This is a genomic window from Micromonospora sp. NPDC007208 (genome assembly GCF_042869175.1).
Taxonomy (GTDB): Bacteria; Actinomycetota; Actinomycetes; order Mycobacteriales; family Micromonosporaceae; genus Micromonospora; species Micromonospora foliorum.
The window spans coordinates 1-57,465 of the sequence record NZ_JBIAFG010000024.1 but is presented as its reverse complement, the minus strand read 5'-3'; the positions used below and the strand labels follow the sequence as shown (position 1 = coordinate 57,465).

Below are 57,465 nucleotides of genomic sequence, written 5' to 3'. Positions count from 1 at the left end.
GCCTGCCGGTCGTCTCCACGGCGACGCTGCCCAGCAAAGCGAGCCCGACCAGGGAGACGATGAAGCCGGTATCCGGATTCCGGTAGACGACCGCCATCGGCAGGATGAGCAGCGCGTACGGAGCGAGCACGACGACGGTCACCGGATAGCAGCGGAGCACCCGACCGACGAGATCCCGGTGGGCGCCCGACGCCCTGTCCCCGGTCGACGGGTCCATCCGCGCCTCGGCTGCACCGGTCACCCCGCCGGGGTCGAGGGCAGCCCCGGGCCAGGTCATCGCGCGGGCCCCCTTCGGGATGTGGTTGGTCGCTCCTGACCCAACGAACCAACCGACCGGGCGAAACGCCCTTGCGTACGCGGTCGTTGCGCGTAGGGCCCTGCCGGCCGCCCAAACTGTGATGAGCTGGGAGTATGGATCGGTTCCGGCTCGGGCTGGTGCTCCATCCCACCCGGGACGCGTCCCCGGTGGTGGGCACGATCGTGGCCTGGGCCGCCCAGCACCACGCCGCCCTGGCGGTCCGCGAACAGGACCGGCACCGGGTGCCCGAGGCGGTCCGGGGGGTGCCGGAGGACGAGTTGGCCTCCGGGTCGGACATGCTGATCGCCATCGGCGGGGACGGCACGATGCTGGGCGCGCTGCGGATGGCCGTCCGCGACCCGAAGCCGGTGCTCGGCGTACACCTGGGCAAGCTGGGGTTCCTCGTGGAGGTCGAACCGCCGGAGCTGCCGGCGGCGCTGGCCCGACTGCTCACCGGGGAGTACACCCTCGAGGCACACAGCTGCCTGGCCTGCACCGTGTGCGGCGACGACGTCGTCGCGTTCAACGACATCGCGCTGGTCCGCCATCCGGGGCAGGGCTTCGTCAGCGCCACCCTGAGCGTGGACGGGCAACAGTACGGCTACTACCGCTGTGACGCGGTGGTCGTCTGCACCCCGACCGGGTCGACCGCCTACAGCTACGCCGCCGGCGGCCCGCTGATCTCCCCCGCGACGCGGGCCGTGGTGGTGACGCCGAGCGCGCCGGCGGCCGGCATCTCCCGGTCGGTGGTGCTCGCGCCGGAGGAGACGGTACGGCTGGACCTGCGCCCCGGGTCCGGGCCGGTCTCGGTGGAGGTGGACGGGCGGGTGATCCGCAACCGGTCGACGACGGGCGCGGTGGAGGTGCACTACCGCCACGACGCCGGCCTGGTGGTCCGCCTCGACCCGCGCCGCCACCAGGAACGCAATCAGCTCAAGCTGGGGCTGCTGGACCTGCCGCTGTTGCCGGAGCAGCTTCGCGAGCTGCTCCCCGAAAGCCTGCGTCGCCAGCTCGGCCGCCGCGAGGAGCCTCGCCGGTAGGGGCGCTCTCGTCGGGTTTCCCGACACTAAATCAGACAACCGGTCATAGAAATGTGAAAACCGGATTCTGGGGCGCATATTCCGCTAAGCAGTGAGGGGACGTGCGTGGCCCCCTGACCTGCCCTGGGTCACCCCCGGCCACGGACAGGACAGGGAGTCGTAGATGCCGCCGGAGATACAACGGGTTGAGCCAACGACATCAACAGCCACCGGCCGGGCCAGGGTGAGTCGTCGTCGGACCGCCATCTTCCTCGCCGCCGACGCCCTCGGCTGGGTCGGCGGGTTCACGGTCGCGGGCTGGGCGAGGTACGAGCTAGCTCTCACCATCGACCAGGCGGTCAACGCGGTACTGCTCGGCGGCGGGGCCGCCGTGCTGCACGTCGGCGTCAGCGCGCTGCGGCGCATCCGTTCCGGTCGCCAGCCCCTCGGCACCGTCGAGGAGGTTCGGGGCCTCGCCGGCACCACCGCCACGACGGCGGCGATCGTCCTCGTCGCCCTGCTCGCGCTGGGCGAACGCCCGGTGCCGGCCAGCACCCCCGTGATCGGCGCCGCGCTGGCGCTGCTGCTGATGCTCAGCTGCCGTCTGCTGCACCGCCACCGGCGGGACCGCGCGATGCGACCCGACGCCCGCTCGGCGACGCCGGTGCTCCTCTTCGGTCTCGGCGAGGCCGGGCAGGGGCTGGTACGCGCGATGCTCAGCGACCCGAAGGGCCGCTACCTGCCCGTCGGCGCGCTCGACGACGACCCGGGCAAACACGACCTGCGCATCGCCGGCGTGCCGGTGCTGGGCGGCCGGCAGCACCTCGTCGACGTGATCCGCCGTACCGGCGCCACCACCGTGATCTTCGCGGTGGCCAACGCCGACGCCACGCTGATCCGCGAGGTGCGGGAGGCGACCCTGCGCACCGGCGCGGCGTTCAAGGTCCTGCCACCGGTCCGCGAGCTGGTGGACCACCGGATCACGGTCAGCGACGTGCGGGACGTCCAGATCAGTGATCTGCTCGGCCGACGTCAGGTGGTCGGCGACCTGACCCTGGACGACAACGGGCTCACCGGTCGCCGCGTTCTGGTCACCGGTGCCGGGGGCTCGATCGGCTCGGAGCTGTGCCGGCAGATCATGCGCGCCAACCCCGGCGAGCTGATGATGCTGGACCGCGACGAGTCGGCCCTGCACAGCCTTCAGATGTCGCTCACCGGGCGCGCCCTGTTGGACGGCCCCGAGCTCATCCTCGCCGACCTGCGGGACGACGAGGGCGTCCGACGCATCATGCGGGAACGTCGCCCCGAGGTCGTCTTCCACGCCGCCGCGCTGAAGCACCTGACCCTGCTGGAACGCCACCCGGGCGAGGCGGTCAAGACCAACGTCTGGGGGACGCTCACCGTTCTGGAGGCGTGCCGGGACGTCGCCCGGTTCGTCAACATCTCCACCGACAAGGCAGCCGACCCGATCAGCGTGCTCGGCTACTCGAAGCGCATCACCGAGATGCTGACCGCGCACGCGGCGGCGACCTACCCGGGCACCTTCCTGAGCGTCCGGTTCGGCAACGTCCTGAGCAGCCGAGGCTCGGTGGTGACCGCCTTCCAACGGCAGATCGAGGCGAGGCAGCCGCTGACCGTCACCGACCCCAACGTGACCCGGTACCTGATGACGGTGCAGGAGGCGGTGCACCTGGTCCTCCAGGCGGCCGCCATCGGCCGGGACGGGGAGGCCCTGGTGCTCGACATGGGTGAGCCGGTCCGGATCGACGACCTCGCCCGCCGCATGATCGAGCAGGCGGCCAGCCCGGTCCCGATCGTCTACACCGGGCTACGTCCCGGGGAGAAGCTGCACGAGGACCTGCTCGGTCAGGGCGAGGCCGACCACCGACCGCTGCACCCGCTGATCTCGCACGTCACCGTTCCGGCCCTGGACCCCCTTGAGGTCAGTGGCCTGGATCCGTTCGCCGAACCGGCCAAGGTCGTCGATCAGCTCGCCCGGCTCTGCGGCATCCTGCACGGCCCGCTCCCCCAACGGCGCGGGGGCATACCGCTGGCCCGCTGACCTCGCGGAAACGGGGCCGACGCCTTCCGGCGTCGGCCCCGCTGCGTGTCGAGCAGGCGCCCGACCGCTCAGCCGAGAACCTGGGTGACGAGGTCCTGCGCTTCCTGCTGGAGACGGCGGAGGTGTTCCGGGCCCTGGAACGACTCGGCGTAGATCTTGTAGACGTCCTCGGTGCCGGACGGGCGGGCGGCGAACCAGCCGGACTCGGTGGTGACCTTGAGACCGCCGATCGGTGCGCCGTTGCCGGGGGCGGTGGTGAGCGTCGCGGTGATCGGCTCACCGGCGAGCTCGGTGGCGGTGACCTGCTCCGGGGAGAGCTTGCCGAGCACGGCCTTCTGCTCCCGGGTGGCCGGGGCGTCGATCCGGGCGTACGCGGGCGCGCCGAAACGCTCGGCCAACTCCGCCCAGTGCTCGCTCGGACTGCGCCCGGTGGTGGCCTGGATCTCGGCGGCGAGCAGACAGAGCAGCAGGCCGTCCTTGTCGGTGGTCCAGGTCGAGCCGTCGCGACGCAGGAACGACGCCCCGGCGCTCTCCTCGCCGCCGAAGCCGACCGCGCCGTCGAGCAGGCCGGGGACGAACCACTTGAAGCCGACCGGCACCTCCAGCAGCGGCCGACCCAGGTCGGCGGCGACCCGGTCGATCATCGACGAGGAGACCAGGGTCTTGCCCACCGCGGCGTTCGGCCCCCACTCGGTGCGGGTGCGGAACAGGTGACGGATCGCCACCGCCAGGTAGTGGTTCGGGTTCATCAGCCCGGCGTCCGGGGTGACGATGCCGTGCCGGTCGGCGTCGGCGTCGTTGCCGGTGGAGATCTGGTAGTCGGCCCGTGCGGCGATCAGCGACGCCATCGCGTTCGGCGAGGAGCAGTCCATCCGGATCTTGCCGTCGCCGTCCAGGGTCATGAACCGCCAGGTCGGGTCGACCGTCGGGTTGACCACGGTCAGGTCCAGACGGTGGCGCTCGGCGATCTCACCCCAGTACGCCACGCTCGCCCCGCCCAGCGGGTCCGCGCCGATCCGGATCCCCGCGTCGCGGATCGCGTCGATGTCGATCGCCGCCGGCAAATCGTCGACGTAGGTGGCGAGGAAGTCGTACTCCCCGGTGGTGTCGGCGGCCCGCGCCCGCGCGTAGGTGATCCGGCGGACCTCCTTGAGCCCGGCGGCGAGGATGGTGTTGGCCCGGTCCTGGATCCACCGGGTCACGTCGGTGTCGGCCGGCCCGCCGTTGGTGGGGTTGTACTTGAAACCACCGTCGTCGGGCGGGTTGTGCGACGGGGTGATCACGATGCCGTCGGCGAGCCCGCTGGTGCGCCCCCGGTTGTGCGTGAGGATCGCGTGCGACAGCGCCGGGGTCGGGGTGTAGCCGTCGCGGCTGTCCACCAGCACGGTGACCCCGTTGGCGGCGAGCACCTCCAGGGCATCCACCGCGGCCGGCGCGGAGAGCGCGTGGGTGTCCCGGGCGAGGAAGAGCGGCCCGTCCAGCCCTTGCTCGCGTCGGTAGTCGCAGAGCGCCTGGGTGACCGCCAGGATGTGGTCGGAGTTGAACGCGTTGCGCAGGCTGGAGCCGCGGTGGCCGGAGGTGCCGAACGACACCTGCTGCGCCGGGTCCGCGGGATCCGGATGCTCGGCGTAGTAGGCGGTCACCAGGCGCGGCACGTCGACCAGGTCGGCGGGCTCGGCGGGCTGGCCGGCACGGGGGTGGGTCACTGCGGGAACCTCCTCGGGGAGTACCTGTCGGTCACGGCTCGACCTTCTGGCCCTTGCCGATCACCACGATGCCGTTGTCGGAGACGGTGTAGCGCTGCCGGTCCTTCTCCAGGTCGACGCCGATCTCGGCGCCCTCCGGGACGAACACGTTCTTGTCCAGGATGGCCCGCCGGACCACGGCGTGCCGGCCGATCTCCACACCCTCCATCAGCACCGAGCCCTCGACGTGCGCCCAGGAGTGCACCCGCACCTTCGGCGACACGATCGAGTTCTCCACCAGCGAACCGGAGATCACCACACCCGGGGAGACCATCGAGCCGACCGCCCGGCCGACCCGCTCACCCCACTGGTGGACGAACTTCGCCGGCGGCCACGGCGGCTGCTCGGTGTAGATCGGCCAGTCGAAGTTGTACATGTTGAAGACGGGGTGCACGTTGATCAGATCCATGTGCGCGTCGTAGAACGAGTCGAGCGTCCCCACGTCACGCCAGTAACCGCGGTCGCGGTCGGTGCTGCCCGGCACCTCGTTGTCGCGGAAGTCGTAGACGTTCGCCTCGCCGCGCTCGACGAGCATCGGGATGATGCTGCCGCCCATGTCGTGCTTGCTGGTCTTGTCTTCGGCGTCGCGCTCGACCGCCTCGCAGAGCGCCCGGGTGGTGAAGACGTAGTTGCCCATCGAGGCGTAGATCTCGTCCGGTGCGTCGGGCAAACCGACCGCGTCGGTGGGCTTCTCGCGGAACGCCCGGATCCGCTTGCCGTCGTCGCCGACCTCGATGACGCCGAACTGGTCGGCCATCGACAGCGGCTGGCGGATGCCGGCGACGGTCACCGCCGCGCCGGAGGCGATGTGGTCCTCCACCATCTGCCGGGGGTCCATCCGGTAGATGTGGTCGGCGCCGAAGACGATCACGTAGTCGGGCTGCTCGTCGTTGATCAGGTTGAAGCTCTGGTAGATGGCGTCGGCCGAGCCGGCGAACCACCACGGGCCGCGACGCTGTTGCGCGGGCACCGGGGTCACGTAGTTGCCGAGCAGCGTGGACATCCGCCAGGTCTTGGTGATGTGCCGGTCGAGGGAGTGGGACTTGTACTGGGTCAGCACGACGATCTTGAGATAGCCGGCGTTGGCCAGGTTGGAGAGGACGAAGTCGACCATGCGGTACATCCCGCCGAACGGGACGGCCGGCTTGGCCCGATCCGTGGTGAGTGGCATCAGGCGCTTGCCCTCCCCACCCGCCAGGACGATCGCGAGCACCTTGGCAGCCATGCCCCGACGCTATCCACCCGCGTCGCACTTCACCACTCGTACGGGGAGTCTTCTGCACTAGGGTGCGAGGTCATGACGGAACGCACCCCTCTACGCGTTGACCTTCTCACCCGCGAGTACCCACCGGAGGTCTACGGCGGCGCGGGCGTGCACGTCGAGTACCTGGCTCGGGAGTTGCGCCGCCTCGCCGACGTACGGGTGCACTGTTTCGGCCTGCCGCGCACCGAGCCGGGCGTCACCGCGTACGCCGAACCACCCGGCCTGACCGGCGCGAACGCCGCGCTGCGCACGATGGGCGTGGACCTGGAGATGGCCGCCGGCGCGGCCGGGACCGACGTGGTGCACAGCCACACCTGGTACGCGAACCTGGCCGGCCACACCGCGAAGCTGCTGCACGGGGTGCCGCACGTGGTGACCGCGCACAGCCTGGAGCCGCTGCGGCCGTGGAAGGCCGAGCAGCTCGGCGGCGGTTACGCGCTCTCCTCCTGGATCGAGCGCACCGCGATGGAGGCCGCCGACGCGGTGATCGCGGTCAGCGGCGGGATGCGCAACGACGTGCTCACCGCGTACCCGCAGATCGACCCCGACCGGGTCCGGGTGGTCTACAACGGCATCGACACCATCCAGTACGCCCCGGATCAGGGCACCGACGTGCTCGACCGGCTCGGCGTCGACCCGTCCCGCCCCAGCGTGGTCTACGTGGGCAGGATCACCCGGCAGAAGGGGCTGCCGTACCTGCTGCGGGCCGCCCGGGAACTGCCGGCCGACACCCAGCTCGTCCTGCTCGCCGGCGCGCCGGACACCGCCGAGATCGCCGCCGAGGTGGAGGAGTTGGTCGCCGAACTGCGGGCCAAACGCTCCGGTGTGGTCTGGGTGGCCGAGATGCTGCCCAAGCCCGAGGTGATCCAGGTGCTCACGCACGCCACGGTCTTCGTCTGCCCGTCGGTCTACGAACCGATGGGCATCGTCAACCTGGAGGCGATGGCCTGCGAGACGGCAGTCGTGGCGACCGCGACCGGCGGCATCCCCGAGGTCGTGGCCGACGACGAGACCGGCCTGCTGGTGCCGATCGAGCAGGCCACCGACGGCTCCGGCACCCCCCTGGACCCGGACCGCTTCGTGGCTGACCTCGCGGCTGCGATCAACACCCTGCTGGGCGACCCGGCGCGCACCGAGCGGTTCGGCCTGGCCGGCCGGCGGCGCGCGGTGCGGCACTTCTCCTGGGACGCCATCGCCCGGCAGACGCTGGAGGTCTACCGCTCCGTCGGCGCGGCCTGAGGGAGACGGACGTCAGATCGCCGTTCCCGGCGGCGACTTGAGCAACGGCGTCGCCTCGGCGCGATGACCACCGCGCCCGTTCCGTAGCGCGCTGGCGGCGATGCGGATGAGGTCGATGTTGACGCCGGCGGCACCACTCGGGTCATGCACCTTCAGCTTCACGTCGAGGCTCACCGAGGTCTCACCCCAACCCTGCGCCTCAAGGTTGAGGTGAGCCACCTTCTGCGACGCGAGATGCGGCAGATATCCGAGCGGGGCCACCTCGACGCTGCCAGCCGCCGACAGGGCGTTGAGCTTGGACTGCTTCTTGGTGTTGGGGTTCTCGACCAGGTTGCGGAAGTCCTCGGTGCCGCCCAGATTGACCTGGTAGGAGCTGACCAGGGTGAGGCCCCGCTCCTCCAGGAGCCGCAGCAGCGCGTTGTGCAGCACCGAGGTGCCGAACTGGCTGGCCAGGTCGTCGCCGAGCAGCGGCAGACCGGCCGCCTCGAAGCTCGCCAGCAGCCGCGGATCGCGGGCGACCGGGTCGGAGGTGGTGTTGATGAAGGCGACACCCGCCGTGTGGGCTGCCGCGGCGTACGCCTGGGCGGTCTCCGGCCGGCCACTCGGCGCCGAGTAGAGCAGCACCTCCGCCCCTGCCAGCGCCGCCGCCACCCGCCGCACCTCGGTCGCGTCGACGAGGCCCTTCGTGACCGGCACACCCGCTTCGGGCAGGTCGCAGTTCAGCCGGGGGAAGTTGTTGGGCGCCAGGAAGATCGCCTCGGTCAGGTCCCGACCGATCTTCTCCTCGGAGGTGGCGAAGGCCGCCACCACGTCGATGTCCCCCACCCCGAGCCCGTCGATCATCGGCCTGCGGATTCCGACCAGGCTGCCGCTCTGGCGGTAGAGGGCAAGCCCCTGCACCAACGCGGACGTGTTGTTACCGACACCGACAACCGCGACGCTCACCCGTTCGGTCATGGCGGGAGGCTACGTCACTTCCGCTGTGGTGATCCGCCTCGACCGGACCAGCCCACGGGATCGGAAAGTGTCGTACACCTGTTCTAGTCTTTGCCGGTGATCGATGCGTTGGAGCAGGCCGAGGCCGCGGTGGCGGGCTGCTTCGGCACGGCCGCCTGGGCTGCCACCGAGCGCGATCTCGTGGCAGCCTTGGAGGCGACGCATCGCCTGGAGCAGCGCCTGGCGGCGGTCAAGTTGACCCTGGTGCGGGAGTTGGATGGCCGAGGCACCGCGACGGCACAGGGGGCGTCCTCGACGGCGGTGTGGCTGCGTGACCGGTTGCGCCTCGGCGTCGGTGTCGCCCGTCGTCTGGTCGAGCTGGCCGCCACCCTCGACACCGCGCCGCCCGGAGTGCGGGACGCGTTGGCCGGCGGGGCGGTCGACGTGGAGCAGGTCCGGGTCATCGCCGCCACGGTCGAGACCGTCCACGCAACCGCCGGGGCGGAGGCCGCCGACAAGGCCGTCGGCGTCCTCGTCGACTGGGCGACACAGTTCGACGCCGCCCTGCTGCGCAGGCTCGGCACCCGGATCCTCGACCACGTCGCCCCGGACGTCGCCGACGCCGCCGCCGAGGCGGCGCTGCGGGCGCAGGAGTCGCGGGCCGCCCGCGAGCGGCACGTCACCATCAGCGAGCAGACCGACGGCCGGCTACGCCTCACCGGCATCCTCGACCCCGAAGCCGCCGCCGCGTTGCGCGCCGCCATCGACCCGCTCACCACCCCCACCGGGCCCGACGACACCCGCACCCCGGGCCAACGCCGCCACGACGCCGTCGCCGACCTGTGCCGGCTCGCCCTTCGTACCGGTGAGCTACCCGAGAACGGCGGCGACCTCGCCCAACTCGTCGTCACCACCAGCTACGACGGGCTGACCCGCCAGTTGGGCACCGGCGCTCTCGACACCGGCCTACACCTCACGCCCGAGGCCGTGCGCCGCCTGGCCTGCGACGCGGCGATCCTGCCCGCAGTGCTCGGCGGCAACGGTCAACCACTCGACGTCGGCCGGCAACGCCGCCTCATCAGCGGTCCGCTGCGACGCGCACTCGTGCTGCGCGACCGGGGTTGCGCGTTCCCGGGCTGCGACCGTCCGCCGCGCTGGTGCGACGGCCACCACATCAAGCACTGGGCCGACGGCGGCCCGACCTGCCTGGCCAACGCTGTGCTGCTCTGCGGCCACCACCACCGACACCTGCACCACGGCGACTGGGTCGTCCAGCTCGGCGGCGACGGGCATCCAGAGTTCATCCCACCGGCCTGGCTCGACCCCGAACAGGTCCCCCGCCGCAACCAGTACCACCGACGCAGATAGCCAGCGACGGAGCTGACCGCTGCCCGCGGCGCGCGTCACGTGACGCGGAGGGTGGCGGCGAGCTGGGCCAGGCCGGCCGGTGCGTCGGCGGACCGCCACACGACCGCGACCAGCTTCCGTACCGCCGGCCGGTCGTGCACCTCGCTGCGGGCGGTGCGCTCCGCGTCGAGGACCGCACGGCCCGCGCGATACACGTCGCCGGCCAGGGCGTACCCACGGGCCACATCAAGGAGGTACGCGGCCCGGTGCTCGGGCGGCAGGCACCGCCACTCGTCGCCGGCCACTAGTCGCTCGTGCCGGGCGGTCGCCGTGGTGACGTCGCCGAGGGCAGTGTCGGCAACCACCCGGGCGGCTTCGACCGCCGCCTGACCGAAACCCCCGACACCGAAGACCGCACCGCCACAGCCAGCACCACCCGAGCCAGCACCACCGTCGCCGTCGCCCCGGCCGGCGTCTCGGGCGATCTCCGCGGCCTGGTCGAGCGCCTGGCGGGCGAGGCGTTCGTCTCCCCCGCCCGCGGCGGCGAGGGCGGCTTGAAGGAGCAACGTCCCGCGCAGCGCGCTGGCCGGGGACCCATCGTGCGTGCCGATGCGGTCCGCGGCGACGAGCGCGGCGTCCAGGGCGGAGCGCCGTCGACCACGGGACCGCAGGGCCTGACTCAGTGAAACGGTGGCGACGGCGGCCAGCTGCGGGTCGTGGGTCGCCAGGGCGACGGTCATTCCACGGTCGGCGGCCAGCCAGGCCAACTCCCCCTGGTCGACCTTGACCAGCACCAACGCGATGAGCCCGTACACCGACACCAGCAGCACGTCCGCCGCGCCGGGGCGAGCGGCGTGCGCTTCGCGGACGGCGTCGAGCAGACCGGGCAGCAGGGCCAGCAGCGCCGGATAACGGGCGTGCCGATAGCTCTGCTCGGCATGCTCCAGCCGGGCCCGCAACTCATCCACCAGCGGCGGCCGGTCCGCACCCGGTAGGTGGTAGCGGGCCAGCGCCGTCCGCACCGCGTCCACCCCGGCCGTGACCGGAGTCGGCCGCACGGGCCGGGCCGCCAGCAGAACCTCCACGTCGATGCGCAGCGTCTCGGCGACCTCCCGGAGGTTGGACACCCGCTCCAACCGACGTACCCCACGCTCGACCTTGTCCACCCAACTCTTCGACTTGCCGAGCCGGTCGGCGAACTGCTGCTGCGTCATGTTCCGCCGTACCCGCCACAGCGCGACCCGGCGGCCTACCGGCAGCTCGTTCACCGCCGGCCCGTCGCGCTCACCGCAGGACCCCAACCACAAACAGCACGAATACGACCACAGCGATCGCGATGCCGTGGGCGTACTGCCGCCCGGTGAGCGGCTCCCGCGTGGGCCGGGCCGGACCGGGCACCCGATCCCCGTCCGGCTGCGGTGGCCGCCCCCCGGCAATGGGGTACGCGGGCGGCAGCGGCCCATCCGGCAGTCGCTCGTCCAACTGTGCCTCCTCGCGGCGCGATGAATGGGTGGGTGACGGGGGTACTGGGTGCTGGGAGGTCGCGGGCGATGAGAAGTGCAGGCCGGCGGCGGGTTGCGCGGGAGCTGTTGCGTTCACCGCCCAGTTGCTCAGGACACTCCGCTGCTGACGAGAGGATCCCTGTCGCAATCCAACTTAGAAGGCACTGCCTTCACAGTCAACAGAGCATGCACGGTGTGTCACTCATGGTGCGAAGATCGGTGCGCTGACGAGAGGTGGCACCACCATGCCGCAGGCACCGCTTTACGAGCAGATCATCGCTGACGTATCGGCTTCGATCCGGGCGGGCACTTTGCAGCCAGGCGACAAGCTGCCGTCCATCGCCGAGATGCGCGAGCAGTACCAGTCAAGCGCCTGGCCAGTGCGTTACGCCCTCCGGATTCTGGAGGAGCGAGGCTGGATCGTCACCCGACAGGGCAAGGGGTCGTTCGTGGCCCCGAACCCGCCTGCCTGACTCCGTTCGCGGCCCTCGCCCTGCCTAGATCCACTCGGGTTGCAGGAAGCCGCAGCATCCGGGTCGCCTCGACACCGCGCTTTCAAGGAAGCCGTGTGGATCTTGAGGGCAGTCCGGGCCACGGCACCGCCTTCGAGACCGGAACCCGGGCTTGGAGTGCCAACCGCCGTCAAGGTCACGCTCGAACCAGGATCTAGTGGCATCGCCGCCGCGCCGATACCACTACAACCAGGATTTTGCGCGATCTTGCAGGCTGCGGACCGTCGCGACGGGGCGAGGCGGGGCAAGCGAGGTGTGTGGCCGCGCGCAAGCGGGTGACGGTCGGACGACGGGAGCGGCGGTCAGCGGCCCGAGTGTGATCAGTCGCCCGGCGTGGTCAGCGTCAGCGTCGGGAAGCAGCAGCTTCCCCGAAGGTGCGCGGATCTTGCTGGGCTACCCGGGGGCGTGGGGCGGACCGGCGGGCTTGGCCGCGCGCGAACGGATCTCGCGCAGTAGGTTGGCGGGGTGACTGGACGGTTCCCGATCGAAGACGTCTCCCCCGTCGTCTCGTGCGGGCGATACCCGGCCAAGGCGGTGGTCGACGAGCCGGTTCCGGTGTCGGCGCGCGCCTACCGGGAGGGGCACGACGCGCTCGGCTGCAACGTGGTGTGGGCTGGCCCGGATGGCGCGAGCCGGCCGTTCACCCGGATGCGCCCCGGCGAGCCCGGCCAGGACCGCTGGCACGCCACCATCGCACCGGACGCCGTCGGCTCGTGGACCTTCTCCGTAGAGGCGTTCCAGGACCCGTACCTGACCTGGCAGAACGCGGTGACCAAGAAGATCGCCGCCGGGCAGGGGCCGGAGGACCTGGCCAACGACCTGGCCGAGGGCGCGCGGGTGCTCGCCGCCGCCCGGGACCTCGTCCCGACCGCCGACCGGCCCCGGGTCGCCGACGCGCTCACCGCGCTTGTCGACACCGACCTGCCGCTGGCCCAGCGGGTCGACCCGGCGCTGGCCCTGGCCGACCTGCTCTGGGAGCACCCGGTACGGGAGTTGGTCACCGTCGGTGACACGTACTCGATCTGGGTTGACCGCAAGCGGGCGCTCTACTCGGCCTGGTACGAGTTCTTTCCCCGCTCCGAAGGAGCGGTGGGCGGCCGGTCCGGCACCTTCGCTACCGCCACCGAGCGGCTGCCGGGTGTCGCCGCGATGGGCTTCGACGTGCTCTACCTGCCGCCGATCCACCCCATCGGCCGGGTCAACCGCAAGGGCCGCAACAACGCGCTCACCGCCGGGCCGACCGACGTGGGCTCGCCGTGGGCGATCGGCGCCGCCGAGGGCGGCCACGACACAATCCACCCCGATCTGGGTACGCCGGCAGACTTCCGGGCCTTCATCCAGGCGGCGGCGGCGCAGGGCCTGGAGGTGGCGATGGACCTGGCGTTGCAGTGCGCGCCGGACCACCCCTGGGTCACCGAGCACCCGGAGTGGTTCACCACCCGGGCCGACGGCAGCATCGCGTACGCGGAGAACCCACCGAAGAAGTACCAGGACATCTACCCGGTCAACTTCGACAACGACCCGGAGGGCATCCGGGCCGAGGTGCTGCGGGTGGTGCTGCACTGGGTCGGCGAGGGCATCCGGATCTTCCGGGTGGACAACCCGCACACCAAGCCGTTCGACTTCTGGCACTGGCTGATCGCCGAGGTGAAGGCGGTCGACCCGGACGTGCTGTTCCTGGCCGAGGCGTTCACCCGGCCCGCCATCATGCACGGCCTCGGCAAGATCGGCTTCACGCAGTCGTACACCTATTTCACCTGGCGCACGACGGCCGCCGAGATGCGGGAGTACTGCGAGGAGCTGATCGAGGCGGCCGACTACATGCGGCCGAACTTCTGGCCGAACACCCCGGACATCCTGCACGAGTCGTTGCAGCACGGCGGCCCACCGATGTTCAAGATCCGGGCGGTGCTGGCCGCGCTGCTCTCCCCCTCCTGGGGCCTGTACGCCGGTTACGAGCTGTTCGAGCACGTGGCCCGGCCGGGCGCCGAGGAGTACCTGGACAACGAGAAGTACGAGCTGCGCCCCCGGGACTGGGCCGGCGCCGAGGCGCAGGGCCGCTCGCTGGCGCCGTTCCTGACCACCCTCAACCGGGTACGCCGCGACAACCCGGCCCTGCACCAGCTCCGCAACCTGCGCTTCCACGAGATCGACAACCCGGCGCTGCTCTGCTGGTCCAAGCACGACCCGGAGACCGGCAACACGGTCATCGTGATCTGCTCGTTCGACCCGCGCGTCGTGCAGTGGGGCAACACCACCCTCGACATGCCGGCGCTCGGCTTCGACTGGCACGAGCGATTCACGGTGCACGACGAGCTGACCGGCACCAGCTACGACTGGGGTCAGCGCAACGCGGTCCGGCTCGACCCGTACCTGCAACCCGCGCACGTGTTGACCGTGCGCCGCCCGACCCCGCCGACCGCGCCGCAGCCGGCGGGCGCCGAGCCCGCCGACCTCACCGTCGCCGAGGTGCCGGACGACCTCTCCGGCGGCACCGCGCCGACGACCCCGGCCACGACCGCCCCAGCCACGACCGCCCCGGCCACGACGGCCCCGGCCACGACGACGCCGGCCACGGTGGCTTCCCGCCTGGCTGCCCGTTCGTCTGCCGCCCGCTCATCCCGTTCCGCGCCGACCGCTCCCGCCCCGAAGGACGCCCGATGGACCAGCTGATCTCCGGCGCGACGCACGACCCGCACGCGCTGCTCGGCGCGCACCCCGCCGACTCCTCGACGACGATCCGCACGATGCGCCGGGGCGCCGGCGACGTCACGCTGCTCGTCGGCGACGAGCGGCACCCCATGAAGCGGGTGCACGACGTGGGCGTCTTCGAGGCGCAGGTCGACGGCACCGTGCTCGACTACCGGGTCGAGGTCGACGGCACCACGCACGACGACCCGTACCGGTACCCGCCGACCCTCGGTGAGCTGGACCTGCACCTGATCCGCGAGGGCCGGCACGAGCGGCTGTGGGAGGCGCTCGGCGCCCGGGTCTTCGACGAGGGCGTGGCGTTCAGCGTCTGGGCGCCCAACGCCCGTGGAGTGCGGGTGGTCGGCGAATTCACCGGCTGGGGCCCCGACGACGGCTGGCCGATGCGGTCGCTCGGCTCCAGCGGGGTGTGGGAGCTGTTCGTCCCCAACGCCCGGGTCGGGGCCCGCTACAAGTACCGGGTGCTGGGCGCCGACGGGCAGTGGCGGGACAAGGCCGACCCCCTGGCCGCGTACGCCGAGGTGCCGCCGGCCACCGCCTCGGTGGTGCACCACTCGACGTACCGGTGGAACGACGCGGACTGGCTGGCCCGGCGGGCCGAACGGCAGCCGCACCAGGAACCGATGAGCGTCTACGAGGTGCACCTCGGCTCGTGGCGGCCCGGTCTGGGCTACCGCGAGCTGGCCGAGCAACTCACCGCGTACGTCACCGAGCTGGGCTTCACGCACGTGGAGTTCCTGCCGGTGATGGAACACCCGTTCGGCGGTTCCTGGGGCTACCAGGTGACCGGCTACTACGCGCCGACCTCCCGGTTCGGCGACCCGGACGAGTTCCGCCACCTCGTCGACCAGTTGCACGCCGCCGGCATCGGCGTACTCCTGGACTGGGTTCCCGCGCACTTCCCCAAGGACGAGTGGGCGCTGGCCCGGTTCGACGGCACCCCGCTCTACGAGCACCCCGACCCGCGGCGCGGCGAGCACCCCGACTGGGGCACGTACGTCTTCGACTTCGGCCGCAACGAGGTGCGCAACTTCCTGGTCGCCAACGCGCTCTACTGGTGCGACCAGTTCCACGTCGACGGGCTGCGGGTCGACGCGGTCGCCTCGATGCTCTACCTCGACTACTCCCGCAACCACGGCGAGTGGGCCCCGAACAAGTACGGCGGTCGGGAGAACCTGGAGGCCATCGCGTTCATGCAGGAGGTGAACGCGACCGTCTACAAGCACCACGCCGGCGTCGTCATGATCGCCGAGGAGTCCACCGCCTGGCCGGGCGTCACCCGCTCCACCGCCGAGGGCGGGCTGGGCTTCGGCTTCAAGTGGAACATGGGCTGGATGCACGACACCCTGCTCTACACCTCGAAGGACCCGGTCTACCGCCAGCACCACCACCACCAGCTCACCTTCTCCCTGGCGTACGCCTGGAGCGAGAACTACGTGCTGCCGATCAGCCACGACGAGGTGGTGCACGGCAAGGGCTCACTGGCTGGCAAGATGCCCGGCGACACCTGGCAACGGCTGGCGAACGTGCGGGCGCTGCTGGCGTACATGTGGGCGCACCCCGGCAAGCAGCTGATCTTCATGGGCTCCGAACTGGCCGACGACCGGGAGTGGAGCGAGGAACGCGGCCTCGACTGGTACCTGCTGCACGACCCGGCCCGCGCCGGCGTGCAACGACTCGTCGCCGACCTCAACCGGGTCTACCGGGACACCCCGGCGCTCTGGGCACAGGACACCGAACCGGCCGGCTTCCGCTGGATCGCCGGCGACGACGTCGCCAACAACACCGTGTCGTTCGTCCGGATCGCCCCGGACGGCTCGACGCTTGTCTGCGTGGCGAACTTCTCCGCCCAGCCCCTGCACGACTACCGGATCGGCCTGCCGGCCGGCGGCACGTGGCAGGAGGTGCTCAACACCGACGCACACCACTACGGCGGGTCGGGGGTGGGCAACCTGGGCGCGGTGCGGGCCGAGGACGTGCCGTGGCACGGGATGGTCGCGTCAGCGGCCCTCCAGGTGCCGCCGCTGGGCGCCGTCTGGCTCCGCCGGGACTGACGAGGCCGGCCGGTCAGACCAGGCCGGCGTCGCGCAGCAGCTGCCACAGGCCGGCGCCGTCCGGGGCGGAGAGCCACTTCTGCCCCACCGGCCCCGACGACGGGCGGCCGGCCGGGGCGGGCAGGCTACCGGCCAGCACCGACTGGGTCGGGGAGAGCCGGCGGATCGCCACCCCGGCGACGTTCTCCGGGTGGGCGGCGGCGAACTCCCGGTAGATCTCCTGGTCGTGCTGACCGTCGTCGCCGACCAGCAGCCAGCGCACGTCGGGGAACTCCCGGGCCAGCCGGGCGAGTGTGACCCGTTTGTGTTCCATGCCGCTGCGGAACCAGCGGTCGGCGGTGGGGCCCCAGTCGGTGAGCAGCAGCGGCCCGGCCGGGTAGAGGTGCCGGGACAGGAAGCGGGTCAACGTGGGGGCCACATTCCACGCTCCGGTGGAGAGGTAGAAGACCGGCGAGCCGGGGTGCGCGGTGACCAGCCGCTCGTAGAGCACCGCCATGCCGGGCACGGCCGCGCGGGCGTGCTCGTCGAGCACGAACGTGTTCCAGGCGGCGAGCAGCGGTCGGGGCAGCGCGGTCACCATCACCGTGTCGTCGATGTCGGAGAGGATGCCGAACCTGACATCCGGGTCGAGGATGCGCACCGGCGCGTCCACCGGCTCGGCGTCCGGGACGCTGAGCCGGACCGTACCCCAACCGGGTGGCAGGTCGGCCTCGACAAGGGTGTCGACGAAGCCGCTGCGGTCGGCCCGCGTCTCGTGGCACACCCCGCCGGCCTCGATGGTCACGGTGACGTGCTTGGCGGGCAGCGTGGTGAAGCTGCGCCAGCCGCGGACCTTGTCCAACCGACCCCGCTGGCGGGTGTCCGGACGACCCAGCAGCACCCGGCACATCACCCGCACCCAACCCGGCGCGCCGTAGCCGGTGTACGCGACGATGTTGACCCGCCAGCCGGTGCGCCGCAGCCGACGCTCGACGATCTGGTGCACGGCGTCCTCGATCCGCGCAGCCCGGTGCAGGTTCGGAACGGCCAGTTGGCCGGCGGGAGTGGGTGGCACGGGCCAACCCTGCCACACGTCGACAGCCACGGCCATGCGAGCCAACCGGGCTGCGCCGATCCGACCCGGCCACCGTCGAGCCGATCCCGCCCCACCCCGGCTACGCCGATCCACCTCGGCGGCCCGGCCGAACGTGAAACACTCCGGTCGGGACGACGACGGGGGCGTTGGTCGTGTCGCATCCAGAGCAGCACCGCGGGCGATGGCGCCCGCGACTCGACCGGCCGGCGCTCGTCGCGCTGCTGTTCGGGCTCGCCGGTGTCGTCTACCGGCTGGTCCTGACGCTGTTCACCGTGCCGGTGTCGAACAGCGACGAGGCGACCTTCGGCCTCGCCGCGCTGCACATCGGGCAGGGCCGGGAACACCCGGTCTTCCTCTACGGCCAGCACTACATGGGGATGTTGGAGTCGTACCTGGCCGCTCCCCTGGTGGCGCTGGTCGGGCCGAGCTGGCCGGTGCTGCGGCTGCCGATGCTCGCGCTGTACGCGGTCTTCCTCTACCTGATCCACCGGCTGACCCGCCGGCTCTGCACACCGTGGTTCGCCGCCTTCGTGGTGGGTCTGCTCGCGCTCGGACCGGAGCGGGTGGTGCGCGACCAGCTCACCGTCGTCGGTGGGCGGCCGGAGGTGAAGCCGGCGGTGCTGCTGATGCTGCTGATCACCGTGGGGTTGGCCGCCCGCACGGTCCACCGCCGACGGCTCGCGATCGGCCTGTTCGGGCTGCTCGTCGGGCTGTCCGTCTGGTCGGACTGGCTGATCCTGCCGTACCTCGCGGTGGCCGGGCTGGCCCTGGTCTGGGCGGTCCGGCGGGAGCTGCTCGGCTGGTCCGGCCTGCTGCTGGTGGCGGGGGTGGTCGTCGGCGTGGCCCCGATGATCGTCGACAACCTGCGGGCCGGGCCCGGTGAGGACTCGCTGTCGGTGTTCCGGGCGGTCAGCACGAAGACCGGGCCGCAGCCGCCGTGGTCCGACCGGATCCGGGGCGGCCTGCTGGAGGGGGTGCCGCTGGCGCACGGGCTCTGCCCGGTGGACGGCTGCGGACGCTGGCAACAGTGGTTCGGCGTGCTGTACCCGGTGCTGCTGGTGGCCGGAGCGGCCCTCGCGGTGTTCGCGTACCGTCGCGCGGCCCGGACGCCGGGCGGGGAGCGGGTCGGACGGGCGGCCGGGGTGCCGCGCGGGGAGCGGGTCGGGCCGGTCGTGCAGCTCGCGCTGATCGTCGGCGCGGCGTTGACCCTGCTGTCGTACGTGCGCAGCCCGCTCGCCGCGACCAGCCCACTGGACAACGCCCGCTACCTGTCGGTGCTGCAACTGTCGCTGCCGGCGGTGCTCTGGCCGCTCTGGGTGGCGGCGGTGGCCTGCTGGCGGGGCACCGTCGGCGCGCTCGGGCGGTTCGCCGGCGCGCTGTCCACCGCCGTGCTGGCCGCGCTGACCGTGACCACGCTGGTGATCACCGTGCTCTTCGTGGCCACCGGCACTGCGGCGTCGCGGACCGAGGAGCGCCAGGCCCGGGAGTTGGCCGCCGCGCTGCGCGCCGACGGACCCCACGAGGTGTACGGGGACTACTGGACCTGCAACCGGTTGATCTTCAACACGGATGAGGCTGTGGTCTGCGGGGTGCTCGACGGCGACCTGTCGCCGGGGCAGAACCGCTACCGGCCGTACTGGCGGCAGGTGGGGCGGGCCGAGCGGCCGGGCTACGTGGTGGAGGTCAACTCGCCGATGGAGCGGCGGTTGCGCCGGTTGCTCGCCGACCGGGCCGACGCCACGCCGGTGCGGGAGGTCGGCGGCTATCGCGTGTACCACCCCGACACCCCGGTGCGGCCCTGGCGGTAGGGCCTGGTCGTACGCTGGCCGGGCCGGCGCGTGGGGCGCCGCCGTTTCGCCCGTCGAGGAGACCCATGCTCATCCTGCTGCCGCCCTCGGAGGGGAAGGCCGACGCCGGCACCGGACGGCGCTGGGCCCCGGACCGATTCTCCCTGCCCGAGCTGAACCCGGCTCGCGAACGGGTGCTGGACGCCCTGGTGGCGCTGAGCGCCGGGCCGGACGAGGAGGCCGCGCGGGCGGCGCTCGGCCTCAGCGAGGGCCAGCGGGGTGAGCTGCGGCGCAACGCCCGGCTGCGGGAGGCGGCCACCGCGCCGGCCGAGCGGCTCTACACCGGGGTGCTCTACGAGGCGCTGGACCTGGCCTCGTTGCCGGCCGCGGCGCAACGGGCGGCCCGCCGGTCGATCCTGATCAGCTCCGGGTTGTGGGGCGCGGTCCGGTTGGCCGACCGGATCCCGCCGTACCGCTGCCCGATCGGCGCCCGCCTGCCCGACGTCGGGGCGCTGTCGACGTACTGGCGTAGGGAGCTGACGCCGGCGGTGGACGCCGCCGCCGGTCGCGGCCCGGTGCTGGACCTGCGCTCCGGCGCGTACGCGGCCACCTGGACGCCGCGCGGGGAGCTGGCCGAGCGGACGGTCACCGTGCGGGTTCTGCACGAGCGGGAGGTCGACGGCGTGCCGGTCCGCTCCGTGGTCAGCCACTTCAACAAGGCGACCAAGGGGCGGCTGGTCCGGGACCTGCTCGTCGCCGGCGCCCGGCCACGCACCGCCGTGGAGCTGGTGGGCGCCCTGCGGGAGCTGAAGCACACCGTGCTGGAGCAGACCGCCGCCGCGGGCCGGGTACGGCAGGTGGATCTGGTGGTCACCGACCTGTAACGGCGTGACAGCCGCAAGATTTGCTCAAGGCTGGGCCGGACCGGTTCCGTAACGGCGTGCCAGGGGTCACGGTAGGGCAACCCAGACTCCGACAAGGGAGCCTCCGTTGACCCGTGAACCCGCACTGCTCGACCGGCCCCACTCCCCGACGCCCCCGGCCCCGCTGGGCTGGCTGACCCTGGGCGACGCGTTCGAGGCTGCCTGCCTGCAGCGTTGCACGCCGCCGCCGACAGCCGCCCGACCGAGTGGGGTACGCGCCGAACACACCCCCGGGGTGGAGTTCAACCGGGAGGACGCCGCGCAGCGGATGCGGCAACTGCTCGCCCGGCTGGACATCCCGGTCACCCACGAGGTGACCGTCGGCGGGTTGCGCCGTCGCTACGAGCTGCACCGGCTGTGGGTGCCCCGCGAGCACCAGGGCGCGTACACCCGGATGTTGGACGCGGGCTGGTGGCAGGGGCGGCGCGAGTTGCTCGGCGGGCCGCTGCCCGGCGCCTCGCCGGCCCGCCGGCGGTTGGTGACCCGGCTGGCGGAGGCGGCCTGGCGCTCGGCGCTACTGGCCGCCGGGCGGCACGTCCGCCGGCACATCCTCGGTGTCCGGCTCACCGACCGGGAGCTGGCCGCGGTGCTGATCCGGGGCGCGGCCGTGCTCGACGTGCCGGCCCGGCTCCGCCCGGGCACCGGCTGCTTCCTGGTCAGCGTGGCCGACGGCCCGGACCGGCAGCGGATCCTGCGCAGCGCGGCGTTGGAACCGGCGCGCGGCCCGCTGGCCGCCCCCGGGACGGCGACAGCGGGCGGCGGGATCCCGGCGTCGGCGCGGGGTGCGGTCGTGACACCGGCAGGTCGCGCGGCCTGCTGATCGGATTTCGACCGTCCGGGACGTCGTCGAGCCGGGCTTGCGCGCACCCGCCCAACGGCGCACAGTGCACCGCGTGAGTCGTACCTCGTCCCGCCGCGCCGGCCTGGCCGCCCTGTCGACGGTGCTGCTGATCGCGAACCTGGCCGTCGCCAGCTGCCGGGACGCCCCGACCGAGCCGACGTCGATCCGGATCGCCACCGGCAGTCCCACCGCCGTGTACTACGCGTTCGGGCAGTCCCTGGCGGCCATCCTCAACCGGGAGCTCCCCGGCGTACGGGCAAGCGTGGTGATCACCGCCGCCTCGGCGGAGAACGTCCAGCTCGTCGGGTCCGGTGGGGCCGAGCTGGGCTTCACCCAGGCCGACGTGCTGCCCACCAGCACGACGGGAAGCCCCACGGTCGAGGCCGTCGCCCGGGTGTACGACGACCAGCTGCACCTGGTCACCACGAGCGGTGGCCCGGTCCGCACGGTCGCCGACCTGAACGGCCGGCGAGTCTCCGTCGGCGCCCCCGGCTCGGGCACCGAGATCACCGCGACCCGGCTGCTGGAGGTGGCCCGCCTCGGTGGCGACGAGGTGCGCCGCGAACGGCTCGGTCTGGACGACTCGGTGACGGCGCTCCGCTCCGGGCGGATCGACGCGTTCTTCTTCTCCGGCGGGTTGCCGGTCCGGGGCATCGAGGAGTTGGCCAAGGCCAGCGCCATCCGGATCGTGGACCTCAGTGAATGGACCGAGTCGCTGCGCTCCCGCTACGGCCAGGTCTACGTCTCCCGGGACATCCCCCGCTCGGTGTACGGGGTGGACGCGGTGACCACGGTGGCCGACCCGAACTACCTGATCGTCCGGGCCAACCTGCCGGAGCCGTTGGTCCGGGAGGTGACCCGGCTGCTGATGGAACGCCGGGCCGAGCTGGCCGCCGCCCATCCGGCGGCGGGACGGATGAGCCCCCGCTCGGCGATCGTCACCGCGCCGCTGTCGCTGCACCCGGGCGCCGCCGCCTGGTACCGCGCCACCAAACCGTGACGGTTGGGCCTCACCGCGCCGGGGAGGGTCGCAGGTCGGCGGCCGGTTCCTCGTCCACCGGCTCCATCGGAAGGTCCGGCGTCGGGAACCACAGGGCGGCGATCAGCCCCCGCGACTCCCCCGGGCGCATGGTGAGCCGCCCGTCCGACGCGTCGGCCAGCACGGCGGCGATGGTCAGGCCGAGCCCCGCGCCGTCCACGTTCTGCGCGTCCGGAGCCCGCCAGAACCGCTCGGTCGCCTGGCCGAGCTGACTCTCGGTCATGCCGGGGCCGGAGTCGCGTACCTCCAGCGCCACCCCGCCGTCGCGGCAGGCCACCGTCACGGTCACCGCCCCGCCCGCCCCGCTGAACTTCACCGCGTTGTCGATGAGCGCGTCCAGCGCCTGGTCGACGGCGGTCGGCACGGTCTGGGCGTACGCCGGGGCGTCGGTAGTGGCCAGCCGCAACGCGACCGACCGGTGCCGGGCCAGCGGCGCCCACGCGGCCACCCGGGAGGCGGCCACCGCGGCGGCGTCCACGGTGACGCGCTCGTTCTCCTCCCGTTCGGCCCGGGCCAGGGTGAGCAGCGCGTCGAGCACCAGCGCGAGGCGGTCGGTCTCCTCCAGGGCCAGCCGGTGCTCGGACCGGCCGTCCGGGTCGGTGAGGCTGGGCCCCAACTCCTCCACCCGCAGCCGCAGCGCGGTGAGCGGGTTGCGCAGTTGGTGGCTGGCGTGGGCGACGAAGGCGCGCTGCCGGTCCATCACGTCGGAGACCACGTCGGCCATGTGGTTGAAGCTGGCGGCGAGGCGGCGCAGCTCCGGCGGCCCCAGCCGGTGCTGCACCCGGGCGCCCCGGTCGCCCTCGGCGATCTCGTGGGTGACCGCGTCCAGTTCGGTGACCGGGCGCAGCACCCAACCGGCCAGCCCGAACGCGGTGAGCACGCAGGCCAGCACGGCGAGCAGACCGGCCAGGGCGAGCAGCAGCCACCACGCGACGACAGCTCGGCGGATCGGGCCGGCCGGGGTCACGATCACCACCGCGCCGAGCACCTCACCTCCGTCGTTGATCGGTACCGCCACCACCACCGGGTCGGTCGTCCACGGCCAGACCGACTCGGGGGCGCTGGTCTGCTGCCCGGACAGCGCGACGTCCAGCACCGTCGCGGTCCCCGGGCTGGGCTGCCACCTCGGCGACGAGACCGGGATGTTCCGGTCCCGGTCGACGATCGCGGCGCCGATCGCGTACAGGTCGTCGTAGCTGGTCAGCTCCGACTCGATCGGGCCGGGCCCGCCGTCGCGCAACGCTGGCCCGGCCAGCGAGGCGAACCGGGTGGCGTCGGCGAGCCGGTCGGCGCGGACCCGTTCGGTCTCCCGGCTGGCCATGGTGGCGGCCAGTGGGGTCTCCAACGCGATGAGGACGAGGACCATCAGCAGCAGATAGCTGATCACCAGGCGACGGCGCACGTCAGCTCCTCACGCGTCGCGCAGCCGGTAGCCGACACCGCGCACGGTCTCCACCAGGCGGGCGTCGCCGAGCTTGCCGCGCAGCGACCCGACGTGCACCTCGACGGTGTGCCGGTCGGCCCAGGTGGTGCCCCAGGCGTCGAGCAGGATCCGGTCGCGGGGCACCGCCACCCCGGGCTGGCGGGCCAGCGAGAGGAGCACGTCGAACTCCTTGCGGGTCAACGTGACGGCGCGGCCGTCCACGGTCACCGTCCGCGCGGCCACGTCGATGCGGACCGACCCGGCTTCGATGAGGTGCCGCTCGGGCGCGGCGTTCGCGGCGCGGCGCAGCACCGCCTCGATCCGGGCCTGTAACTCCACCATCGAGAACGGCTTGACCACGTAGTCGTCCGCGCCGAGGCGCAGACCCAGCACCCGGTCACGTTCCTCACCCCGGGCGGTCACGGCGATGATGCCGAGCTGACTGCTGCGCCGACGCAGCTCCCGGCACACGTCGGTGCCGTCCCCGTCGGGCAGGGTCAGGTCGAGCAGCACCAGGTCGCACGGGGCGGCGGAGAGCGCGGCGGCGGCGGTGGCGGCGTGCTCGACCTCGTACCCCCGGCGGGTGAGGGCGGAGGACAACGCGGCGGCCACCCGGCGGTCGTCCTCCACCAGCAGGATCCGCACCCGTGCCCCCGTCCGTCGCAGCGCTGTTCTGCGAATGGTGGCAGAAGCGCGCGCGGACCGGGAGGCCGCCCGCCCGCGCTGGCGGGCTACCGGCGGCTAGAGGCCGAAGGTGTCGTCGGCGGTGGCGTCCCGGACGCCGTCGGTGAACCCGCGGAAACCCGGGTCCTCGTGGCTGGCCGGCACGCTTGTGACGTTGACCCCGCTGGCCTGGGTGACCGCGTCGACCAGGGGCGGATAGTCGATCTCGGCATCCTGGAAGGCGTCGTCGTCCGCCTCGGCCAGGTTGATCACGTGCTGTACGTCGTCGGACGGAGTGTCCGGGTCCTCGGCCCACTCGCCGCCGGCCCGGTAGCACTCGTCGTACAGCGCCCGCTGGCTGTCGGTCCAGTCATCGTCGTAGCTCTGCATCGCCCATCCCTCCGCGGCCCTTGACCTGAGCATGCCCGGCGGGAGGCGACGGGCGCGGCGGTACCGGCGAAAACCGGGCGGGCGCGCCGACGACAGCCCCGTACGCTGCTGTGGTGATCTACAAACTGCTGTCGAACGCGGAATGGGACGACGCCCTCGCCGCCGGTGCCTTCGCCGGCTCCGCCGTGGACCGGCAGGACGGTTTCATCCACCTCTCCGGCGGCGACCAGGTGGTGGAGACGGCGCGGCGGTACTTCACCGGGGCGACCGGGTTGACAGTGCTCAGCGTCGACGAGGAGCGGCTGGGTGACGCGCTGCGGTGGGAGCCGTCGCGCGGCGGGCAGCTCTTCCCGCACGTGTACGGCCCGCTGCCGGTCGCGGCGGTGGTGGCGGCGCGGGCGTTGCCGGCGGACCTTCCGGCCGCCGACGCGGTGGCCGCCCTGCTGGGCTGACCCGGTGACCGCCCTGCTGGGGGTGACACGGTCGCGCCCGGCCCGACAGTGTCGGGCCGGGCGCGCTGCCGTGCGGACGGGGTTCAGTGGCAGAGCCGGTCGATCTCCTGCTGGAAGCGGTCCATCGGGTTCGCCTCGGCGGGCCCGAGCAGGTAGGTCTTCAGCTCCCGGCGGGCCTCGGTCAGCGGGTCGTCACCGGCCCGGGTGACCGTCACGATCTTCTCCAGCTCGCCGCAGTCCTTGGAGAGCAGGTACGCGGCCCGAGCCGTCGGGTACTCGCGGCGGAAGTCGTCCTCCGACAGGCCGCCCGGGTTGGCCACCACGTACGGCCGCTGGCTCTGCACGAAGTCGGACACCACACTGGACACGTCGCTGATCAGCAGGTCGGTCTGGTTGAAGCAGTCGAACAGCGCCGGCGTGCGGCCGGTGACCACCAGGTGCGCGGTGCCGTCCAGCGAGGACGCGTCCGGGTCGCCGCCGGCCGCGCGGATCGCCGTGACGATCCGGTCGTGCACGACCTTCGCCGCCCTGGACCGCGACCCGGTGAGCGGGTGCGGCTTGTAGATCAGGCGGACGCGGGGATTCGTGGCGAGCAGTCCCTTGACGATCCGCTCACCCATCAGCACCAGCGAGGTGTGGTACGGGTCGTCGTCGAGCCAACCCTCCCAGGTGGGCGCGTAGAGGACGGTGAACGGCCGGTCCACCGACTCGGCGCCGAAGGTGTGCACCCCGGCGAGCTGCGGTCGGCCGATCTCGACGATGTCCGAGTCGAGCACCCCCACGCCGGCCCGCGCGTAGCGCTCCCGGCCGGCCAGGCCGGCGACCCAGACCTCGTCGTACACCTTGCTGTAGGGGTTGACGCTGGCCTGCTTGTCGCTGTCGCCGTGCCCGACGAAGACGTGCTTCGTGCCCGGCTCGCGGAGCATGTGGATGTTCGCGCCGACGTTGGCGGAGTAGAGCGCCGCGCGGATGCCGCCGAGGTCGAGGTTCATGAAGTCGACCCCGGCCGGTACGCAGATCACCGGCAGTCGGGTGTCGGCCAGCTCCAGGAACGCGTCCCGGCTGCGCATCAGCACCACCGCGCGCTGTTGCAGCGCCTCGGTCGGGGCGAGCCACATGTTCGCCTGGTAGACGTCCTTGGCCGGGCCGGCGAAGTAGAGCGCCACCTCCGGCCGGTAGTTGTCCAGCCAACGCTGGACCGCCGGCAGCAGCGGGCCCTGCCCCGCGCCCCGGCCCCGTAGCCAGGTCAGCGCGATGATGGCGCCCACCACACCTGTCGCCACGACCGCCACCGCGCCGGCCACGAAGAACGGCGTCGGGTCGTGCTGCACCGCGGCGGCCACGCCGGCCGGCACCAGCAGCAGGTTGAGCAGGGGCATCCGGTCACCGGCGACCGCCGCCGCCCAGGCGGGCGGCTGGGGGGCGCTGGACAGTGGACCCAGCTCGATGTTGCGCACCATGGCGGAGAGCGGGTTACGACGCTCGATCATGGTGGAGAGCGCACCGGCAAAGACCGACACGACCCACACCGCCGCCGGCAGCACGAGCAGCAGGGTCAGTTCGCCGCCGCTGAGCCGCACCTCGGCGGCGACCAGCAACACGGCGGCGAGGTCGCGGGTGAGCTGTCGGTACGACCAGTGCAGGCCCACCTTCTCCAACAGCAGTTGCGACGGCGGTGACCAGCGGGCAACGGCGAACTCGCCGATGATGGCGGCCAACCCGGCGACGGCGAACAGGCCGATCCAACCGAATACGCCACCGACGAGCATGACCAGGTAGGCCAGGACCAGTAGCGCACTCTGGGCGGCCACTCCGAGGCGTCCTGTCAACGTGCCGAACAAACGAGTTCGCTCCCTACGAGATTTCGTTGCGGGCGGTGCCCGTGATGGACCGACGTCACTCCCCCGTCGCACAGCGGCTCAATCGCGGCCGGCTGCGTGTGACTGCGACCTTAACGCGAGGGGACAGCTCGGTGTCGCTCGGGTATCCGGCACCATTTCGGGCAAAGTTCCGCACCGGGGCGCGCCCGACCCCATCCCGGGTCGGGCGCTCGGTGCGAGTGCAGCGCTCAGCCGGCCCGCCGGAAGCAGGTCACCGCGCCGGGTGCCCTGCGCTTGGCGAACTCCTGGTAGCCCAGCTGCGGCGCGGTGCCGCGGGCGTACTGGTTGCCGTTGTAGACGCAGATGGTGCCCACGTCCAGGCGGTCCAGTGCCGGCTTCAGCTCGGCCGAGGTCGGGCTGGCGGTGCCGTCGGCGAAGTCGGCGAGCAGCAGTCGGTCCTTGGCGAACTGGGAGTTGAGGTCGTACTCGACGAGATAGAAGTCGCGAGGTAGGACAACCCGGACCTCGCTGGTGACGATCGGCGTCGTACGCATGATCGTCTTCGGGGCGAGCAGCAGGCCCTGCGGACGGTCCAGGTCCTTGATCCAGAACGCGATCGCCTGACGCTGCTGCGGAAGCTTCCAGGTGGGACGGTCGTGCACGTCGACCCAGCTCTTCGGCGACCACATCGGGGTGGCGAACAGCGCGAACGAGGCGACCAGCAGCACCGCGATCCCCCCGGACGCCGCCCGGCGCAGCGCCGGGGTCGGCGCCGGCACGCGTACGGTGCAGAGCAGACCGATAAGCGTCGGGAGGGCGAGCAGCCACGGCACGCGCCAGAGCACCACCGAGATGCCACTCAACGCGCTCAGCACCTCCAGCACGCCGGGCACGAACAACACGCTCAACGCCAGGGCGGCGCCGGCGGCGAGCAGCGCGGGCGTACGCCGACGGGCGAGCAACGCCCCGCACCACAGCGCGAGACCGCTGATCACCCCGACCACACCGAACAGCAGGGTCCGCCGGTAGGTGTACGCCGCGTCGAAGAAGGCGTCGTCCGCGCCGGTCGCGCTCATCCCGCCGAGCACCAGGCGGGAGACCACCAGCGAGCCGATCGGGTACGCGAGGGCGGCGACCGCCGCGACGACGGCCGCCTTCCACCGGCCGACCAGCAGCATGGCGAAGCCGGCGGCGCCGACAAGCATCGGCAGGATGATCGCCGCGGTGTTGGTGAGGCCGATCGCGGTGATCGAGAGCGCCACGATGAGCAGCAGGCTGCGCCGCGACCTGTTGTCGAACCACTCGGTCAGGTAGAGCCACATCAGCGGGATGACCGCCGAGACGAACATGCCCTTGCCCTCGTGCAGCCGGGGAAGGTGGAACGTGCCCAGTGCGGCGTCCCCGCCGGCGACGAGGTAGAGGTACGCGATCGCCACGGTGAAGGCGAGCAGCGGACGACGCGGGGCCCACCGGTGCGTCAACCGCCACAGCGCCAGCGCCGCGAGCACCGCCATGATCGGCAGCAGCACGTACCAGAGGGCCGAGCTGGCGTGGATGCCGACGACATTGGCGAACGCGCCGTCGAAGACCTCGATCGACGGGATGGGCGGCTGCGAGCCCATGGCCGGCAGCACGTTCTCGGAGAACAGGAAGTCGTTGAGCGGGATCAGGTCACGCTCGGCGATCCACACCGACTTGCCGACGTAGTAGACGTCGTCCGGGGTGTTGCGGGCCAGGAAGAACGAGGAGATGCCGACCAGGACCGAGACGACAAGCGCGTACGCCGACTGCGTCGGGGTGGGCGCCGGGGCCGCCGGGGCGGACGTCGGGCCGCCCAGCCAGGCCTGGCGTACCAGCAGGAGCCCGCCGACGGCCGCGAGCAGGCCGGCCACCGCCGGGATCCACCAGGAGAGGTTGACGTCGGTGCCGGCCACACCGGCGGAGACGGCGGCCACGGCCGCGGCGACCAGAACCCCGACCAGCAGGCGCCGGTCGACGGCGGGGCGCGCGCCGACGGGTTCATCCTGAGCGGCCGGCGCACTGTCGGCCGGGGCGCTGTCGGCCGGGGCGCGGCGGCGGCGGGCGCGCAGCACGGCCACGACCGCGAGCACCACACAGACCAGCAGCCAGATCCGGAAGGTCACCGACGGACGCAGGTCACCCAGGAAGGCCAGGTGGTAGAGCACGGTGAAGAGCGCGAACGCGATCACGGCGCCGTCGGTGAGCACCGCCGGGGCGACGGCCACCAGCGCGCGTACCCGGGACAGCCCGGCGCGATCGTTGGCGGGCCGGGGTGCCTGCCCGGTCCGCGGCGTCGGATCCGGTTCGGCGGGCGCTACGGCGATGCTGTCGACGTTGGCCACGGGCGTCCTTACTCGTCAGGCGGATGAGGGGCATCGGCACGGTGACGGCCGGGTGTCAAGGGGGCAGCGTAGCGGAATCGGACAGGGAGACCGCTGCTGCCGGCGGCCGTGTGTCGAGGGCTGGTCAGCCCGAGATCGGAGCCGCCCGGGGACGCGGCAGCACGCTGTCGGCGCCGAGCCCGGCCGCCACGGATTCGACCAGATTGTCGAGGTACCCGTCGGTGAGCGGGAGCCGGGCGATGGCGAGCCGCCAGTAGAGCGGACCCACGATGAGGTCGATGGCGGCGTCCAGGTCGGTGTCGGCGGGCAGTTCGCCACGCTGCACGGCACGGGTGACCAGGCGACCGCCGATCTCCTGCTGCCGGGTGTGCAGCACCTGACGCAGGGTCGCGTCGATGCTGGGGTTGCGGGCGGCCTCGGCCAGCAGGTCCGGGATGATCTGCGACGCCAGTGGGTGCCGGAGCGCGTGGGCCACCGCCTGGAACAGCAGTGCGAGATCACCGCGCAGCGTGCCGGTGTCCAGTGCGGGGAGCTTGCCGTGTGCCGCAGCGGCGACGATCTCCAGCACCAGGTCGAGCTTCGAGCTCCACCGTCGGTAGATCGCCGTCTTGCTGACGCCGGCCCGCCGGGCCACCGCCTCGATGGAGAGCCGGCCGTAGCCGACCGCGGCCAGCTCCTGCATCAGCGCGCGGCGGATCGCCGTGGTGATCTCGTCGCGCAGCACCGCCGCGCCGGCCGGGGCCCGCCTCTTCTCGGTCGTCATCGAGGGCTCTTATCGCAGGTCACGCCGGACAGCGTAGCGCAACGACGGTACGGTTGCGTCCCGACGTGTTTCGGACTACTGTCCTCGCAGCGACGAGGCGGCGCCCCGCGCACATTTCCCACTAGGATTCGATCGTCGCGAGCAACCCCCGTCTGCACGAAAGATCGGAGCGCCATTTCCATGGCCACCACCGCGCTGGTCGACCCCGACACGGGCCTGACCCAGGCGCAGCTGGCCGCTCGGCACGGGCTACGGGTCGCCGGTGAGCGCCCCACCCTCGTCGAGTACAGCCGCCGACTATGGGCCTACCGGCACTTCATTGCCGCGTACGCCAATGCCAAGCTCGTCGCCTCGTACAGCAACGCCAAGCTGGGTCAGCTCTGGCAGGTGCTCACCCCGCTCACCAACGCGGCGGTCTACTACCTGATCTTCGGGGTGGTGCTCGACCAGAAGAGCATCCCGAACTTCATCGCCTACCTGACCACCGGGTTGTTCATCTTCAACTTCACCCAGAGCGCGGTCCTGGCCGGCACCCAGTCGATCAGCAGCAACCTGGGGCTGATCCGGGCGCTGCACTTCCCCCGGGCCAGCCTGCCGCTGTCGACGACGATGACGCAGTTCCAGCAACTGCTGGCCTCGATGGTGGTGCTGATCGGCATCGTGCTGGTCACCGGCGAACCGCTCACCTGGGAGTGGTTGCTGCTGGTGCCGGCGCTGCTGCTGCAGGCCGTGTTCAACGCCGGCGTGGTGCTGCTGGTGGCCCGGCTCGGCTCCAAGTCGAGCGACCTGAAGCAGGTCATGCCGTTCATCATGCGCACCTGGATGTACGGCTCCGGCGTCCTCTACAGCGTCAGCCTCTTCGAACGGCTGCCCGGTTGGGCGACGACGCTTGTGCAGTACAACCCGCTGCTGGTCTACATCGAGCTTGCGCGGTACACGCTGCTGGAGGAGGCACCGCTGCTCAACGAGTCGCTGACCCAGCTCTGGCTGGTCGGCGCCGGTTGGGCGCTGGTGGCCGGCATCGGCGGTTTCATCTACTTCTGGCGCGGCGAACAGGAGTACGGCCGTGGTTGAGCACTTCGACGCCGCCCCCGAGGCGAGCGCGACGATGACCCGCACGCAGGAGCGCATCCCGACAGTGGTCGTGGACGACGCGCACATCATCTACCGGGTGCACCAGGGCGCCGCCGGTGGCACCACGCCGGTGGCCGCGCTGCGCCGGCTGGTCAAGCGCACCCACGCGCCGAACGTCCGGGAGGTGCACGCGGTCAAGGGCGTCTCCTTCACCGCGTACCGGGGCGAGGCGATCGGGCTGATCGGCAGCAACGGCTCCGGCAAGTCCACCATCCTGCGGGCCATCGCCGGCCTGCTGCCGGTCAACCGGGGCGCCATCCACACCCAGGGGCAGCCGTCGCTGCTGGGCGTCAACGCCGCCCTGCTCAACGATCTCTCCGGGGAGCGCAACGTCGTCCTCGGTTGCCTGGCCATGGGCATGCACCCCGATGACGTGGCCAAGCAGGCCGCGGGGATCATCGACTTCTCCGGGATCAACGAGCGGGGTGACTTCGCCAGCCTGCCGATGCGGACGTACTCGTCCGGCATGGCGGCCCGGCTGCGGTTCTCCATCGCCGCCGCCAAGAAGCACGACGTGCTGCTCATCGACGAGGCGCTCGCCACCGGCGACAAGGGCTTCCGTAAGCGCAGCGAGCAGCGGGTGCGGGAGCTGCGGGAGGGCGCGGGGACGGTGTTCCTGGTCAGCCACCAACTCTCCTCCGTACGGGACACCTGCGAACGGACGATCTGGCTGGAATCGGGCGTCATCCGGATGGATGGGCCCACCGACGAGGTCATCCGGGCGTACGAGGCGTACGCGAACAGCAAGTAGAGTTCCGGCGAACGTCCGGCATCGACACGGCACCTGAGGACCGCGTCGCCCGCGTTGGGGCGACGCGGTCCGCGCGTTAAGGTTCATTCCGTCGCCGCTCGGGCGGAACCTTCCGTTAACGCATCCCTGAGAGTGAGGATCCGGCAATGACGCAGGACCAGACCACTGGCCCGGACGCCGAAGCGGAGACCCAGACGCCGTGGCGGCCCTCGCGGACAGTGGCGGTGGTTCTGGCCGGAGGCACCGGGACGCGGCTCGGCCTCGGCATCCCGAAGCAGCTGCTGAAGATCGCCGGTAAGCCGATCATCGAGCACACCCTGGCGGTCTTCGAGGCTGCACCGGAGATCGACGAGATCATCGTGCTGATGGCCACCGGCCACGTCGAGGACGCCCAGCAGATCGTCGAGAAGGCCGGCCTGCGCAAGGTCACCAAGGTCATCGAGGGCGGTGACACCCGCAACGCCACCACCCGGATCGCCCTGGACGCGGTCGGCCCGGAAGACTGCAACATCCTCTTCCACGACGCGGTGCGCCCGCTGCTCAGCGGCCGGATCGTGCGTGAGTGCGTCAACGCGCTCTGGAGCTACGACGCCGTGGACGTGGCCATCCCCTCCGCGGACACGATCATCCAGGTCGACGACAACGACTGCATCACCGACATCCCGGTGCGCTCCCGGCTGCGCCGGGGCCAGACCCCGCAGGCGTTCCGCTCCCCCACGATCCGTGCGGCGTACCGGATCGCCGAGGACGACCCGGACTTCGCCGCCACCGACGACTGCGGCGTGGTGCTGCGCTACCTCCCCGGCACCCCGATCAAGGTGATCGACGGTTCGGACGAGAACATCAAGGTCACCCACCCGGTCGACGTGCACCTGGCGGACAAGCTCTTCCAGCTCGCCGCGGCGCAGGCGCCCCGCCTGACCGACCACCGCAGCTACAGCGAGGAGCTGACCGGCCGCACCATCGTGGTGTTCGGCGGCAGCTACGGCATCGGCCACGAGTTGACCGAGCTGGCCCGGCGCTACGGCGCCCAGGTCTTCCCGTTCAGCCGTTCCAGCACCGGCACCCACGTGGAGCGGGCCGAGGACGTCGCGGCCGCGCTGACGACCGCCTTCGAGGCCACCGGCCGGATCGACCACGTGGTGGTCACCGCCGGCATCCTGGAGAAGGGCGCCCTCGCCGAGATGGACGAGGAGACCATGGACCGGCTGCTCCAGGTCAACTTCGTCGGCCCGGTGACCATCGCCCGCCAGGCCCTCCCGTACCTCCAGCAGACCAAGGGTCAGCTGCTGCTCTACACCTCCAGCTCCTACACCCGGGGCCGGGCCCGCTACGCGCTCTACTCGGCCACCAAGGCCGCCCTGGTCAACCTCACCCAGGCGCTCGCCGACGAGTGGGCCGACGTCGGCGTCCGCGTCAACTGCATCAACCCGGAGCGCACCGCCACCCCGATGCGGACGCGGGCCTTCGGCGAGGAGCCGGAGCACACCCTGCTCGCCGCGGAGGCCGTCGCCCAGTCGTCGCTGGACGTGCTGATCTCCGACCTGACCGGTCAGGTGATCGACGTACGCCGGGCACCCGGTGACGGGCCCACGCCGAGCGTGCCGGCCCAGGCCGGGTCGGGTCGGGTCGAGACGTCGGCCGGCGCGACGTCCGCGAACTGACGCCGACGCCTGCGGAACCACGAACGGAGCGACATGCGCGGCGACCTGGTCCGAAAGCTGGCCGCCCGGTGCCTGACCACCGGGTTGGCCGTGCTGGCCTTTGTCGTGCTGGCGCTCACCGGCGCCACCGGCTGGGGGCTGGCGCTGGCCGTGGCCGCGCTGGCCGCGGCAGCCGCCGAGCAGCGGATCCGGCCCAGCGCCGATCTGGTGGCGGAGACCGCGTTGATCGCCGCCGCGGTTCTGGTCGGCTACTCCCGGCGGTTGGATGACGGGCTCGACCTCGCGCTGGTCGCCACCGGGCTGGTCCTGCTCGGGCTGGTGCTGCTGGTGGGGCCGCTGCGCACCGCCGGCAGCCTGGAGATCCGGGCGGCCAACCTGCCGGTACCCGCCTGGACGCCGCTGATCGCCGGCCAGCTCGGCACGGCCCTGCTCGGGCTGCTCGCCGCGCTGGCGCTCGCCGCCGCTCTCGCCCTGCCGGCCGGTGTGGCGCTGGCCGCCAGCCTGCTGGTCGGCGCGGGCGCCGGTGCGGTCGCACTGGACCTGGCCCGGCGGCGGTTCCGGCCGCGGGCCGGTGGTGGGGCGGTGGCCGCCGCGCTGCGCCGGCACCAGCCGGAGTTCCTGCTCTACTTCTCCGCGCCTCCCGGCTCGGAATACCAGGTCACCATGTGGCTGCCGTACCTGGAACGGATCGGCCGGCCGTTCCTGGTCGTGCTGCGCGAGCCGGAGTTCCTGGCCCCGATCGCGGCGGCCACCGACGCGCCGGTGGTCTACTGCCCCACCCTGGGGGCGATGGACGAGGCGTTGGTGCCGAGCCTGCGGGCGGCGTTCTACGTCAACCACGGGGCGAAGAACAGCCACTGCGTCCGCTTCACCCAGCTCACCCACATCCAGTTGCACCACGGCGACAGCGACAAGGCGCCGAGCGCCAACCCGGTGTCGGGGATCTTCGACCGGATCTTCGTGGCCGGGCAGGCGGCGATCGACAGGTACGCCCGCGCCGGGGTGCAGATCCCGGCGGACAAGTTCGTGGTGGTGGGTCGCCCACAGGTCGAGGCGATCGAGGTACGCCCGGAGCCCGCGCGAGGGTTGGCGCACCCGACGGTGCTGTACACCCCGACCTGGACCGGGCACCACGCCGACGCCAACTACTGCTCGCTGCCGGTGGCCGAAGGGCTGCTGCGTCGACTGCTGGAGCGCGGCGCGACGGTGATCCTGCGGGCCCACCCGTACACCACGCAGAACCCGGCATCGGCCCGCCAGTTGGGCCGCCTGACCGAGTTGCTCGTCGCCGACCGGACCCGCACCGGCCGTCCGCACGTGGTCGGCGCGGCGGCTCGGGAGCTGAGCCTGACCGAGTGCGTCAACTCCGCCGACGCGCTGGTCTCCGACGTGTCCGGCGTGATCTCCGACTTCCTCTACTCCGGAAAGCCGTACGCGGTCACCGACATGGGCGACGAGGGCGACCGGTTCGTGGAGCGGTTCCCGCTGGCCGGGTCGGGTTACGTGCTGCACCGGGACATGTCCAACGTGGACGAGGTGCTGACCGCGTTGCTGGACACCGACCCGCTGGCCGAGGCCCGCTGGGCCACCCGCCGCCGCTACCTGGGTGACTTCCCGGCCGAGTCGTACGCCGAGGCGTTCCTGACCGCCGCGCGCCGGGAGCTGGCACCGGCCGAGACCCTCACCGCGCCCACACCGGCGTAGCCCCGCTCAGCGGTACGGGTCGAGCAGCGCCAACACCGCCGCCGGGTCCTCCACGTGCGCGTTGTGCCCGAGACCGGGCAGCGTGGCCACCGGTACGCCGTACTCCTTGAGCTGTTCGTCGGTGACCATCGGGTCGTTCTCACCGCGCGCCAGCACCACCGGAACGTCGGTCGCCGCCAGCAGCGCGGCCAGGTCGGGCTCGCCGACGGCGAAGGCGGCCGGGTCCATGGCGAGGCGCCACCGGCCGTCGACCTGACGCAGCCCGGCGTCCACCACCGGGTGGTCCGGCGGGACCAGGCCGACCAGGCCGGCGACGCGCAGGTAGCGGCGTGCCGCCTCGGTGCGGCTGGCGAACCAGCTCACCGGGCGGGCGGCGACCTCGGCGGCGCGGGTCAGCTCCGCGGGTGACCAGAGCGCCTTGATGCCCAGCCCGACCACCGCGTCCACAGGCGTCCCGGCGGCGCGGGCGGCCAGCGCCAGGCCGACCACCCCACCCAGCGAGTGCCCGAGCACGACCAGCCGGTCGTCGGGGGCGAGGGCCTGCGCGATCCGCTGGGCGAAACCCGCGAAGGAGTACGACGGCAGCGGCGGGGCCCAGCCGTGGCCGGCGAGGTCCGGTGCCAGCCATCGCCCGGGCCAGTGCTGCTCGAGGTAGGGCGCCCAGGGCAACCACACGTCCCCGGTCGCCCCCATGCCGTGCAGCAGCAGCAGGACCGGCCTACGGCCGGCGTGACCACCCGATGTCTCCACCACGGCCGCAGTCTCCCACGGTTCACGGCCGGGTACGAGAGCCGCCGATGACGGCGTACGACGGGACCGCGCGGACAAACGCCGCGGGCGCCGGCCCCTTGTGGGAGACGGCGCCCGCGGCGGTCAGGGTGCCCGGGTCAGGCGGAGTAGCCCCGGCTGGTGATCCAGTTGGCCAGGTCGATGGTGGTGATCCAGTACGACGGGTCGGCCGGGTTCGCCGAGTCGGCGATTCGCACGGTACGACCGTTGTCCTTGTAGCCCACGACGGCGATGTAGTGCCCGCCGCCGTAGGAGTGCCAGCCGCCGTCGGTGTCGGTGGCGTCACCGACGACGTTGGCCACCACGCCCCGGCCGTCGGTGATGGCGTTCACCACGTCGGCCTGGAGGCGGTCCATCTGGGCCGGGCTGGGCGCGCCGGGGAACATCCGGGTCCGGTACGGGGAGCCCTTCACCTCGGCGTTGAGCACCCGGGTGGTGTCCTCGGCCGAGTTGGTGCCCATCTCGGTGGTGCCCAGCTCGGCGCCGAGCTCCTCCTGTGTGCGGTCGATGCCGGCGGCGCTGAGCGCGTTCCGGGTGGCCGCCGGGCCGCAGTTGTAGTAGGTGTTCTGCGCCTCGTAGTCGTAGTCGAGCACCTTGGTCGCCGGCGGCTTCGGGCGCTCCGGCTTCCGGGTCAGGTCGGGGTTGCTGCTGGCCTTGGCGGCGGGCGACGCGGCGCTGGTGGCCGGGGCGGCCGTGGTCGGCGCGGCGCTGGCCGAGGGGGACGCGTCCCGAACCTCGCTGCGGGAGGCGGCAACGTCGCTGCGCATCTCGGCGACAGTGGTCGCGGTGCGCTGGCCGGCCGGGGCGTCGTCGGCAGTGGTGAGCAGGGCGCCGGTGGTGGTGGCGATCGCGAGGGCCGCGGCGGAGGCGGCGACGATCTGGTACGGACGCTCGGTGGCGAGGCGGCGGAGCTGACGCTGCAGGGTGTGCTTCACGGGGTCCTCCACGGATCGGGGGGTGAGCGGCACACCGGGGCCGGGCCGGTATCCGGGCAGGCGCCAGCGCACGGACCGTGGTCCGCGGATGGTGAACCGCTCAGGGGAACGCCCGGCGTGGCCGGGCGGGGAAGGCGATGACCCGGGGGGTCAGCTCACCGTCACTGGACGAGTGAGCGGGTGCACCGCCGCGCCGTGGAGGCGAGGGAACAACCGAGGGGTGGAAAGGTGCTGCACGAGGATGGGACTCCTTCCGACACCGCCTACCGGGTTAGCTGACGGATTCGGGCGGGAAGATCGCCCTACCGCGGGCCGTGGCTCGCGGATTCACCCCGGACTTACTGATGGGTCCCCGGTTCGTTGATCACGATTGAGCGGGTCGGTGCGGCGTCGCGTCTTGCGATCGGTTACCGCACCGGACGGGACGACACTACTGGTCGCTCCACGCCCTGCCAAGCCAGGTTCACCTGCGTAAACCCCAATTGGCGCGACAATTTCTGCGCGTATTGCCGATGATGTGACTCGATGGGACAACCGGTTACGGCGACGCCTGTGGGCGACAACCGGACAGGCCGCGAAGAACGCGGCCATAATCGCGGGAACAATGCCGCCGATCGCGCCGACCGTCCGATTTCGCTATTGCGTGACCGGCCTCACATCACGGATCGGGCTCAACCCGCCCGGGCCGGGCGCCACCGTGCCACGACGGCGGGACGCATCGCCCCGGCCACCGTCCGGCGAGCGGACACCGGGGTCGGGCGCAGCCGCGCTGCCGCCGCGTACGCCTCCTCGGCGAGGGTACGAGCCGACTCGGCGGCCAACTCCGCGTCGCGCCAGGCGGCCCGCTCACGGTCGGCGGCCACCCGGTAGTCGGCCAGCCGCGCATCCCGGACCACCCGGCTGACCAGTACCTCCTGCTCGACCGGGTGCCGCCGGGGATCCCAGCCACGCCGGTGCCCGAACACGTCGCCGAGCTGCGCCATGCTCAGGTCGCCCCGCCAGTACGCCGCCATCGCCGCGCGGTGCAGATAGCGTTCCCGGGCGGCGTACTCGGCGGGGGTGTGCGGGGTCTGCGGGGTGGGCAGCGCCCCGGCGCCCGCGAAACGACGCGCGGCGGTGTCCGCCTCGTCGTACCCGACCCAGGCCCGCTCCAGCTGCTCCTGAGCGGCCAGCCAGGCGGCACGTCGCCGCCGGGCGGTGGTGGCCGCGCCGGCCGCGGCGACGGCCACCTCCTCGGCGTAGCGGCGACTGTCGACGGCCTCGGCGGCGGCCAGCTCCCGGGCGGTGGGCGCGGCCGGGGGCGGGTCGTCCGTGGGCCGGTCCCGTTCCGGGCGGGCGGCCAGCACGGTGAGCAGGCCCAGGGTCAGCAGGAACAGCGCCGACCAGATGGCGGCGGCCCGCGGCACCTCGGTCACGAACTGGTAGAAGACGACGGTCTCCATGGTCGGCACCTCGGGGAGAGAGCAGTGCGATGGGAGCCGCGCCGGCAGCGGGCCACGGTGGGCCACTTGCCGGCGGGGTGGGGAACGGGTGGGTCGACAGGGCGCGGAGACGGGACGGTCGTCCCGGTGGCTCAGCGCCCGGGTGGGGCCCGGGAGGCCTGACCGCTCGCACCGTCGACGAGGGGCAGCCGGTCAGACCCGGCCACGCGGACCGGCAGCACGCCGGCCGTGACGGTGCCCTGATCGCCGGGGAGCGCCACCGGCGTGTCGACCGACCAGGCCGGCACCGACTCCTCGGCGGCCTCCGGCGGTATCGCCGGGGCCGGGCGCGCCGCACCGTGCGCCCCGGCGTGCCGGTAGGAGGCGGCCAGCGGCACGGCAGCGACGGAGGCCGGAACCGCGCTCGGCGTTGGCACCGGGCTGGGCGTCGACGCGGCGGCCGTGGCCGGGCCTGCGCCGAGCGCCAGGGCCGCGACGACGGCGAGGCTGGTCAGCACCCGCGTCGCCCAGCGCGCCACCCACCACAGCGGACAGGTGAACGCGACCGGAAGCACGTCTCCACGCTACCGTCGCGTCGACCCGGGCGCACCGACCACGGGCGTGTCGAATCACGCCGCGCCGACCCCGTTTGACCAGGGTGGACGCTGTCAGCGCAGTTCGACGTACGTTGATCGGCCGTCGGCCTGACCGACCTCGTCGGCGGCCCCGCCGGCCTCGGCTCGGGTGCTGCTCGCGGGGTCCCGGGCGGCGTCGTCGTCGGCGGTGCGCTGTCGGGGGACGGGTGCCGGACGGGCCGCGCGGCGCGGCGCGAGCCGGCGCATCATCGGGGTCTCGACGAAGCGGTGCAGCAGCCCGGCGAGGATCAGGTTCGTCACCAGGAAGCCGAGCACCACGGCCGGGCCGCGCCAGCCCGCGAAGCCGATCCCCCAGGTTCCGCTCCAGCGCAACACGCTCGTCATCACCAGCACGTGCACCAGGTAGAAGGCGAACGAGACCTCACCGAGCCAGACCAGCGGCCGGGAACGCCACGGCGAGCGCCGACCCCGCACGTCCGCGTCCGCGGCGGCGGCGATCACCAACAGGTACGCGACCGCGAGCAGCGTGGTCCACAGCTCGGCGCGAATCCACTGCGCGGCCGCCACCCAGGTGACCAGGAAGATCCCGCTGGCCACGGTCAGACCGGGGCCGCGCCAGAGCCCCCGGCGCATCAACTCGGCCGCCACCGCGCCCAACCAGAACTCCAGCGACCGTACCGGCGGGAAGATCTGGGTGAACCACCACCGACTCACCTCCGGCACCAACTCCTGCGCCGGCCAGAGCGCGAGGATCAGCAGCGGCAGCGCGACGATCAGCGCCCAGAGCACCTTCGGCCGGGCCCGGCGCAGCAGCGGCAGGGCCAGCGGCAGGCAGAGGTAGAAGAAGAACTCGCAGGAGAGCGACCAGCTGACGGTGTTGATGCTGTAGAACCAGCCCGGCCGGGGGTCCCACGCCTGCAACAGCAGCAGGTTCTCCAACGCCGCAGCCGGAAGGACCGGGTCGGCGAAGAACGCGGCGACCGCCAGCGTCGCCGCCCACAGCACCAGGTGGTTCGGGTAGATCTTGGCGATCCGTCGCCGCCAGAAGGTACGCCGGGAGTCGCCCGGACGGGCCGACCAGACCAGCACGAAACCGCTGAGGATGAAGAAGAACTGCACCCCGGAGAGGCCCAGGGTGAACAGCGCGTCGACCACGGCCTTGTAGTCCGGCTCGGCGATGATCCGCATGGTGCCGGCGTGGAAGCCGAAGACCAGCAGGGCGGCGATCCACCGCAGCCCGGTCAGCGAGGGCAGCCGGGCCGGTGCGGGTGCGGGCCGGGCTGCCGACACCGCGGCGACGCTCGTCATGCCGGGATCCCGACGCTCGGCAGGGTCACCAGCACGGTCGTATCCTCCTCGGCGCGGCGTCGGACGGCGCGACGGCGACGCCCGCGACGACCCGGCAGGGCCGCACCGAGGCACCCTACCGGGTCACTCCCGGGTGAACCGGACGCGTCCCACCCGCCCCACGAGCCCGCGTTCCCCGGACCGGGGAACCGCCCGCCGGCCGGCGTTAACCTTCTGCTGGGCGGGAGTTCAGAGATTCCACCATCGGCGGCAACGTCAGGTTCCGGGGCCGGCCACCCGGGTCGTCGAAGGTGGCGGACGTGGTCAATGAGCCGACGCACGCACCGCTGCTGAGCATCGTCGTGCCCGTGTACGGCGTCGAGGCGTACCTGTACCAGTGCCTCGAGTCGATTCGGGCCGACATCCCGGCCGGCGAATCGGACGCGGTCGAGCTGATCGCCGTCGACGACGCCTCCCCCGACGGCTGCGGCACGATGCTCGACTCGTACGCGCTCGGCCGCGACGGCGTCCGCGTCGTGCACCTGAGCAGCAACGTGGGTCTGGGGCTGGCCCGCAACGCCGGGCTCGACGTGGCCACCGGCCGGTACGTCTGGTTCGTCGACAGCGACGACTGGTTGCCGCCGGGCACCATCGCGGCCGTGCTGGACCGGCTGCGCCAACACCAGCCCGACGTGCTGATGCTCGACCACCTGCGGGTGCACGAGGACGGCCGGCGGGAGGTCGACGCGAGCAGCCCGCTGCTGCGCGGAATTCCCGGCGTCACCCGGCTGGCCGACCAGCCGCAACTGCTGCGGGTCCAGCACACCGCCTGGAACAAGGTGGTCCGCCGGGACTTCATGGACGAGTTGGAGCTGCGGTTCTTTCCCGGCTGGTACGAGGACATCCCGTTCAGCCACCCCCTGCTGATCGGGGCCGAGAAGATCTCCGTGCTGGACCGGATCTGCTACCTGTACCGCCAGGGCCGCCAGGGCGCGATCACCTCCACCCGCAGCGGCCGGCACTTCGACGCCTTCGACCAGTACGAGCGGCTGCTCGACTGGGTCGCCCGGAAGCACCCGGACGAGCGGTTGCAGGCCGAACTGTTCGAGCTGATGATCAGCCACTACCTGGTGGTGGTGGGCAACGACGGCCGGCTGCACCCCCACCTGCGGCGCGACTTCTTCCACCGGGCCGCCGCGCACTACCGTCGGTACCTGCCCACCGGCGGCTACCCGCTGCCCCCGGGCGTGGCCGGGCTCAAGCACCGCCTCGTCGGGCGGGGTGACTGGTTGGCGTACTCGGCGCTGCGCCAGGCCCACCGGGTCGCCGGTCGCCTGCGTCGGCCCGGCCCGGCGGCCGGCGCCGACGGCGGTTCGCCCGCCGCCGACGAGGACCCGGGCCGAGCGGCGGACGCCGCCCCGACGCCTGAGGGTGGGCTCGCGCCGGAGCGACGCGACGCGCTGGCCGGTGGCCGGCTGCCGTGATCGACCCCACCGCAGAGCACGCCGGGGGCCGGGGCGGCTCCCGGCGCCCTGGTTTTCCAGGTCGTCCACCCGCCGGGTGGACGACGACAGCACCACCGCACCCCGGTGCGGGCGTACCTGAGCAGAGGTCGGAATGACGGCGACAATCAAGATCGGACCGCACGCGGTCGGTGCCGGGGAGCGGCCGTTCGTGGTCGCCGAGATGTCCGGTAACCACAACGGCGACCTGAACCGGGCGCTGGCCATCGTCGACGCGGTGGCCGAGAGCGGGGCGCACGCGCTCAAGCTCCAGACGTACCGGCCGGACACGATCACCATCGACGTCGACACCCCGGCGTTCCGGATCTCCAGCGGGCACGAGCTGTGGGGCGGGGAGAACCTGTACCGCCTCTACGAGCGCGCGCACACCCCGTACGAGTGGCACGCGCCGATCTTCGAGCGGGCCCGCGAGCGTGGCCTGACCGTCTTCTCGTCGCCGTTCGACGCGACAGCCGTGGAGCTCCTGGAGTCGCTGGACGCGCCCGCGTACAAGATCGCTTCGTCGGAGCTGGTCGACCTGCCGTTGATCCGGCTGGTGGCCAGCACCGGCAAGCCGATGGTGATCTCCACCGGAATGGCGACGGTCGCCGAGATCGACGCCGCCGTGCGCACCGCCCGGGACGGCGGCGCGGCGGGCATCGTCCTGCTGGCCTGCACCGCGTCCTACCCAGCGCCGCCGGCCGACAGCAACCTGCGTCGGCTGCCGGTGCTGGCCGGCGCGTTCGACGTGCCGGTCGGGCTCTCCGACCACACGCCCGGCATCGGGGTGGCGGTCGCCTCGGTGGCGCTCGGCGCCTGCTTCATCGAGAAGCACGTGACGCTGGACCGGGCCGACGGCGGCGTGGACTCGGACTTCTCCCTGAACCCGGCGGAGCTCACGGCCCTGGTCGCCGAGTCCGGCCGGGCGTACGCGGCGCTGGGCGGCACCGCGATCGGCCCCACCCCCGCCGAGCGGGAGGGGCTGCGGTTCCGCCGTTCGCTCTTCGTGGTCGAGGACGTCCGGGCCGGCGACCCGGTGACCGCGCACAACGTCCGCTCGATCCGGCCGGCCGGCGGGCTGGCCCCCGTGGAGATCGACCGGGTCCTGGGCCGCACCTACACCACCGACGTCCCCCGAGGCACCCCCCTGAGCTGGGACCTCATCTAACCGGTACGCCCCCACCCCGGCGATCTTGCAGTTACTGTCCCGGCGAAAGGCGTACAAGCCGCGATTCGGCGTCAGAAAGTGCAAGATCGCGGGGTGGGAGGGGGCGGGAGGCTCGCGGGGGCGAAGCCGACGGTTACCACGAGGTCGGCCACCGCGAGGGTCCGCCAGATCGCCGATCCGTCGGCCGGCGTATTCAGGCCGTGGCGCCGCCACCAGACCGCCACCGGCACGTCGGCCAGCTTGCAGCAGCACTCGGCCCGGGTCCACCGGGCCCAGAAGTCGCCCCCGCCGAACCGGCGGGCCAGCGCCGGGGGCACCGGGGCGGCGGCGCGCTCCGCGTCGATGGCCACCCGCCAGCCGGGCGCCGGTGGGCCGAACCAGCCGACGCACCGGCCGTCGTCGAGGTGACTGCGGGTCACCGCGTCGGCCATCGCGGTCGGCGACCCGATGCGCAGGTGCCGCTCGGCGGCGGCGAGCAGCCCCGGCACCGGACGCGGCACGGCGGCGACGCCGTGCCGCGCTTGTTGCACCGGGAGGGCAACCGGCCGCAGGTCAGATGGAGGCGGCACCGTCCACCACGATGACCTGGCCGTTGATGTTGGTGTGTTCGCGCAGCAGCATCCGCACGACCGGGGTGACCTCCACCGGCTCGGTCAGGTGACCGGTCGGGGTGCGGCGCACGATCTGGTCGAGCTGGGTGGGACCGAGCACGGCGGACATCTCCGAGGCGAAGAAGCCGGGCGCTACCGAGTTGACAAGCATCCGGCCGCCCAGCTCGCGGGCGAGCGAGCGGGTGGCGGCGTCCATGCCGCCCTTGGTGGCCGAGTACGCGACGAGGCCGGGGAAACCGCGCTGCCCGCAGATCGAGGTGATGTTGACGATCCGCCCGCGCAGCCCCTTGGCGAGCATCCGGCGGATCACCAGCCGGGTCAGCTGTAGCGGGGCCGTCAGGTTGGTCTCGATGATCCGGGCGATGTCCTCGGTGGCGGTGTGCGCGTGCAGGGAGTCCTGCCCCATGGCGGCGTTGTTGACGATGCCGTCGATCGGGCCGAGGCGCTGCTCCACCTCGCGGACGAAGCTCTGCGCGGCGCGCAGGTCGGTGACGTCCACCGAGCCGACGTGCACCCGGTCGGGGTGCTCGGCGGCGAGCTTCTCCAACTCCGGGGTGATGGTGCGGGCGAACGCGGCCACGCGTACGCCCGCGTCGAGCAGGTCGGTGACGATGGCCAGGCCCAGGCCACGGGAACCGCCGGAGACGAGGACCACGGAGCTGGGCGGAACGAGCTGGGTGTCGGCGGGCTCAGACATCGCTCTTCAGGGTCTCCTTGACGGGAATGTCGCTCAGGACGCGAATGCGGCGCGGCACCGCGTGTTCGGGAAGCCGGTCGGCGCACCAGCGGACCAGCGCGGCCTCGTCCGGCACACCACTGTCGACAGTGGTCGGGTCGGTCGAGGCCAGGACCACCTCGGCGACCACCATCCGACCGAGCACCGGGGCGCGGCGGCCGGTCACCCGGGCCCAGGCCACCGCCGGGTGCCCGGCCAGCACGCCGCGGACCACGCCGGCGGAGACCTTGCTCCCACCGACGTTGATCTCGTCGGAGTCCAGTCGGCCGGTGATCAGCACCCGGCCGTCGAGCACCTGCACCCGGTCACCGGTGCGGACCGGGCCGGCGAGACCGGCCCCGTGGTACGGGGAGGTGACGACCAACTCGTCGTCGCGGACGGAGAGCGTCGGCCGGCCCGGGGTCTCCCGGTCCAGCCACTCGGCCGGGAACCCGGCCCGCCCGTCGTGCACCACAATGGACGCCCCCACCTCGGAGGACGCATAGATCCAGGAGATCCGGGCCGCCGGGAAGACCTCCCGCAGCTGGTCCAGGATCGCCTGGTCCACCGGCTCCCCGCCGAGGGTGACCTGGCGCAGCGGCACCCGGGCCAGCGCGTCGGCGTCGCGGTAGAGGGTGCGCCGCCAGAAGGTCGGGGTGCCGGAGGCCGCGTCGACCCCGTGCGCGGCCGCCACCGAGGGCCAGTCGTCCAACTCGTCGGGCTCGACCACCACCAGGTGCTGACCGGGCTGGGTCAGCGACAGGGTGACCACCTGCCACCAGGCGTACGTGCCGGGGGCGTACGGGCAGAGCCAGGTCCGGTCGGGCTGGTCGGCCCGCACGGTGGTCAGCGTGTCGAGGGTGTGCCCGACCCGCTTCGGACGCCCGGTGGAGCCCGAGGTCAACAGCCAGAGCCGGCCGGGCTCGGCGGCGCGCGGTCGGGCCGGTGCGCTCGGGTGCACGCCGTCGTCGTCGAGGACGCTGACGGTGAACCCGGCCTCCAGCAGCTCGGTGCGCAGCACCTCGTCGACCCGACTCGCGGTGCTGAGCAACAGCTCGGTGCCGTGCACGGCGTGCTGCCGCGCCGCGGTGAGCGCGTGCACGGCCGAGTGGGCGAGCACCGCCGCCGGGTCGGGCAGGGTGGGCGTCGGCAGCGAACGCCAGGTCAGCGCGGTGCCACCGACGACGAGCCGGTTGTCGACACCGGCTGGCTCCGGGTGCGCCGGGGCGGATTGGCGCGACGTGGCGACGGTCACTGGTGTTGAAGCTCGACGAGAAAGTCGAGGACGTCCCCGACGGTGGCGATACGACGCAGCCCGGGGGCGTCGAAGTTGAGCTCCTCCCCCGTCTCGTCCTCCACCCGCAGGGCCAGCTCGGAGAAGTCGAGCGACCGGAAGCCGATCTCCCGCAACTGCGCCGCGTCGTCCGCGGGCAGCTCCTTGTCCTGGTTCTTCAGCACCTGAGCCATGAGGTCGCGGATCTGCGCGCGACTCAATTCGTTCATGCGCCGCAGTCTACAACCCAACGAATGGATATCTGATTTCCCGGTAGGCCCGGGTAAGGTGCCTCAACCCGACGTGAACGGCTAGGAAAGCGAGACGCAGGTGCTGCGCGAAGCGACGGCGGACGACGTTCATCTGATGTTGTCCTGGCGTAATCAGGAAACCAATCGGCAGGTCAGCAAGACCAGTCACGAGATCACCGCCGAGGAGCACGCCCGGTGGTGGTCGGCGGTCCGCGACGACCCGTCCCGGCGGGTTCTGGTGTACGTCCGCGACGAGGTGCCCTGCGGGGTGGTCACCTTCTTCGACCTGCGACTGGATGGCCCCCGCACCGGCGCGTGGGGCTTCTATCTGGACGCCGACGGGCTGGACGGGCGGGGCGAGACCCTGCCCGCGTGGCTGGGGGTCATGCGGGAGGCCGTCGAGTACGCCTTCGACGGGCTGCACCTGGACCGGCTCGACGGCGAGGTGCTCGGCCACAATACCGTCGTACGGCAGATGAACCGGCGTTTCCGATTCGTCGAGGGCACCCCACGGCAGGAGCTGTCCGACGGCCGGGAAATCACCGTCATCCCGATTTCCCTGGCTCGGGCGGACCGCCGTCAGCGCTGATTGTCGGACACTTTTCCGTAATGGACCGTAACCATTAACCGACCGTGCTCCCGGTGGACATCCGCCGTTCACGAATAGCGGTGCCCACCGGGGGTGTGGCGGTTCAGGCCCGCCGCCAGGCCGCCCAGTGCTGCTCCGGGTTGCCGCCGAGCCGGACGAAGCCGTACGCGGTGCCGTCCCAGTCGTCGGCCTGCCCGGGTGCCCAGCGGGCGAACACCACCTGCGCCGCGGCCGGCGGCTGCTCGACACCGAACCACCGCACGTCGGTCCAGGTCACCTGGTGGCTGAGGTTGAACCGGAGGACGTAGTGCACGCCGGTCGAGGCCCACACCCGCTCGCCGGGGCGTACGCCGACGTCGGCCACCCGGGGCGTCGGCGCGGTGCTCGCCGCGGTCGGTCGCACGATCCGCTGGTCGATCACCTGCATCGTGACGAGGTTGACCACGACGAGGGCGCCGAGGATCGGCAGCCGCAGACGGGGCACCCGGACCGTGGCGACGAGCAGCACGCAGCCGGCGATGCCGACCAGCGACCCGACCACCGGTCGCAGCTCCCGCAGACCACCGGTCAACGCCACCAGGTCCGGCGCGCTGAAACCGCCGTAGCGCAGCTCGTGGCCCTGGCTGGCCACGTACGCGAGTCGGGCGGCGACGAGCGCGCCGCCGCCGACGAGCAGCGCCACCGCGACGGCCGCCCGGCGCAGCACCACCCGCCACTCGGTGGTGAACAACACCCCCAGCCCGACCAGCAACCAGAACGGCGCCAGCATCTGCACGTAGCGGCCGTAGATCGCGTCCAGCGGCTTGCCGGTGATGCCGGACAGGATCACCGACGCGCCGCCGGCCACCCCGACGGTCACCACCAGCGCCACGCCCATCGTCCAGCGGACCGCGTCGCCGTGCCGTGGACGCCACAGCTCGCGCACGGCGCCGGCCCAGGCCACCCCGGCCAACCCGAACGTGATCACCACGAGGTACCAGAGCTGGGTGGTGACCGCCGCACCGACCCGGACCACACCCCGGGCGGAGGCGATCGCCTCGAACGTGCCGCCGTCCGGGGTGCTGCCGAGCAGGTAGACCTTGCCGCCGAGGTAGCGGATGGCGGCCGCGTTGACGAGCGCCATGGCGAGCACCGGCAGCAGCGCCGCGAGCACGACCGGCGGGCTGATCCGACGGCGGACGAACAGCAGCAGAACCAGCCCGGCGTGCACGGCCAGGATCACCAGGCCGCGGGAGTGCAGCAGGTGGAACCCACCCACCAGCAGGCCGACGGTGGCGGCCGCGAGCGGGCCGGGCCGGGCGATCCAGCGGTGCACGGCGAGCAGCCAGGCGACCACGAGCGGCGCCATCACCGCGTCGATCATGGCGACGCCCGCGTAGAAGGCGGTGGCCGGCAGGCTCGCCGCCACGACCGCGCCGAGCAGCGCGTACGAGCGGCGCAGCTGGAACACCCGACGACCGAAGAGGTACGCCAGCGGCAGCAGCGCCGAGTTCACCATCGCGTTGATCAGCTGGACGATCCGGTAGCTGTCGGTGAAGTCCCGGTCCCCGAGGAACGCCGGCGAGATCAGCATCGGGTAGCCGACCCGGCGCAGCAGGTCGTTCTCGCTGCTGAAGCCCCCCGGGCCGCCGGCCAGCGCGCGGGCGGTGTTCAGGTAGCTGTCCTCGTCGGTGTGCGCGATCGGCAGCACGATGTGCCGGGACCACCACATCCGCCAGGCCACGCTGAGCACCCAACCGACGACCAGCAGCAGCGGCACCAGCCAACGCCGGGCAGGCCTGTCGCTCGGCGTCTCGGCCACCGCCACCGGCCGTTCGATCACGTCACTACCGGGTGCCATCAACGCCTCCAGAATTGCCGGCCGGACCGGGCCCGCGCCGATCCGACGGGCTCGTCGGCCGGCGTCGGTGACGCCCGGGTGGCCCGCTCGCGCCGAGCTGGTGTGGATGTCAGGTGAACGCGGGACTCGGCTGCGCGCAGGACCGCCGGTCGTTCGCGCGGTCACTGTAACGGCCCGATCCGGCCAGGTCAGCCCACATCCCGGGCGGTCGGAAGTGTTCGCCTACGCGGTGTCCGGCATTCACGGGAGCAGGGGTTGCGGTTCACCCGCGAGCGCCGGGAAGTTAACCCGCCATGGCTAGCGTGTCACCCCGGTCGGCCGGCCCAGGGCCGCTCGTTCATCCACGAACACGGGAGCACCACATTGAGTGAGTTGAATGGATCGTCCATTCTGATCACCGGGGGAACTGGTTCCTTCGGCAGGACGTTCCTCCGGCACATCCTCAACGAGGCCGACCCCGCCCGCGTGGTGGTGTTCTCCCGCGACGAGCTCAAGCAGTACGAGCTGCGCCAGCAACTCGGCGACGACCCGCGGCTGCGCTGGTTCATCGGCGACATCCGGGACCGGCACCGCCTCACCCGGGCGATGCACGGCGTGGACCACGTGGTGCACGCCGCCGCGCTGAAGCAGGTGGACACCGCGGAGTACAACCCGTCGGAGTACATCGCCACCAACATCACCGGCTCGCAGCACGTCGTCGACGCGGCGATCGAGGCCGGCGTCAAGAAGGTCATCGCGCTCTCCACGGACAAGGCGTCCAGCCCGATCAACCTGTACGGCGCGACGAAGCTGGTCGGCGACAAGCTGTTCGTCTCGGCCAACCACTACGCCGCCCAGCACCCCACCCGGTTCGCCGTGGTGCGCTACGGCAACGTGGTGGGCAGCCGCGGCTCGGTCGTCCCGCTGTTCCGCCGGCTGGCCGCCGAGGGCAAGAGCCTGCCTATCACCGACAAGCGGATGACCCGCTTCTGGATCACCCTCGATCAGGCCGTGCAGTTCGTCATGGACTCGTTCGACCAGATGCAGGGCGGCGAACTGTTCGTGCCGCGTATCCCGAGCATGCGCATCCTCGACCTGGTCGAGGCGGTGGCCCCGGACGCCACCACGCACGAGATCGGGATCCGGCCGGGCGAGAAGCTGCACGAGGAGATGATCGCGCCCGACGACAGCCGGCGGACGCTGCGCGCCGACGGCCGGTTCATCGTCCAGCCGACCATCGCCACCTGGGGTTACCAGGCGCCGGTCGGCTGCGACCCGGTGCCGGACGGCTTCGCCTACCAGTCGGACACCAACGACGAGTGGCTCACCGTCGAGCAGTTGCGCGACATGCTCGGCATCAACGGATGACGGGGATGCTCCCGTACGGCCGGCAGTCGATCAACGAGGACGACATCGCGGCGGTCGCCGACGTCCTGCGCGGCGACTGGCTCACCACCGGTCCCCAGGTCGACGCCTTCGAGGCCGACCTCGCCCGGTGGACCGGCGGAGTCGGTGTCGCCGCCGTCTCCAACGGCACCGCCGCGCTGCACGTGGCGTACGCGGCGGCCGGGGTGGGACCGGGCGACGAGGTAATCGTCCCGCCGATGACGTTCGTGGCGACCGCCAGCAGCGCGGTCGCCCTCGGCGCGAAGATCGTGTTCGCCGACGTCGACGACGAGACGTTCTGCCTCGACCCGGCGGCGGCCGCCGCCGCGGTCACCTCGCGGACGACTGTCGTCGCCGCGGTCGACTACGCCGGCCACCCCGCCGACTACGACGCGCTGCGCAAGTCGGTCGAGGGCAGCGACGCGCTGCTCCTCGCCGACGCGGCGCACTCGATCGGCGGGACGTACCACGGCCGGCCGGTCGGTTCGCTCGCCGACCTGACCACGTTCTCGTTCTTCCCCACGAAGAACCTGACCACCGCCGAGGGTGGCGGCGTCGCGGCGCTGGACCCGGAGATCCTGGAGCGGGCCCGCCGGTTCCGTGGCGTCGGCGTGGTCCGCGACCGCGACGAGCTGCGGTTCCCGGACGAGGGTGGCTGGCACCAGGAGGTGCACGAGTTCGGGCTGAACTACCGGCTGCCCGACGTGCTCTGCGCCCTGGGCCGCAGCCAACTGCGTCGACTCGGCGAGTTCACGGCCCGTCGCAGCGCCCTGGTCGCCCGCTACGACGAGGCACTGGCCGACCTGGACGGCGTGCTGCTGCCGACCCGCAAGTCGTGGGCCGACCCGGCCTGGCACCTCTACCCGATCCGGGTGCTCGACGGTCGTCGCCGCGAGGTGTACGACCGGATGCGCGCCGCCGGCATCGGGGTCCAGGTCAACTACATTCCGGTGCACTGGCACCCGGCCTTCGCCGACCTGGGGTACCGACGCGGGTCCTGCCCGGTGGCCGAGTCGTTCTACTCCCAACAGCTGTCGCTGCCGCTCTACCCGGGGCTCAGCGACGCCGACCAGGACCGCGTCATCGACGCGCTGACCGCCGCGCTGCGGGTCGGCTCGGTGCGTCCCGCCGCCTGATGGGAACCTGATGCACCACGCCAACCACTTCTACGGCCACGCGCACGTGCTGGCCCGCTACGCCGGCCTCGGTGACCGGCACCCACCACGGATCAACGGGTACGTGCAGCACGGCTGGAACATCGGCGACGGCCTGGCCCCCGGGCACCCGTACGCCGAGCGCACCCCCAGCCTGCTCTGGTCCGAGCAGACCCGCCGCCGGGCCTGGTCGGTGGGACGACGCAACGTGGTCGTCATCGGCGCGCCGTTCAGCTACCTGCTGGCCATGCGACCCGAGGAACCACCGGCCGAGGAGCGGGAGGGCACCATCTGGTACCCGTTCCACGGCTGGGAGGGGCAACACGTCAAGGGCGACCACCGCAAACTGATCGCCCTCATCCAGGACACCGAGCCCGGCCCGGTCACGGTCTGCCTCTACTGGCACGAGTACCGGATGCGCAACGTGCGCCGGCTCTACGAGCGCGCCGGGTTCCGCGTGATCTGCCACGGTTACCGGGGACACTGGTGGAAGGACACCGACCCGGAGTTTCTCGACCGGCAGCTCACCGAGCTGCGGCGTCACCGCCGGGTAGCATCCAACCGGCTGACCAGCGCGATCTTCTACGGCATCGCGGCGGGGTGCGAGCCGGCGGTCTACGGCGACCCGATGATCCTGTCCAACGAGGACCCGACGTTCGGCGGCACCGCCCGGATCCGGCGGCAGTGGCCGCAACTGCACGGCACCACGGTCGACCTGCCCACCGCGGTCGAGATCGCCCGCGCCGAGCTGGGTACCGACCACCGCTGCACGCCGGCCGAGCTCCGCGAGCTGCTCGGCTGGGCGAACCTCCAGGAGGAAGAGGAAGACCGTGACGACTGAGACGGCACCCGCCGACCGGATCACCCTGCCGGGCGGCGAGATGCTGGCCTGGTCGGACCTGCCGCAGGAACGGCTGGCCGACGGTGGGCCGCTCGCCGCGCTGGCCGCCCGGCTGGTGCCGTCCGGCGCCCGGGTCCTGTTGGCCGGTCCACACGACCCGGCGCTGCTCGACCAGCTCGCCCACGCCGAGGTGACCTGTCTGCTGCGCAGCCACCCGGACGCGGTGGCGCTGGCGCACCGGGCCGCCCGCGTGGTGGTGGGTGGCCCGGCCGGGCTGCCCGACGACGAGACGTACGACGTGGTGATCGCGGCCGCCGGGCTGGACCCGGTGGAGTCGGTGGAGGGCACCCGGCTCGGCTGGAACGGCGTGCTGGCCCGACTCGTCGCCGCGGTGCGACCGGGTGGCGCGTTGCTGCTGCGCCTGGACAACCCACTGGGCCTGCACCGGCTGGTCGACACCACCCCCTGGTACGCCAGCCGGGACGACTCCGCCTGGGTGATCGGCGGCGTGCTGGACCGCGCCCACCCGGCCAACCGGGACCAGTTGCGCGAGCGGCTCGACGCGGCGGGGCTGCGGCCGGCCGCGTGCTGGGCCGCGTACCCCGATGTCAACACGCCGACTGCGCTGCTGGACGCCGACCACCTCGACCGGGACGCGGGCTCCGGCCTGTTCGACGCGGTGCTGCACGGCGCCTGCGCCGGGGGTTTCACCAGCGCCACCGTGCTCCAGGACCCGGCCCGGCTGGCGGTGGACGCGCTGCACGCCGGGCGCGCCGCCGACCTCGCACCGGGCTGGCTGACGCTCGCCCACCGGCCCGCCGACCCCACCGACCCGGCCACGCCGACCGCCGACCCGGACCTGCCGGTGGCGCTCGTGCAGACCGGTCGCCCCGGGATCGGCGTGCTGGAGGTACTGCACGGCCCGTCCGGCTGGCGCTGGGGGCTCACCCCCGCCGCCGAGGCGACGACGCCGGCCGGCGCCCCGTTCGCCAGCCGCGAGGCCGCGTACCGGGACGCGGAGGCGCTGTCCGGGCCGGTGCCGTCCGGCCGGCTGCTGCGTACCCTGCTGCTCGACGCGGCCCTGCGCCGCGACCTGGCCACCCTGCGCGCGCTGCTGCACGGGTACGCGGGCTGGCTCGCCGACCAGGCCGACACCGACGGCCGGATCGCCGGCGCGGCCGCGCTGGCCGGCACCGACAACGTGGTGGTCGACGGCGAGCGGTACGCGGTGCTCGACCCCAGCTGGCGGGCCACCGGCACGCTGCCCACCGACGTGGTGCTCGCCCGCGGGTTGTGGCGCTTCGCCGCGGGCCTGCTCACCGGCGGGTACGCCCACCCGTGGTCGTCCACTCTCGACGTCGCCGGCCTGACCGTGGTGCTCGGCGGACTCGCCGGCCACGACCTCGACCGCGCGACCGTCAGCGAGGCGGTCGAGGCCGAGGCGGCCATCGCCGCCGCGCTGCACGGGCTGGACGCCGGCGGCAGGGTCGACCTCGCCGCCGAACTGCACGCCGTCGCGCCGACCGACCCGCCGGTCGGCGGGCACAGCTACCAGCAGCTGCGCGAGGCGTGGCTGCGCCAACGCGAGGAACTCACCCGGCTGGCCGCGCTGACCGCGTGGACCGAGGAGTTGCTCACCTCGCGGGAACGGGCGCTACGCCGGGCCGAGACCACGATCAGCCTGCTCAGCGGGTCAATCAGCTACCGGGTGGGCCGGCTCGCCATCACCCCGGCCCGACTGGCCAAGCGGGGCGCCCGCGCCGCCAAACGCCGGGCCACCGCGGTGCTCGCCCCCAAGCAGGAGGAACAGCAGTGACCGCCGTACCGATGCCCGTGGCGTCCGCGGACGACGTCGGGCCACGGATCGTCGGCATCGTGCAGGCGCGCATGGGTTCGTCCCGGCTACCCGGCAAGGTGCTCCGCCCGCTCGCCGGACGTTCCGTACTCGGCCGGGTCGTACGCGCCGCCCGCGACAGCGGCGTCCTGGCCGACCTGGTGGTCGCCACCAGCACCGACGCGGTCGACGACGCGGTGGTCGACGAATGCGCGCGGCTGGACGTGCCCTGCCACCGCGGACCGGTCGACGACGTGCTGGACCGGTTCGTGGGCGCCCTCGCGGCGCACCCGGGAGACGCCGTCATGCGGTTCACCGCCGACTGCCCGCTGCTCGACCCGGAGATCATCACCCTGGTCGCGTCGGTGTACCGGGCGGCCCCCGGGCTGGACTACGCGAGCACGTCGATCGCCCGGACCCTGCCCCGAGGGCTGGACGTCGAGATCATCCGAGCGGAGACGCTGCGCACCCTGGGCCGGCTCGCCACCGACCACCACCGGGTGCACGTCACCTCGTACGCGTACACCCACCCGGAGCTGTTCCGGGTGCTCGGGGTGACGCTCACCCCGGACCGCTCCGCGCTGCGGCTGACCCTCGACACCGAGCAGGACTGGGCGGTGGTCAGCGCGATCATCGACCACTTCGGTGACGTCAGCGTGCCGCTGGCCAAACTCGCCGACTGGCTCGACGGTCAGCCCCGGCTGCGCGCGCTCAACGCCGACGTACGACAGAAGCAGCTGGAGGAGTCCTGAGCACCCTGAGGGTCGGGTTGCGCTGCGACGCCGGGCCACGGCGCGGCGTCGGCCACCTCGTCCGCTGCCTGGCGCTCGCCGAGGAGTTCCTCGCCCGGGGCGCCGACGTCACCGTCCTCGGCACCGTCGAACGGCTCGACTGGGCCACCGCGGAGCTGGCCGCGCGGGGCATCCCGCTGCTGCCCGGCCCGGACTCCGCGGCCGAACTGGTCGAAGCGGCCCGCCGACACGGCCTGGACGTGCTGGTCCTCGACTCCTACGAACTGGACCCCGCCGGGGCGGGCGCCCTGCGGGCCGCCGGCGTGTACACCCTCGCCATCATCGACGGCGACAGCCGGGGCCAGGTCGCGGACCTCTACCTCGACCAGAACTTCGGAGCGGAGCTGCCCGGGCTGGCCGAGGCAGCGGAGCTGCCGGGGCAGGGTGCCGGGGCGGGGTCGTCCGGGCTGGTCGAGGCAGCGACGCTGCCCGGACTTGCTGAGGCAGCGACGCTGCCGGGGCCGGGTGTCGGGGCGGGGTTGCCCGGCCGGCTGCTCGCCGGGAGCGGGTATGCCCTGCTGCGCGACACCGTGATCAACGCCCGGCCGCCGGTCGCCCCGCCCGCCACGGCGGTCAGCCGCCCCCGGGTGCTGGCCTTCTTCGGTGGCACGGACGCGGTCGGCGCCGCCCCGGTCCTGACCCGGGTGCTGGTGGCCACCGGTCACCCGATGGACCTCACGGTCATCGTCGGGCGGCCCGAGATCGAGGCGGAGGTCGAAGACGTCACCCCGGGCCGGGGGCAGATCATCCGACCGGTCCCGCCCACCACCTCGCTACCGGCACTGATCGCCGAAGCGGACCTGGTGGTCAGCGCCGCCGGCACGTCAACCTGGGAACTCTGCTGCCTCGGCGCACCCAGCGCACTGGTCTGTGTGGTCGACAACCAACGTGAGTCGTACACCCGGGTGGTTCGGCACGGACTGGCCGCCGGCCTTGGCGAGTTGCCGGAGCTGACCGCCGGCGGCGTCGCCGGCCGAGCCGCCCGCGCGACGGCGGCGCGGACCCTGCACGGGCTGCTCAGCTCCCCCCAGCGGCGCGCGGCGCTCGGCGCGCGCGCCTGGTCCACCGTCGACGGGCGGGGCCGGGCGCGGGTCGTGGGCGCGGTGTTCGACGCCGTACGCGCCCCCGCCGTCACCGGCTGACCGCAACAGCTCAAGGTCACGCTCGATCCTGGAAGTAGTCCCCTCGAACCGCGCGGGGGGCCACTACATCCGGGATCGAGCACGATCTTCCCGAGTGGCAGCGGACCGGCACGGTTCACCGCTAGCACGGGTGTACGAAAGTGCTGCTAGGGTGGCTGCATGACGCCTGCCGCCTACCAGCCGTCGATGCTCGACCTGGCCGACGCCGGGCCGGCCCTGGGGCCGCTGCCCGGCCAGATCCGCCGGCACCAGCTCAGCCGGGGCGCCTGGGTCGACCACCTCCCCGGCTGGGTGCGCGGCTCCGACACGGTCCTCGACACCCTGCTCACCGAGGTGCCCTGGCGTGCCGAACGGCGCACCATGTACGACGCCGAGGTCGACGTGCCCCGCCTGCTCTGCTGGTACGACGGCGCTCGGCAACTCCCCCACCCCGTGCTCACCGCCGCGCGGGCCGCGCTGACCGAGCACTACGCGCCCGAGCTGGGCGAGCCCTTCGTCACCGCCGGCATGTGCCTCTACCGCTCCGGGCGCGACAGCGTGGCCTGGCACGGCGACACCATCGGCCGCTCGGCGCACACCGACACGATCGTCGCGATCGTCTCCCTCGGAGCACCCCGACCACTGCTGCTACGCCCACGGGGCGGCGGCGGCGAGAGCCTGCGCTTCCCGGTGGGCCACGGCGACCTGATCGTGATGGGCGGCTCCTGCCAACGCACCTGGGAACACGCCATCCCCAAGACCACCCGCCCGGTAGGCCCCCGGGTGAGCGTCCAGTTCCGCCCCCACAACGTCGCCTAACCCAACCCCCACCTCACCCCGCCCCGCCCTGCCCTGCCCCGCCGCGCCCCGCCGCGCCCCGCCGCGCCCCGCCGCGCCCCGCCGCGCCCCGCCGCGCCCCGCCGCGCCCCGCCGCGCCCCGCCCCGCCGCGCCCTCGCCCCCCGCCTCGCCTCCCCGCGTCGATCTTGCACTTGCGGATGCCTACATGCCCCTTTTGCGGTGCATTGTCTGTGCAGGAATTGCAAGATCGGCGAGGCGGGGCGGGGCGGGGCACGCCCGGGCGGGGCGCGGGCGGGCGGGGCGCGGGCGGAGGGCGGGCGGAGGGCGGGCTAGAGGAGGCCGGCTAGTTTGTAGAGGACCAGGGAGCCGGCTACCGCGACGTTCAGGCTGTGGCCATGGCCGACCATGGGGATCTCCACCGCCGCATCCAGCTGGTCGAGCGCCTCTGGTGGAATGCCGGTCGCCTCGTGCCCCAACAGCACGACGGTACGGCCCCGAGCGGCGGGCAGATCACCGAGCCGGACAGCCTCGTCGGCCAACTCCACCCCGAGGACCCGGCTGCCGGCGGCCCGTTCGGCGGCCAGCCAGCGCAGCGGACTGCCGACCCGGTGAACGCAGCCCGGCCGGCGCAGCGTGTTGCCCCGGGCCACGGCCTCGTCCACCCAGCGGAACGGAGGCACGGCGAGGCAGGCACCGACCGCGTCGCACGTACGTAACAGGGTGCCCAGGTTCGCGCCGTGCAGCGGCCAGAGGGGGGCGGCGATCAGGTGACCCCAACAGCGGTGTGGCCGGGGACGGCGTGCGGCGCGTAGCTCACGCCTCGGCCGGACCCGGATGGCGGCGCTCACGCCGCGCCGGCGACTCCGCCGGACAAAGGAGAAATCATGTTGAAGGGTGCTTCGCGGTGCACCCGGACCCTCACCGACAACAGAGGTCCCCACCATACCGCGCTGCCGGACGCTCCACCCCCCATGATCGTGCTCGATCCAGGATCGAGTGGCATCCCTGCGTCTTGGGCTCAAGTGGTTGTTGCAACGGGGTGGATTCTCGTCAGGATGAGGGGTCATGCCGGGGCAGAGGTTGTCGTCCGCGGAGCGGGCGCAG

Annotated in this window: 50 protein-coding genes and 1 riboswitch (1 of these 51 only partly in view); of the genes, 26 read left to right on the top strand and 24 right to left on the bottom strand. The window is 72.6% G+C overall.

All coding sequences use genetic code 11. The annotated features are described in order from the left end of the window. Positions 1–277, bottom strand: partial view of a hypothetical protein gene (locus tag ACFYL6_RS31395; protein ID WP_387176847.1) — the beginning only. Its footprint begins 1,046 nt before the window's first position; 277 of the gene's 1,323 nt are visible here — the first part of the coding sequence; the start codon lies at positions 275–277; its stop codon lies beyond the left edge, outside the window. A 134-nt stretch (positions 278–411) separates the two neighbouring features. On the opposite strand from ACFYL6_RS31395, the gene ACFYL6_RS31390 reads away from it, so the two are divergent. Together ACFYL6_RS31390 and ACFYL6_RS31385 are read left to right on the top strand one after the other, a co-directional pair. Then, positions 412–1,338 carry an NAD(+)/NADH kinase gene (locus ACFYL6_RS31390; protein WP_387176846.1) on the top strand — a complete coding sequence of 309 codons (927 nt, stop codon included), beginning with the start codon at positions 412–414 and terminating at the stop codon, positions 1,336–1,338. Positions 1,339–1,561: 223 nt separating this feature from the next. Beyond that, complete coding sequence (locus tag ACFYL6_RS31385; RefSeq protein ID WP_387176845.1) at positions 1,562–3,379, top strand: polysaccharide biosynthesis protein; 1,818 nt, start codon at positions 1,562–1,564, stop codon at positions 3,377–3,379. A 68-nt stretch (positions 3,380–3,447) separates the two neighbouring features. On the opposite strand, the gene pgm is transcribed toward ACFYL6_RS31385, so the two are convergent. Together pgm and glgC are read right to left on the bottom strand one after the other, a co-directional pair. Further along, positions 3,448–5,085 (bottom strand): phosphoglucomutase (alpha-D-glucose-1,6-bisphosphate-dependent), encoded by a 1,638-nt coding sequence (gene pgm / locus ACFYL6_RS31380; RefSeq protein ID WP_387176844.1) that lies wholly within the window; start codon positions 5,083–5,085, stop codon positions 3,448–3,450. 31 nt (positions 5,086–5,116) lie between these two features. Then, the gene (gene glgC, locus ACFYL6_RS31375; RefSeq protein ID WP_238658614.1) at positions 5,117–6,349 is read right to left on the bottom strand and encodes a glucose-1-phosphate adenylyltransferase; all 1,233 of its coding nucleotides are present in this window, start codon (positions 6,347–6,349) and stop codon (positions 5,117–5,119) included. Positions 6,350–6,421: 72 nt separating this feature from the next. Here glgC and glgA point away from each other — a divergent pair, with 72 nt between their 5' ends. Then, positions 6,422–7,627: a glycogen synthase gene (glgA, locus tag ACFYL6_RS31370; RefSeq protein ID WP_387176843.1), complete on the top strand. Its 1,206-nt coding sequence runs from the start codon at positions 6,422–6,424 to the stop codon at positions 7,625–7,627. A 12-nt stretch (positions 7,628–7,639) separates the two neighbouring features. On the opposite strand, the gene ACFYL6_RS31365 is transcribed toward glgA, so the two are convergent. Beyond that, entirely contained in the window at positions 7,640–8,584 is a 945-nt protein-coding gene (locus tag ACFYL6_RS31365) for an inositol-3-phosphate synthase (protein WP_387176842.1), read from the bottom strand. 96 nt (positions 8,585–8,680) lie between these two features. Here ACFYL6_RS31365 and ACFYL6_RS31360 point away from each other — a divergent pair, with 96 nt between their 5' ends. Then, positions 8,681–9,931: a DUF222 domain-containing protein gene (locus ACFYL6_RS31360; protein WP_387176841.1), complete on the top strand. Its 1,251-nt coding sequence runs from the start codon at positions 8,681–8,683 to the stop codon at positions 9,929–9,931. A 35-nt stretch (positions 9,932–9,966) separates the two neighbouring features. Here the strand turns inward: ACFYL6_RS31360 and ACFYL6_RS31355 are convergent, their stop codons facing one another. Together ACFYL6_RS31355 and ACFYL6_RS31350 are read right to left on the bottom strand one after the other, a co-directional pair. Then, the gene (locus ACFYL6_RS31355) at positions 9,967–11,178 is read right to left on the bottom strand and encodes a helix-turn-helix domain-containing protein (RefSeq protein ID WP_387176840.1); all 1,212 of its coding nucleotides are present in this window, start codon (positions 11,176–11,178) and stop codon (positions 9,967–9,969) included. Between the two features lie 16 nt (positions 11,179–11,194). Next, positions 11,195–11,392, bottom strand: coding sequence for a hypothetical protein (locus ACFYL6_RS31350; RefSeq protein ID WP_387176839.1), 198 nt, complete (start codon positions 11,390–11,392; stop codon positions 11,195–11,197). Between the two features lie 265 nt (positions 11,393–11,657). Here ACFYL6_RS31350 and ACFYL6_RS31345 point away from each other — a divergent pair, with 265 nt between their 5' ends. From ACFYL6_RS31345 to glgB, 3 genes are all read left to right on the top strand, one after another. After that, the gene (locus ACFYL6_RS31345) at positions 11,658–11,885 is read left to right on the top strand and encodes a winged helix-turn-helix domain-containing protein (protein WP_238659683.1); all 228 of its coding nucleotides are present in this window, start codon (positions 11,658–11,660) and stop codon (positions 11,883–11,885) included. A 504-nt stretch (positions 11,886–12,389) separates the two neighbouring features. Further along, a complete protein-coding gene (locus ACFYL6_RS31340) occupies positions 12,390–14,597 on the top strand; it encodes a maltotransferase domain-containing protein (protein ID WP_387176838.1) in 2,208 nt (735 codons plus the stop codon). After that, on the top strand, positions 14,585–16,687 hold the full coding sequence (gene glgB, locus ACFYL6_RS31335) for a 1,4-alpha-glucan branching protein GlgB (protein WP_387176837.1): 2,103 nt from the start codon (positions 14,585–14,587) through the stop codon (positions 16,685–16,687). The genes ACFYL6_RS31340 and glgB overlap by 13 nt, the downstream gene beginning before the upstream one ends. Positions 16,688–16,700: 13 nt before the next feature. On the opposite strand, the gene ACFYL6_RS31330 is transcribed toward glgB, so the two are convergent. After that, positions 16,701–17,777, bottom strand: a complete 1,077-nt coding sequence (locus ACFYL6_RS31330) for an App1 family protein (protein WP_387176836.1) — start codon at positions 17,775–17,777, stop codon at positions 16,701–16,703. Positions 17,778–17,914: 137 nt separating this feature from the next. Between ACFYL6_RS31330 and ACFYL6_RS31325 the strand changes: the two genes are divergently transcribed. From ACFYL6_RS31325 to ACFYL6_RS31310, 4 genes are all read left to right on the top strand, one after another. Beyond that, positions 17,915–19,570: an ArnT family glycosyltransferase gene (locus tag ACFYL6_RS31325; RefSeq protein ID WP_387176835.1), complete on the top strand. Its 1,656-nt coding sequence runs from the start codon at positions 17,915–17,917 to the stop codon at positions 19,568–19,570. 65 nt (positions 19,571–19,635) lie between these two features. Then, positions 19,636–20,433 carry a peroxide stress protein YaaA gene (gene yaaA, locus ACFYL6_RS31320; RefSeq protein ID WP_387176834.1) on the top strand — a complete coding sequence of 266 codons (798 nt, stop codon included), beginning with the start codon at positions 19,636–19,638 and terminating at the stop codon, positions 20,431–20,433. Positions 20,434–20,539: 106 nt separating this feature from the next. Next, entirely contained in the window at positions 20,540–21,292 is a 753-nt protein-coding gene (locus ACFYL6_RS31315) for a hypothetical protein (protein ID WP_387176833.1), read from the top strand. 121 nt (positions 21,293–21,413) lie between these two features. Continuing rightward, positions 21,414–22,313: a TAXI family TRAP transporter solute-binding subunit gene (locus ACFYL6_RS31310; RefSeq protein WP_387176873.1), complete on the top strand. Its 900-nt coding sequence runs from the start codon at positions 21,414–21,416 to the stop codon at positions 22,311–22,313. 10 nt (positions 22,314–22,323) lie between these two features. Here ACFYL6_RS31310 and ACFYL6_RS31305 read toward each other — a convergent pair whose 3' ends face one another. The 3 genes from ACFYL6_RS31305 to ACFYL6_RS31295 form a co-directional block, all read right to left on the bottom strand. Then, entirely contained in the window at positions 22,324–23,754 is a 1,431-nt protein-coding gene (locus tag ACFYL6_RS31305) for a sensor histidine kinase (protein ID WP_387176832.1), read from the bottom strand. Positions 23,755–23,763: 9 nt separating this feature from the next. Beyond that, a complete protein-coding gene (locus ACFYL6_RS31300; protein WP_387176831.1) occupies positions 23,764–24,420 on the bottom strand; it encodes a response regulator transcription factor in 657 nt (218 codons plus the stop codon). Between the two features lie 96 nt (positions 24,421–24,516). After that, positions 24,517–24,828: a hypothetical protein gene (locus ACFYL6_RS31295; protein ID WP_204944301.1), complete on the bottom strand. Its 312-nt coding sequence runs from the start codon at positions 24,826–24,828 to the stop codon at positions 24,517–24,519. A gap of 113 nt (positions 24,829–24,941) precedes the next feature. Between ACFYL6_RS31295 and ACFYL6_RS31290 the strand changes: the two genes are divergently transcribed. Further along, positions 24,942–25,280: a DUF952 domain-containing protein gene (locus ACFYL6_RS31290; protein ID WP_387176830.1), complete on the top strand. Its 339-nt coding sequence runs from the start codon at positions 24,942–24,944 to the stop codon at positions 25,278–25,280. Between the two features lie 83 nt (positions 25,281–25,363). Here ACFYL6_RS31290 and ACFYL6_RS31285 read toward each other — a convergent pair whose 3' ends face one another. The 3 genes from ACFYL6_RS31285 to ACFYL6_RS31275 form a co-directional block, all read right to left on the bottom strand. Further along, positions 25,364–27,121 (bottom strand): CDP-glycerol glycerophosphotransferase family protein, encoded by a 1,758-nt coding sequence (locus ACFYL6_RS31285; protein ID WP_387176829.1) that lies wholly within the window; start codon positions 27,119–27,121, stop codon positions 25,364–25,366. A gap of 227 nt (positions 27,122–27,348) precedes the next feature. After that, positions 27,349–29,463 (bottom strand): DUF6077 domain-containing protein, encoded by a 2,115-nt coding sequence (locus tag ACFYL6_RS31280; RefSeq protein ID WP_387176828.1) that lies wholly within the window; start codon positions 29,461–29,463, stop codon positions 27,349–27,351. 124 nt (positions 29,464–29,587) lie between these two features. Beyond that, the gene (locus ACFYL6_RS31275; RefSeq protein WP_387176827.1) at positions 29,588–30,226 is read right to left on the bottom strand and encodes a TetR/AcrR family transcriptional regulator; all 639 of its coding nucleotides are present in this window, start codon (positions 30,224–30,226) and stop codon (positions 29,588–29,590) included. A gap of 180 nt (positions 30,227–30,406) precedes the next feature. Between ACFYL6_RS31275 and ACFYL6_RS31270 the strand changes: the two genes are divergently transcribed. The 4 genes from ACFYL6_RS31270 (at position 30,407) to ACFYL6_RS31255 (ending at position 35,479) form a co-directional block, all read left to right on the top strand. Beyond that, positions 30,407–31,300 carry an ABC transporter permease gene (locus ACFYL6_RS31270; protein WP_387176826.1) on the top strand — a complete coding sequence of 298 codons (894 nt, stop codon included), beginning with the start codon at positions 30,407–30,409 and terminating at the stop codon, positions 31,298–31,300. A gap of 34 nt (positions 31,301–31,334) precedes the next feature. Next, positions 31,335–32,111 carry an ABC transporter ATP-binding protein gene (locus ACFYL6_RS31265; protein ID WP_238657093.1) on the top strand — a complete coding sequence of 259 codons (777 nt, stop codon included), beginning with the start codon at positions 31,335–31,337 and terminating at the stop codon, positions 32,109–32,111. Between the two features lie 146 nt (positions 32,112–32,257). Continuing rightward, the gene (locus ACFYL6_RS31260) at positions 32,258–33,775 is read left to right on the top strand and encodes a D-ribitol-5-phosphate cytidylyltransferase (protein WP_387176825.1); all 1,518 of its coding nucleotides are present in this window, start codon (positions 32,258–32,260) and stop codon (positions 33,773–33,775) included. A gap of 33 nt (positions 33,776–33,808) precedes the next feature. After that, positions 33,809–35,479, top strand: coding sequence for a CDP-glycerol glycerophosphotransferase family protein (locus ACFYL6_RS31255; protein WP_387176824.1), 1,671 nt, complete (start codon positions 33,809–33,811; stop codon positions 35,477–35,479). A 6-nt stretch (positions 35,480–35,485) separates the two neighbouring features. Here the strand turns inward: ACFYL6_RS31255 and ACFYL6_RS31250 are convergent, their stop codons facing one another. From ACFYL6_RS31250 to ACFYL6_RS31230, 5 genes are all read right to left on the bottom strand, one after another. Continuing rightward, positions 35,486–36,232, bottom strand: coding sequence for an alpha/beta fold hydrolase (locus tag ACFYL6_RS31250; protein ID WP_387176823.1), 747 nt, complete (start codon positions 36,230–36,232; stop codon positions 35,486–35,488). Between the two features lie 134 nt (positions 36,233–36,366). Beyond that, positions 36,367–37,215 carry a C39 family peptidase gene (locus ACFYL6_RS31245; protein ID WP_387176822.1) on the bottom strand — a complete coding sequence of 283 codons (849 nt, stop codon included), beginning with the start codon at positions 37,213–37,215 and terminating at the stop codon, positions 36,367–36,369. Between the two features lie 233 nt (positions 37,216–37,448). Beyond that, positions 37,449–37,590, bottom strand: a riboswitch (cyclic di-AMP (ydaO/yuaA leader). Between the two features lie 284 nt (positions 37,591–37,874). Further along, the gene (locus tag ACFYL6_RS31240; RefSeq protein WP_387176821.1) at positions 37,875–38,645 is read right to left on the bottom strand and encodes a hypothetical protein; all 771 of its coding nucleotides are present in this window, start codon (positions 38,643–38,645) and stop codon (positions 37,875–37,877) included. Positions 38,646–38,776: 131 nt separating this feature from the next. After that, positions 38,777–39,199, bottom strand: coding sequence for a hypothetical protein (locus ACFYL6_RS31235; RefSeq protein ID WP_387176820.1), 423 nt, complete (start codon positions 39,197–39,199; stop codon positions 38,777–38,779). A gap of 93 nt (positions 39,200–39,292) precedes the next feature. Beyond that, the gene (locus ACFYL6_RS31230) at positions 39,293–40,528 is read right to left on the bottom strand and encodes an acyltransferase family protein (RefSeq protein ID WP_387176819.1); all 1,236 of its coding nucleotides are present in this window, start codon (positions 40,526–40,528) and stop codon (positions 39,293–39,295) included. A gap of 299 nt (positions 40,529–40,827) precedes the next feature. Here ACFYL6_RS31230 and ACFYL6_RS31225 point away from each other — a divergent pair, with 299 nt between their 5' ends. Then, on the top strand, positions 40,828–41,991 hold the full coding sequence (locus ACFYL6_RS31225; RefSeq protein ID WP_387176818.1) for a glycosyltransferase family 2 protein: 1,164 nt from the start codon (positions 40,828–40,830) through the stop codon (positions 41,989–41,991). A 133-nt stretch (positions 41,992–42,124) separates the two neighbouring features. Further along, the gene (pseI, locus tag ACFYL6_RS31220) at positions 42,125–43,177 is read left to right on the top strand and encodes a pseudaminic acid synthase (RefSeq protein WP_387176817.1); all 1,053 of its coding nucleotides are present in this window, start codon (positions 42,125–42,127) and stop codon (positions 43,175–43,177) included. Between the two features lie 71 nt (positions 43,178–43,248). On the opposite strand, the gene ACFYL6_RS31215 is transcribed toward pseI, so the two are convergent. From ACFYL6_RS31215 to ACFYL6_RS31200, 4 genes are read right to left on the bottom strand one after another with little or no spacing between them, the layout of a single operon-like run. Beyond that, the gene (locus ACFYL6_RS31215; protein WP_387176816.1) at positions 43,249–43,707 is read right to left on the bottom strand and encodes a hypothetical protein; all 459 of its coding nucleotides are present in this window, start codon (positions 43,705–43,707) and stop codon (positions 43,249–43,251) included. A gap of 22 nt (positions 43,708–43,729) precedes the next feature. Beyond that, a complete protein-coding gene (locus ACFYL6_RS31210) occupies positions 43,730–44,485 on the bottom strand; it encodes an SDR family NAD(P)-dependent oxidoreductase (protein WP_238662738.1) in 756 nt (251 codons plus the stop codon). After that, a complete protein-coding gene (locus tag ACFYL6_RS31205; RefSeq protein ID WP_387176815.1) occupies positions 44,478–45,758 on the bottom strand; it encodes an AMP-binding protein in 1,281 nt (426 codons plus the stop codon). The genes ACFYL6_RS31210 and ACFYL6_RS31205 overlap by 8 nt, the downstream gene beginning before the upstream one ends. Next, the gene (locus ACFYL6_RS31200) at positions 45,755–46,006 is read right to left on the bottom strand and encodes an acyl carrier protein (RefSeq protein WP_091401397.1); all 252 of its coding nucleotides are present in this window, start codon (positions 46,004–46,006) and stop codon (positions 45,755–45,757) included. Before ACFYL6_RS31200 ends, ACFYL6_RS31205 begins: the two co-directional genes overlap by 4 nt. A gap of 100 nt (positions 46,007–46,106) precedes the next feature. Here ACFYL6_RS31200 and ACFYL6_RS31195 point away from each other — a divergent pair, with 100 nt between their 5' ends. Further along, positions 46,107–46,616 carry a GNAT family N-acetyltransferase gene (locus ACFYL6_RS31195; protein WP_387176814.1) on the top strand — a complete coding sequence of 170 codons (510 nt, stop codon included), beginning with the start codon at positions 46,107–46,109 and terminating at the stop codon, positions 46,614–46,616. Between the two features lie 103 nt (positions 46,617–46,719). Here ACFYL6_RS31195 and ACFYL6_RS31190 read toward each other — a convergent pair whose 3' ends face one another. Beyond that, complete coding sequence (locus tag ACFYL6_RS31190; RefSeq protein ID WP_387176813.1) at positions 46,720–48,456, bottom strand: hypothetical protein; 1,737 nt, start codon at positions 48,454–48,456, stop codon at positions 46,720–46,722. A 363-nt stretch (positions 48,457–48,819) separates the two neighbouring features. Here ACFYL6_RS31190 and pseB point away from each other — a divergent pair, with 363 nt between their 5' ends. The 7 genes from pseB (at position 48,820) to ACFYL6_RS31155 (ending at position 56,381) form a co-directional block, all read left to right on the top strand. Continuing rightward, a complete protein-coding gene (gene pseB / locus ACFYL6_RS31185; protein WP_387176811.1) occupies positions 48,820–49,803 on the top strand; it encodes a UDP-N-acetylglucosamine 4,6-dehydratase (inverting) in 984 nt (327 codons plus the stop codon). Next, positions 49,800–50,957 (top strand): DegT/DnrJ/EryC1/StrS family aminotransferase, encoded by a 1,158-nt coding sequence (locus tag ACFYL6_RS31180; protein WP_387176809.1) that lies wholly within the window; start codon positions 49,800–49,802, stop codon positions 50,955–50,957. The genes pseB and ACFYL6_RS31180 overlap by 4 nt, the downstream gene beginning before the upstream one ends. Before the next feature lie 10 nt (positions 50,958–50,967). Continuing rightward, positions 50,968–51,816, top strand: coding sequence for a hypothetical protein (locus ACFYL6_RS31175; RefSeq protein ID WP_112585517.1), 849 nt, complete (start codon positions 50,968–50,970; stop codon positions 51,814–51,816). After that, positions 51,806–53,632, top strand: a complete 1,827-nt coding sequence (locus ACFYL6_RS31170) for a class I SAM-dependent methyltransferase (RefSeq protein ID WP_387176807.1) — start codon at positions 51,806–51,808, stop codon at positions 53,630–53,632. Before ACFYL6_RS31175 ends, ACFYL6_RS31170 begins: the two co-directional genes overlap by 11 nt. An 11-nt stretch (positions 53,633–53,643) precedes the next feature. Further along, positions 53,644–54,402, top strand: a complete 759-nt coding sequence (locus ACFYL6_RS31165; RefSeq protein WP_387176872.1) for a cytidylyltransferase domain-containing protein — start codon at positions 53,644–53,646, stop codon at positions 54,400–54,402. Beyond that, a complete protein-coding gene (locus tag ACFYL6_RS31160; RefSeq protein ID WP_387176871.1) occupies positions 54,399–55,583 on the top strand; it encodes a PseG/SpsG family protein in 1,185 nt (394 codons plus the stop codon). Before ACFYL6_RS31165 ends, ACFYL6_RS31160 begins: the two co-directional genes overlap by 4 nt. Before the next feature lie 159 nt (positions 55,584–55,742). After that, on the top strand, positions 55,743–56,381 hold the full coding sequence (locus tag ACFYL6_RS31155) for an alpha-ketoglutarate-dependent dioxygenase AlkB (RefSeq protein ID WP_387176805.1): 639 nt from the start codon (positions 55,743–55,745) through the stop codon (positions 56,379–56,381). Between the two features lie 309 nt (positions 56,382–56,690). Here ACFYL6_RS31155 and ACFYL6_RS31150 read toward each other — a convergent pair whose 3' ends face one another. Further along, entirely contained in the window at positions 56,691–57,209 is a 519-nt protein-coding gene (locus ACFYL6_RS31150) for a TrmH family RNA methyltransferase (protein ID WP_387176803.1), read from the bottom strand. Positions 57,210–57,465: the final 256 nt, after the last annotated feature.

What these genes read in the sequence shown, in the direction of transcription:
- ACFYL6_RS31390 (WP_387176846.1), top strand. Translation starts at nt 412, where the DNA reads ATGGATCGGTTCCGGCTCGGGCTGGTGCTCCATCCCACCCGGGACGCG.
- glgC (WP_238658614.1), bottom strand. Translation starts at nt 6,349, where the DNA reads ATGGCTGCCAAGGTGCTCGCGATCGTCCTGGCGGGTGGGGAGGGCAAG.
- glgA (WP_387176843.1), top strand. Translation starts at nt 6,422, where the DNA reads ATGACGGAACGCACCCCTCTACGCGTTGACCTTCTCACCCGCGAGTAC.
- ACFYL6_RS31365 (WP_387176842.1), bottom strand. Translation starts at nt 8,584, where the DNA reads ATGACCGAACGGGTGAGCGTCGCGGTTGTCGGTGTCGGTAACAACACG.
- ACFYL6_RS31345 (WP_238659683.1), top strand. Translation starts at nt 11,658, where the DNA reads ATGCCGCAGGCACCGCTTTACGAGCAGATCATCGCTGACGTATCGGCT.
- glgB (WP_387176837.1), top strand. Translation starts at nt 14,585, where the DNA reads ATGGACCAGCTGATCTCCGGCGCGACGCACGACCCGCACGCGCTGCTC.
- ACFYL6_RS31330 (WP_387176836.1), bottom strand. Translation starts at nt 17,777, where the DNA reads ATGGCCGTGGCTGTCGACGTGTGGCAGGGTTGGCCCGTGCCACCCACT.
- yaaA (WP_387176834.1), top strand. Translation starts at nt 19,636, where the DNA reads ATGCTCATCCTGCTGCCGCCCTCGGAGGGGAAGGCCGACGCCGGCACC.
- ACFYL6_RS31295 (WP_204944301.1), bottom strand. Translation starts at nt 24,828, where the DNA reads ATGCAGAGCTACGACGATGACTGGACCGACAGCCAGCGGGCGCTGTAC.
- ACFYL6_RS31275 (WP_387176827.1), bottom strand. Translation starts at nt 30,226, where the DNA reads ATGACGACCGAGAAGAGGCGGGCCCCGGCCGGCGCGGCGGTGCTGCGC.
- ACFYL6_RS31270 (WP_387176826.1), top strand. Translation starts at nt 30,407, where the DNA reads ATGGCCACCACCGCGCTGGTCGACCCCGACACGGGCCTGACCCAGGCG.
- ACFYL6_RS31265 (WP_238657093.1), top strand. Translation starts at nt 31,335, where the DNA reads ATGACCCGCACGCAGGAGCGCATCCCGACAGTGGTCGTGGACGACGCG.
- ACFYL6_RS31260 (WP_387176825.1), top strand. Translation starts at nt 32,258, where the DNA reads ATGACGCAGGACCAGACCACTGGCCCGGACGCCGAAGCGGAGACCCAG.
- ACFYL6_RS31255 (WP_387176824.1), top strand. Translation starts at nt 33,809, where the DNA reads ATGCGCGGCGACCTGGTCCGAAAGCTGGCCGCCCGGTGCCTGACCACC.
- ACFYL6_RS31240 (WP_387176821.1), bottom strand. Translation starts at nt 38,645, where the DNA reads ATGGAGACCGTCGTCTTCTACCAGTTCGTGACCGAGGTGCCGCGGGCC.
- ACFYL6_RS31230 (WP_387176819.1), bottom strand. Translation starts at nt 40,528, where the DNA reads ATGACGAGCGTCGCCGCGGTGTCGGCAGCCCGGCCCGCACCCGCACCG.
- pseI (WP_387176817.1), top strand. Translation starts at nt 42,125, where the DNA reads ATGACGGCGACAATCAAGATCGGACCGCACGCGGTCGGTGCCGGGGAG.
- ACFYL6_RS31210 (WP_238662738.1), bottom strand. Translation starts at nt 44,485, where the DNA reads ATGTCTGAGCCCGCCGACACCCAGCTCGTTCCGCCCAGCTCCGTGGTC.
- ACFYL6_RS31200 (WP_091401397.1), bottom strand. Translation starts at nt 46,006, where the DNA reads ATGAACGAATTGAGTCGCGCGCAGATCCGCGACCTCATGGCTCAGGTG.
- ACFYL6_RS31190 (WP_387176813.1), bottom strand. Translation starts at nt 48,456, where the DNA reads ATGGCACCCGGTAGTGACGTGATCGAACGGCCGGTGGCGGTGGCCGAG.
- ACFYL6_RS31180 (WP_387176809.1), top strand. Translation starts at nt 49,800, where the DNA reads ATGACGGGGATGCTCCCGTACGGCCGGCAGTCGATCAACGAGGACGAC.
- ACFYL6_RS31175 (WP_112585517.1), top strand. Translation starts at nt 50,968, where the DNA reads ATGCACCACGCCAACCACTTCTACGGCCACGCGCACGTGCTGGCCCGC.
- ACFYL6_RS31165 (WP_387176872.1), top strand. Translation starts at nt 53,644, where the DNA reads ATGCCCGTGGCGTCCGCGGACGACGTCGGGCCACGGATCGTCGGCATC.
- ACFYL6_RS31155 (WP_387176805.1), top strand. Translation starts at nt 55,743, where the DNA reads ATGACGCCTGCCGCCTACCAGCCGTCGATGCTCGACCTGGCCGACGCC.